This is a genomic window from Luteolibacter sp. LG18 (assembly GCF_036322585.1).
GTDB lineage: Bacteria > Verrucomicrobiota > Verrucomicrobiia > Verrucomicrobiales > Akkermansiaceae > Luteolibacter.
Map to the genome: position 1 here is coordinate 4031245 of NZ_AP024600.1, position 57671 is coordinate 4088915.

Annotated in this window: 38 protein-coding genes (2 of these 38 only partly in view); 11 read left to right on the forward strand and 27 right to left on the reverse strand. The window is 63.9% G+C overall.

Annotation, left to right across the window (positions count from 1 at the left end; translation table 11 throughout):
* The 7 genes from llg_RS16040 to llg_RS16070 all read right to left on the reverse strand — a co-directional run.
* Nucleotides 1-938: the 5' portion of an aldose epimerase family protein gene (locus llg_RS16040; protein WP_338285724.1), read on the reverse strand. 226 nt of this gene lie to the left of the window's left edge; only the first 938 of its 1164 coding nucleotides appear in the window; its start codon is at nucleotides 936-938; its stop codon lies beyond the left edge, outside the window.
* 111 nt (nucleotides 939-1049) lie between these two features.
* A complete protein-coding gene (locus llg_RS16045; protein WP_338285725.1) occupies nucleotides 1050-2003 on the reverse strand; it encodes a D-2-hydroxyacid dehydrogenase in 954 nt (317 codons plus the stop codon).
* A 59-nt stretch (nucleotides 2004-2062) separates the two neighbouring features.
* Entirely contained in the window at nucleotides 2063-2749 is a 687-nt protein-coding gene (locus llg_RS16050) for a response regulator transcription factor (RefSeq protein ID WP_338285726.1), read from the reverse strand.
* Complete coding sequence (locus llg_RS16055) at nucleotides 2746-4320, reverse strand: HAMP domain-containing sensor histidine kinase (RefSeq protein ID WP_338285727.1); 1575 nt, start codon at nucleotides 4318-4320, stop codon at nucleotides 2746-2748. The genes llg_RS16050 and llg_RS16055 overlap by 4 nt, the downstream gene beginning before the upstream one ends.
* Nucleotides 4320-5165 carry a hypothetical protein gene (locus llg_RS16060; RefSeq protein WP_338285728.1) on the reverse strand — a complete coding sequence of 282 codons (846 nt, stop codon included), beginning with the start codon at nucleotides 5163-5165 and terminating at the stop codon, nucleotides 4320-4322. The genes llg_RS16055 and llg_RS16060 overlap by 1 nt, the downstream gene beginning before the upstream one ends.
* Before the next feature lie 76 nt (nucleotides 5166-5241).
* Complete coding sequence (locus llg_RS16065) at nucleotides 5242-8160, reverse strand: PQQ-dependent sugar dehydrogenase (RefSeq protein ID WP_338285729.1); 2919 nt, start codon at nucleotides 8158-8160, stop codon at nucleotides 5242-5244.
* 85 nt (nucleotides 8161-8245) lie between these two features.
* Nucleotides 8246-11137 carry a PQQ-dependent sugar dehydrogenase gene (locus llg_RS16070; protein ID WP_338285730.1) on the reverse strand — a complete coding sequence of 964 codons (2892 nt, stop codon included), beginning with the start codon at nucleotides 11135-11137 and terminating at the stop codon, nucleotides 8246-8248.
* 137 nt (nucleotides 11138-11274) lie between these two features.
* Between llg_RS16070 and llg_RS16075 the strand changes: the two genes are divergently transcribed.
* The 5 genes from llg_RS16075 (at nucleotide 11275) to llg_RS16095 (ending at nucleotide 19091) form a co-directional block, all read left to right on the forward strand.
* Nucleotides 11275-11700, forward strand: coding sequence for a DUF5069 domain-containing protein (locus llg_RS16075; RefSeq protein WP_338285731.1), 426 nt, complete (start codon nucleotides 11275-11277; stop codon nucleotides 11698-11700).
* A 55-nt stretch (nucleotides 11701-11755) separates the two neighbouring features.
* Entirely contained in the window at nucleotides 11756-13546 is a 1791-nt protein-coding gene (locus llg_RS16080) for a sulfurtransferase (protein WP_338285733.1), read from the forward strand.
* 279 nt (nucleotides 13547-13825) lie between these two features.
* Nucleotides 13826-16435, forward strand: a complete 2610-nt coding sequence (locus tag llg_RS16085; protein WP_338285734.1) for a cytochrome c — start codon at nucleotides 13826-13828, stop codon at nucleotides 16433-16435.
* A gap of 55 nt (nucleotides 16436-16490) precedes the next feature.
* Nucleotides 16491-18200 carry a DUF885 family protein gene (locus llg_RS16090; protein ID WP_338285735.1) on the forward strand — a complete coding sequence of 570 codons (1710 nt, stop codon included), beginning with the start codon at nucleotides 16491-16493 and terminating at the stop codon, nucleotides 18198-18200.
* 66 nt (nucleotides 18201-18266) lie between these two features.
* Nucleotides 18267-19091 carry a hypothetical protein gene (locus tag llg_RS16095; RefSeq protein WP_338285736.1) on the forward strand — a complete coding sequence of 275 codons (825 nt, stop codon included), beginning with the start codon at nucleotides 18267-18269 and terminating at the stop codon, nucleotides 19089-19091.
* 13 nt (nucleotides 19092-19104) lie between these two features.
* Here llg_RS16095 and llg_RS16100 read toward each other — a convergent pair whose 3' ends face one another.
* The 5 genes from llg_RS16100 to llg_RS16120 form a co-directional block, all read right to left on the reverse strand.
* The gene (locus llg_RS16100) at nucleotides 19105-21120 is read right to left on the reverse strand and encodes an ABC-F family ATP-binding cassette domain-containing protein (protein ID WP_338285737.1); all 2016 of its coding nucleotides are present in this window, start codon (nucleotides 21118-21120) and stop codon (nucleotides 19105-19107) included.
* Nucleotides 21121-21191: 71 nt separating this feature from the next.
* Nucleotides 21192-22238, reverse strand: a complete 1047-nt coding sequence (locus llg_RS16105) for a hypothetical protein (RefSeq protein WP_338285738.1) — start codon at nucleotides 22236-22238, stop codon at nucleotides 21192-21194.
* The gene (locus tag llg_RS16110) at nucleotides 22235-22759 is read right to left on the reverse strand and encodes a hypothetical protein (RefSeq protein ID WP_338285740.1); all 525 of its coding nucleotides are present in this window, start codon (nucleotides 22757-22759) and stop codon (nucleotides 22235-22237) included. Before llg_RS16110 ends, llg_RS16105 begins: the two co-directional genes overlap by 4 nt.
* 20 nt (nucleotides 22760-22779) lie before the next feature.
* Nucleotides 22780-23496 (reverse strand): hypothetical protein, encoded by a 717-nt coding sequence (locus tag llg_RS16115; RefSeq protein WP_338285741.1) that lies wholly within the window; start codon nucleotides 23494-23496, stop codon nucleotides 22780-22782.
* A gap of 232 nt (nucleotides 23497-23728) precedes the next feature.
* A complete protein-coding gene (locus llg_RS16120) occupies nucleotides 23729-24271 on the reverse strand; it encodes a peptidylprolyl isomerase (RefSeq protein WP_338285742.1) in 543 nt (180 codons plus the stop codon).
* A 664-nt stretch (nucleotides 24272-24935) separates the two neighbouring features.
* On the opposite strand from llg_RS16120, the gene llg_RS16125 reads away from it, so the two are divergent.
* Nucleotides 24936-27614, forward strand: a complete 2679-nt coding sequence (locus llg_RS16125; protein WP_338285744.1) for an autotransporter-associated beta strand repeat-containing protein — start codon at nucleotides 24936-24938, stop codon at nucleotides 27612-27614.
* Between the two features lie 125 nt (nucleotides 27615-27739).
* Nucleotides 27740-28429, forward strand: a complete 690-nt coding sequence (locus llg_RS16130) for a hypothetical protein (RefSeq protein WP_338285746.1) — start codon at nucleotides 27740-27742, stop codon at nucleotides 28427-28429.
* 11 nt (nucleotides 28430-28440) lie between these two features.
* On the opposite strand, the gene llg_RS16135 is transcribed toward llg_RS16130, so the two are convergent.
* Nucleotides 28441-29544 carry a DNA-binding transcriptional regulator gene (locus llg_RS16135; protein ID WP_338285747.1) on the reverse strand — a complete coding sequence of 368 codons (1104 nt, stop codon included), beginning with the start codon at nucleotides 29542-29544 and terminating at the stop codon, nucleotides 28441-28443.
* A 230-nt stretch (nucleotides 29545-29774) separates the two neighbouring features.
* On the opposite strand from llg_RS16135, the gene llg_RS16140 reads away from it, so the two are divergent.
* The 3 genes from llg_RS16140 to llg_RS16150 are packed head-to-tail and all read left to right on the forward strand — an operon-like array spanning nucleotide 29775 to nucleotide 35603.
* Nucleotides 29775-31106 carry an MFS transporter gene (locus tag llg_RS16140; protein ID WP_338285748.1) on the forward strand — a complete coding sequence of 444 codons (1332 nt, stop codon included), beginning with the start codon at nucleotides 29775-29777 and terminating at the stop codon, nucleotides 31104-31106.
* Nucleotides 31100-33373 (forward strand): FAD-dependent oxidoreductase, encoded by a 2274-nt coding sequence (locus llg_RS16145; protein ID WP_338285750.1) that lies wholly within the window; start codon nucleotides 31100-31102, stop codon nucleotides 33371-33373. Before llg_RS16140 ends, llg_RS16145 begins: the two co-directional genes overlap by 7 nt.
* A 16-nt stretch (nucleotides 33374-33389) precedes the next feature.
* A complete protein-coding gene (locus tag llg_RS16150; protein WP_338285751.1) occupies nucleotides 33390-35603 on the forward strand; it encodes a discoidin domain-containing protein in 2214 nt (737 codons plus the stop codon).
* Between the two features lie 22 nt (nucleotides 35604-35625).
* Here the strand turns inward: llg_RS16150 and llg_RS16155 are convergent, their stop codons facing one another.
* The 12 genes from llg_RS16155 to llg_RS16210 all read right to left on the reverse strand — a co-directional run bounded on the left by llg_RS16155 (nucleotide 35626) and on the right by llg_RS16210 (nucleotide 53214).
* A complete protein-coding gene (locus llg_RS16155) occupies nucleotides 35626-36543 on the reverse strand; it encodes a helix-turn-helix domain-containing protein (RefSeq protein ID WP_338285753.1) in 918 nt (305 codons plus the stop codon).
* A complete protein-coding gene (locus llg_RS16160; protein ID WP_338285754.1) occupies nucleotides 36488-38884 on the reverse strand; it encodes a heavy metal translocating P-type ATPase metal-binding domain-containing protein in 2397 nt (798 codons plus the stop codon). The genes llg_RS16155 and llg_RS16160 overlap by 56 nt, the downstream gene beginning before the upstream one ends.
* A gap of 79 nt (nucleotides 38885-38963) precedes the next feature.
* Entirely contained in the window at nucleotides 38964-39665 is a 702-nt protein-coding gene (locus tag llg_RS16165; RefSeq protein WP_338285755.1) for a sulfite exporter TauE/SafE family protein, read from the reverse strand.
* A 7-nt stretch (nucleotides 39666-39672) separates the two neighbouring features.
* On the reverse strand, nucleotides 39673-39822 hold the full coding sequence (locus tag llg_RS16170) for a hypothetical protein (protein WP_338285756.1): 150 nt from the start codon (nucleotides 39820-39822) through the stop codon (nucleotides 39673-39675).
* Nucleotides 39823-39826: 4 nt separating this feature from the next.
* Nucleotides 39827-41227 carry a cytochrome c oxidase accessory protein CcoG gene (gene ccoG, locus llg_RS16175; protein ID WP_338285757.1) on the reverse strand — a complete coding sequence of 467 codons (1401 nt, stop codon included), beginning with the start codon at nucleotides 41225-41227 and terminating at the stop codon, nucleotides 39827-39829.
* Between the two features lie 13 nt (nucleotides 41228-41240).
* Nucleotides 41241-41864, reverse strand: a complete 624-nt coding sequence (locus llg_RS16180; protein WP_338285758.1) for a cbb3-type cytochrome c oxidase N-terminal domain-containing protein — start codon at nucleotides 41862-41864, stop codon at nucleotides 41241-41243.
* Nucleotides 41857-42042 (reverse strand): hypothetical protein, encoded by a 186-nt coding sequence (locus tag llg_RS16185; protein WP_338285759.1) that lies wholly within the window; start codon nucleotides 42040-42042, stop codon nucleotides 41857-41859. The genes llg_RS16180 and llg_RS16185 overlap by 8 nt, the downstream gene beginning before the upstream one ends.
* Before the next feature lie 22 nt (nucleotides 42043-42064).
* Entirely contained in the window at nucleotides 42065-44584 is a 2520-nt protein-coding gene (gene ccoN, locus llg_RS16190; RefSeq protein WP_338285760.1) for a cytochrome-c oxidase, cbb3-type subunit I, read from the reverse strand.
* Between the two features lie 12 nt (nucleotides 44585-44596).
* Nucleotides 44597-44743: a hypothetical protein gene (locus llg_RS16195; protein WP_338285761.1), complete on the reverse strand. Its 147-nt coding sequence runs from the start codon at nucleotides 44741-44743 to the stop codon at nucleotides 44597-44599.
* Between the two features lie 241 nt (nucleotides 44744-44984).
* Complete coding sequence (locus llg_RS16200; protein ID WP_338285763.1) at nucleotides 44985-49274, reverse strand: autotransporter-associated beta strand repeat-containing protein; 4290 nt, start codon at nucleotides 49272-49274, stop codon at nucleotides 44985-44987.
* A 515-nt stretch (nucleotides 49275-49789) separates the two neighbouring features.
* Nucleotides 49790-50443 carry a response regulator transcription factor gene (locus llg_RS16205; RefSeq protein WP_338285764.1) on the reverse strand — a complete coding sequence of 218 codons (654 nt, stop codon included), beginning with the start codon at nucleotides 50441-50443 and terminating at the stop codon, nucleotides 49790-49792.
* Nucleotides 50440-53214: a two-component regulator propeller domain-containing protein gene (locus tag llg_RS16210; RefSeq protein ID WP_338285766.1), complete on the reverse strand. Its 2775-nt coding sequence runs from the start codon at nucleotides 53212-53214 to the stop codon at nucleotides 50440-50442. The genes llg_RS16205 and llg_RS16210 overlap by 4 nt, the downstream gene beginning before the upstream one ends.
* Nucleotides 53215-53484: 270 nt before the next feature.
* Between llg_RS16210 and llg_RS16215 the strand changes: the two genes are divergently transcribed.
* Nucleotides 53485-56031 (forward strand): family 78 glycoside hydrolase catalytic domain, encoded by a 2547-nt coding sequence (locus llg_RS16215; RefSeq protein WP_338285767.1) that lies wholly within the window; start codon nucleotides 53485-53487, stop codon nucleotides 56029-56031.
* A 15-nt stretch (nucleotides 56032-56046) separates the two neighbouring features.
* Here the strand turns inward: llg_RS16215 and llg_RS16220 are convergent, their stop codons facing one another.
* Nucleotides 56047-57447, reverse strand: coding sequence for a hypothetical protein (locus tag llg_RS16220; RefSeq protein ID WP_338285768.1), 1401 nt, complete (start codon nucleotides 57445-57447; stop codon nucleotides 56047-56049).
* On the reverse strand, nucleotides 57447-57671 hold the 3' end of the coding sequence (locus llg_RS16225) for a sigma-70 family RNA polymerase sigma factor (protein WP_338285769.1). Its footprint extends 306 nt past the window's final position; 225 of the gene's 531 nt are visible here — the last part of the coding sequence; its start codon lies off the right edge, out of view; its stop codon occupies nucleotides 57447-57449. Before llg_RS16225 ends, llg_RS16220 begins: the two co-directional genes overlap by 1 nt.

Here is a 57671-nt window from a genome sequence, read left to right on the forward strand (position 1 = left end):
AGGATCTCCATGGTGCGTCCGGTGGTGGGCTCGTGGATGGTGGCGGCGAGCGCGAGCTTGCCGCCCTGGTTGTCGAGCACCCAGTTGTGGTCGTAGCCGCCGCCGAACTTGAGCTGCTCGTTGTCCGCGTTGACGCGCTCGCCGACCTTGTGCGGGGTGGTGAAATCGAGCGGCGTGCCCTTCACATCCTGGAGCTTGCCGGTCGGAATGAGGCCCGCGTCCACCGGAGTGAACTTCGCGGCCTTGAAGGTGAGCTCGTGGTCGAGGATGTCGCCGTTGCCCTCGCCCTTCAGGTTGAAATAGCTGTGCTGGGTGACGTTGACCGGCGTCGCCTTGTCGGTGGTGGCGCTGTAGTCGATCTTCCACTCGTTGTCATCGGTGAGCCAGTAGGTGACGGTGAGATCGAGCGTGCCGGGGTAGCCTTCCTCTCCGTCCTTGCTGACGTAGTGGAACTTTACTCCCTGGACGCCATCCTTCTCGATGCCTTCGCCTTGCCACACGACCTTGTCGAAGCCTTTCAGGCCACCGTGCAGCGAGCACTTGATACCGCCCGGGTCGTTGTTGAGGGCGAGCGTGTAGGTCTTGCCGTCGAGGGTGAACTTGCCATTGGCGATGCGGTTGCCCACGCGGCCGACCACGGCGCCGAAGTACGGCGTGTCCTTGATGTATTCCTCGAGCGTCTTGTAGCCCAGCACCACGTCGGCGGTCTTGCCATCGCGGTCCGGGGTTTCGAGGCTCTGGACGATCGCGCCATAGGTCATGGCGCGGAGCTTCATGCCCTTGCGGTTGGTCAGGGTGAAGATCTCCACCGTCTTGCCATCGGCGGTGCCGAAGGGCTCGCCTTTGGGAGCGGCGGCGGAGGAGGGGAGGGCGAACGCGGCGGCGATCGCGAGAATGGCCAGCCGGGTGGCCGGGGCCGGATTGGGTTTTCGGGTCATGACGGAAGGATGGACGACTGGGTCGTCTATCCCTCCTAGACCCGGCGGGCGGGATTTTCCACCGTCCGAGCCGAACCGATAGGTGATCGTGCTTTTGCCCGAAGGCTCCGATCACACGATGTGGTGGATCGGACGGCCGTCCAGGAACGCCCGGATGTCCGCGATGACCCCGGCGAGAAGTCGCTGACGGGCCTCTTGGCTGGTCCACGCGGTGTGCGGGGTGATCAGCAGGTTTGGGATGTCGGTGGCGAGCAGCGGGTGGTTCTTCGGCGGCGGTTCCACGCTGAGCACGTCGAGGGCCGCGCCGCCGATTTCGCCGTGGCGCAGGGCATCGGCCAGCGCGTGATCGTCGATGAGAGGGCCGCGGCCGGTATTGATGAGAAGGGAGTCCGGCTTCATCAGCGCCAGGCTGACGCGGTTGATGAAGCGCTCGGTCTGAGGGGTGAGCGGACAGTGCAACGAGATCACGTCGCAGGTGGAGAAGAAGGCGTCTCCGGCGACACGCGGCACGGCGGCATCCGGTGCGGATTCATTCCGCGCGTAGGCGACCACCTTCATGCCGAAGGCGGTGCCGATCCGGGCCACCGCTTGGCCGATGGAGCCGAAGCCGACAATGCCGAGTGTTTTTCCCGCGAGTTCGGTCACCGGGTGATCGAGACGGGTGAAGATCGGGGAAGCGGGCCAATCCTGGGCGATGGATGCCGAGTAACGGTCCACCGCGGTGACGAGATTCAGCAGCAGCGCGAAGGTGTGCTGGGCGACTCCCTCGGTCGAATAGCCGGCGACATTGCACACCGTGACGCCGCGGTCCTTGCAGGCTTCCAGGTCGATCTGGTTGACCCCGGTGGCGGCGGACACCACGAGGCGGACCTTGGTGGCGTTTGCCAGCGCGTCGCGGGTGACGAGCGCCTTGTTGGTGATCACGATGTCGGCATCCGCGATGCGCTCTCCCACCTTGTCCGGTGGCGTCACCTGATGGAGAGTCAGGGAGCCGAAGGCGCGCAGCGGGGTGAAATCCAGGTCCGCGCGGTCGATCGTGGAGGCATCGAGGAAAACGACTTTCATGGAAGCAGGAGCAAGTCCGGCGATTCAACATCGGATGCCCCGGTCTTGCCAGCAGCTTCTTACCCCGCGTGGGCGCGGAACCGGTAACCCACGCCGCGCACGGTCTCGATGATCACGGGCTGGGACGGCTCCGCCTCGACCTTTTTCCGCAGCATCAGGATGTGCTGGTCCAGTGTCCGGGAGTCCGGATAGTACTCCAGCCCCCAGCAGGCATCGAGGAAGGCGTCCCGGGAAACCGCCTGGCCCTCGTGGCGGTGGAGAAGCTCCAGCATCGAAACCTCGCGTGGGGTGAGATCGATCGTGGTGCCGCGGCGTTCGGCGAGGAGGGCTTTCGGCTGAACCGTCAGGTCCCCCATGCGAAAGCTCCGCTCCTGTGGCGACGCCGGATGCGCGCGGCGGAGGGCGGCGCGGACACGGGCGATGACCTCGGCCCGGGTGAAGGGCTTGCGGATGAAATCGTCGGCTCCCAATCCTAGGCCCACGACGATGTCCGCCTCCTCGTTCTTCGCGGAGAGGAACAGGATGGGAACGGTGGTGTCGCTGGTGCGGACGCGCCGACAGACCTCGAAGCCATCGATCTCCGGCATCATGATGTCCAGGCACAGCAGGTCCGGTTGATGGCGCGTCCACAGATCGAGCGCCAGCCGGCCGTTGGGGGCGGTGAGCGTTTCGAATCCCTCCGCCTGCAGGCAGGTGGCGAGGGCTTCCAGGGTCAGGGGATCGTCTTCTGCCAGCAGGATGGTCATGCCGCGGAGGGGGTGGGGTTCACGATGGAAAAGCGCTGTGCGAGCGGGAGGCGGCATTCGAAGACCGCACCTTCCTCCGAGGGGATCAGGATCAGATCGCCGCCCATGCGGGTGGCGAGATCACGGGCGATGGACAGGCCGAGACCGGTGCCGCTGGAGCCCTCGTTGACGTCCTCTTTCACGCGCTCGAAGGCCTCGAAGATGCGTGCCCGGTGTTTGACGGGAATGCCCGGTCCGTGATCGGACACGCGGATCTTTACCTGGCTGCCTTCGATGCGGCTGTCCAATCCCAGCCAGCCGCCGGTGGCCGCGTATTTTTCAACGTTCGAGATGAGATTGCCCACGATCTGCGCGAGCGCGTCCCGATCGAGGGTGCCGGTTTCACCCGCGCCACGCTGCCATTCGACGCGGATGCCGCGGCGGTCGAGCGAGGGTTGGAATTGCGCGAGCATGCCGGAGATCACATCGTCCGGGACACAGGGGCTCGGCTTGAGATCGAGGGTCTTGCGTTCGCTGCGGGAGAACGTCAGCACGTTCGAGACGAGGCGGGCAAGGCGCTGGACTTCTTCGCCGACGAGCTTGAGGCGGTCCTCCGCCTGCTTCGGCCGCGTGTGGATGGCCTCGGTGGCGAGATCGAGATTGAGGAGGATGTTCGTCAGCGGCGAGCCGAGTTCGTGCGAGACACGGTTGACGAAGGAGACGCGTTCCTCGGAGAGGCGGAGCGCGCGGTTCTGCTGCACGCAGAGGAAGATGCCGAGTATGGCGAGGATGCCCGCGGTGGCGATGGCGGACGCCACGGTGGTGGCATCGTGGGTGAGCACGACGTGCTGCTTGTCCCAGGACTGGATCTGCCATTCTCCGAGACGGTTGCGATAGGGGATCACCAGGGCGGCCGGTCCGCGGTCGGTGGTATTGGGTGGGCCGGTGAGTTCATGGTGATCGGGACCGGTCACCGAGACGAACTCGCTGGAGTCACGCAGCGGCGAGAAGGGTACCTTCATCCATTCGGAAAGGTGGCGGTTGAGGCGATCGTGGATTTCAGTGAAATCGATCACCATGGCGATCAAGTGATCCGGCTGGGTGCGCTGCCAGTAGATCCGATGGATGACGTCCGGGGCGGTGATCCAGCCCCACCGGTCGCCGTTCTCCAGGGTGCCGAGGTCCTTGGGCAGGATCACGGCTTGCTCCGGATTGAAGGGGCGCTTGCCGCCTTCCATCAAGACTTCGGGAAGTTTCTCGTCTTTTCGGAGGGAGGTGCCTGCGATCTGGACAGGTGTCTTTTTGTCTTCGAAAACATGACACTGGCGGATGGCCGCCACTTCCTGGATTCGCTTGGAGAGCGCATCCGGGGAATCCACGAAACTGCGTGCGGCCACGGTTTCCAAATTTCTGGCATAGAGTCGGTCGATGCGGTTCAGCTCTTCCTGAAACGCCGCGGAGAAATCGAGCAGCCTCACCCGGTCGGCCGGGATACGGTGGATCACCTCACGGCGGGCCAGCCGCTCGCCACCCCAGATCACCAGGGCGGCGGCGGCCAGCATGGGCAGCAGGGTGATGGAAATCCCGCGCATCAGGGTTTGGCGATATTTGCCGTCACGAAAGCAAACCAGATCCGGTTGGCCGAGTCAGCATCCACTTTCGAGACCGGCGGACGATTGACGGTGCCGAGCAGGAAGGGTTTGCCGATTTCGAGGGTGGCCGAGGTATTGACCCGCTGGCTTTCGAAGATCGGCATTTCGCAGCGGGAAAGGCCTTGGCCGGAAGAGCTGTCTCCGGTCCGTGTGACCCGGTCGGGCACGATCCGCAGATCGATGGTGTGGTTGTCTTCACCCAAGGTGGGTTCGATCTCCAGCGTGTCGCCCACATTGCGCGTTTCGAACGAGGTGGGGGTGGACGGGGTGGCCAGCCCGGCGAGCTCGGAAATGGAGGGGGCATCAATCAGGGCGGCCGCATTCGGCATTTGGACCGGCTGCTTGGCGGTGGTGCCGTCGGCATTTTTGACGTCCGGGCCCTTCCGTGCGATGAAGCTGGCTCCCAGGGCTTCCGGCAGGTTCGGGGGCTCGAATTCGGTGGGGTAGATCTGCTCGGAGATGCTTTCCGCGGTCGCCTTCTGGCCACTCTTGGTTCTCAGCAGCACGAGTGCTTCCTGCTTGGCTTCCTTCTTGGCGACCATCGCAACGAGTTTCGCATAAAGCTCGTTGTCGCGGGGATTCTCGCGGGTAAGGGTTGCGGCCTCCGCGATGCTCAACGAAAACGTTTCATAGCGGATGGCCAGATTGGGGTTGGGATTGCCGGTTGCCGCGGAGGAACTCTCCTGTTCTCCGTTCTTGAGTGGATCCGTCTGGGGGCTTTGACCGTGAACGGCGGCGCACGTGAGCAGCGCGGCGAGGCCGGTGGTGATGAGTTTGTTCTTCATGACCCCCGCATCATGCCATCCGGCCGGGGGGGCTTTGGTCAAATCCATGTCAAAAGAACCGGCGTGCCCGGGTTTTTCAGTTCTCCCGGATGATCACGCGGAAGAAATGGCGGTCACCGGGATCGATGGGGCCGCTGAGAGTGGCGGTGCCGGCCTTGGTGGGCAGGCCGCCGTTGCCGGGGATATTCCAAGGGTGCCACGTTTTCAAATCGGGCGAGGTTTGAATCTGGAACGAACGGTTCGAGGGCAGATCGAAACTCAGCGCGGCCTGGTTGCCTGTGATCTTCAGGGTGGGCGCGGGCTGGGCGTTGGGGTGCGTTGGAGAGGTGCCGGTGAGATACTCGTCCCGGTTGCTTTGTCCATCGCTGTCCGGATCGGCGGTCGCTTCGCCGCGTGCGGAAGTGGCGGACCCGAAGCTCGCGAGGCGCCAACTCGCGTAGTTCTGTCGGCTGGGGAGATCCTGGTTGATCCATTCGCTGACCAGATCGATGGAGGCCTGGTTCAGCTCGCTGGTGGCGAGGGGAGGCATGCGGCTGAATCCATCGGTGGCGAGGAGGTGCTTGAAGAGCACGGAGCGCCCGGTGTCGCCGGGGACGATCAGGCGGTTCAGCGGATCGCTGCCGGGATTGAACGGCTGGCCGCCGATGAGTCCGGTTTCATCGAGAGTCAGGGACGCGCGCCCGTCCCAGTTCGCGGTGGGAATGGCGTTGTTACGATGGCAATAGGAGCAATTCACCGCGAGGTAGGAGCGGACCCGGCCCTCCAGCGGGAATTGGGTTTCGTCGGGCCTCAGGTGGCGCGGCAGCATGTTCGGGGACGGCAGCGTTTCGGTGAAGTAGCCGGCGTTGGCGAGCAGCGTGAGCTGGTTGCCGATGTGGTCGTGGATGGCTCCGTCCAGATTCAATTGGCGGGTATCGAACCCGAGCGCGAAGCCGCCGTTCACGCTGTGGCAGTTCATGCACTCCGAGCGGCCCGGGATATGCCAGCGTTGGACGATCGGGGTGCCGTTCTCGGTGATGTTCAGGTCGAAATCGACGCCTTCATCGGGAACGAGCGTGGCCTCGGTACCCGCGTCGTTCCAGCGGTAGCTCACCCCGTAGATGCCGGTGCCGTTCCGGACCAGCACGCGGGTTTCCAGGCGCTTGCGTGTGGCCGCGTTTCCGCGGGCCATTTCCATCTCGAAATGCTTCACCCAGAAGGTCCCGGCGGGAATGCTCCACGGATTGTCCTGGGACCAGCCGATGGTGGTGCCCTTCGGGATGGTGAACCAGCGCCGTTTCACCGCGTGATCGCTCCAGAAGGGAAGGTTCACGTCGTAGGGCAGCAGGCCGGGGGCCGGGGAAAGCGTGGCGAGATCGGCGAAGAGGCCGGTGGCGGAGAGGGTTTGGGGAAAGGTGCCGGTGCCGGTGGTCGCGGTCAGACGGTGGAGTCGGCCGGTGGCGAGGTTCGCGAGCAGCACGTCGCCATTCGAGGGATCGGTGCCGAAGGCGGAAAGCAGGTATTCACCGGCGATGCGCTTCACGATTGGCGGTTCTCCGCCATTGCGTTCAAGCGCCCAGATGCTGCCGGTGCTGTAATCGCCGAAGATGTATTTCCCGTAGAGCGAGGAGACCTTCGTGCCGCGGTAGACGACTCCGCCGACGATCGCGCTCGCCGAGTTGTTGTGGGAATAGCTGTAAAGCGGAGGGATCGAGCTGAACCCCGCCGGGGCTTGGGCGATCTTGGGGCCATCGAGCGTGGCCTCGCGGAACGCCCAGCCGTAGTTGCCGCCCTTGGTGATGACATTGACCTCCTCCATCAGTGCGCCACCGACATCGCCGCACCAGATTTCACCGGTCACGCGGTCGATCGAAAATCGCCATGGGTTCCGCAGGCCGATCGCCCAAAACTCGGTGCGCACGGTGGAAAGGTCCGGGATACTGGCTCCGGCAAACATGCCGTCCCAGGTGCCACCCAGCGAGGTATGAACCCACGGGTTGTCCACCGGCACGGCGAAGCGGGCGGCCCCGTTGTCCAGCGGCAGCGCGGCGTGCGGGCTGGGAGCGAGGTTGCCGGGCTTCTTGTCGACGTCGATGCGCAGGATGCCGGAGAAGAACGAGCCGGTGATCTTCTGCGAGTTGTTGTAGAAATCGCCCTGGTTGCCCTCGTCACCGGCGGAGAAATAGAGATAGCCGTCGGCCCCGAAGTGGAGGCACCCACCATTGTGCTCGTTGGCGTGATCGAGCTGGTTGATGAGGATGAACTGGGACGCGGGATCGGCCACATTCGGATCGGTGGCCTTCGCGGTGAAGCGGGCGAGACGCTCGTAAAACACCTCACCGACTTTCACCGAATAGAAGATGTAGAAGTAACGGTTCGTGGCGTGCTTCGGGTGGAAGGCGAGGCCGAGAAGGCCCATCTCGTTGGTGGTCTCGATCTTCTCCCCGGGGGCCAGGGCCGCATTGAGGTCGAGGAATACCTTGCTGGTGGGGGCCCTCGCGGTGACGTCCGGGATCACCTTGATCACTCCGGCCTTTTCGCAGACGAAGAGGCGCTTCTTGTCCGCGGGTGGCGATGCCATGCACACCGGATTCTTGAAGACCAGAGAGCCGAAGGCATTGGTCAGGGAATAGGCGGTCGGGGGAGGCTCCACAGGCATGCCCAGCGCCGGATTTTCGATCCGCAGCCCGCCGCTCAGGGTGATCGTGACGTTCGCCTGGTAGGTGAGGGTACCGGAGCGCTTGACCGCATAGCGGAAGGTGTCCTTGGTCGGGGTGCCGGTGACGTGGGAGTAGAGGATCCGGCCCGAGGCATCGACGGTGGCGGTCCCATAGGCGGGGGCATTGACGATCGAAACGGCGGCGGGCTTCCGGTAACCGGTGTCGTTGGCGAGCACCGGGATCAGCACTTTCTGGCCGTATTGAACCACGGCGGTGTCATCCACCGCCGCGGATTTCGCGAGGGGGGAGCAAAGCAGGCCGAAGAAACCGATTAGGATGGCACGGGCAAAAGGCATCCGCGCGGCACCGTACAACAACCGGCCCGGGGGTCAATTTCCACGACGGAAACTTCCCGCCATCCCCGTTGGATGCAAATGCCCGTCAATCCTCCTTGAGGACCACCCGGAAGAAATGGCGCTGCGGTGGCGTGATCGGCCCGGTGAGGGTGACCATGCCGCCGGGATGGGCAATGCCCGCGTTTCCGGGGATGTCCCATGGCGTCCAAGTGCTCAAATCCGGGGATGTCTGGATTTGAAACGATCGATTGGCTGGCAGTGGGAAGGTCACCGTGGCGTTGTTTCCGGAGCGCTGGACCGAAGGGGCGAGGAACCCATTCCCGGTCAGTGGTGGGGTTCCCGCGAGATACTCGTCGTGGTTGCTGCGACCGTCGCCATCGGGGTCGGCGGCCGGGTCGCCGCTGGGGGAGTTGCCGAAGTTTGCCTGTCGCCATTGGGAGTAGGTCTGGCGGCCCGGCAGGTCGTTGGCGATCCAGTCTGCCAACAGCGCGATCGAGGTCTGGTCCAGTTCGCTGGTGGCCAGCGGGGGCATGCGGGTGAAGCCATTGGTGACGGCGACGCGGTTGTAGACCACCGAATGAGCGATGCTGCCGGGGACGACGAGCTTGTTGAGCGTGTCGCCGCCGTTGTTGGTCGCTGAGCCGTTGATGAGGCCGGTGTTTTCCAAGGTGACCTGGGGCCGACCGTCCCACGAGGCGCTGGTGCTGCCGCCGGGCTGGTGGCAGTAGGAGCAATTCACCGCGAGGTAGGAACGCACGCGGGCCTCCAGCGACTGGGTGGTTTCATCCGGTCTGAGGTGGCGCGGCAGGAGGTTCGGGGAAGGAATCGCGTTTCCGAAAAAGCCGTCGGTCTGGAGGACGGTGAGCTGGTTGCCCGTGACGCCGTTGATCGTGCCCGTCAGGTTGAGCTGGCGGGTATTGAACGACAGGGAATAGCCCGCCTGGGCATTGTGGCAGCTCATGCATTCCGAGCGGCTGGGGATGTGCCAGCGCTGGACTTTCGGAACGCCGCCATCGGTGACGTTAAGGTCGAATTCAACGCCTTCGTCCGGAGCGAGCGTCGCTTCCGTCCCGGCATCGTTCCATCGGTAACTCACGCCGTATGCACCGTCGGCGGTCTTCACGAACAAACGGGTTTCGATCCGCTTGGCGCTGGCGGGAACTCCGCGCTGCATTTCGAGGTCGAAGTGCTTCACCCAGAACGTGCCGGCCGGAAAGGTCCATGGATCGTCCTGCGACCAGGTGAGCGTGGAGGGCGGGGGAACGTAGAACCAGCGGCGCTTCTTCGCGTGATCGCTCCAGAACGGGACGTTCACCGTGTAGTCGTAGAGGCCGCTGGACGGGGAAAGATCGCTGACGTCCGAGAAGACGTTCGTTTCCGTCAAGGTCTGCGGAAAGGTGCCGGTGCCCGCGGTCGCGACCAGGCGCTGGATGCTGCCATTGAGATCCGCCATCAGGATGTCGCCATTGGAGGGATCGGTGCCGAAGGCGGAGATACTGCCTTCCCCGGCCACGCGGGTAACGGTGGGCGTGCCGGTGCCGTTCGGGCGCAGCGTCCAGATATTGCCGGAGCTGTAATCGGCGAAGACGTAGGCCCCGGTGAAGGCGCTGAAGCGGGTGCCGCGGTAGACCACGCCGCCGGTCACGGAGTTCCCCTGCATGGTGCCGCTGCCGTGGGCGTATTCCCAGATCGGGTCGATGGGAGAGGCTCCGGTCACGGGGCGAGGACCGGCGTGTTTGCCCTCGCGGGAGGACCAGCCGTAATTGCCGCCCTTCGTGACCACGTCGATCTCTTCCCACGAATCCTGACCCACGTCACCCAGCCACAGGTCGCCGGTGGCGGAGTCGAACGAGAACCGCCACGGATTGCGGAAACCGATGGCCCAGAACTCGCTGCGGACCTTCGAGAGGTCGGCGATGGCCGCGCCATTGAACGAACCATTCCACGTGCCGCCCTCCGCGGTGTGGACATAGGGGTTGTCGAGGGGGATCGAGTAGTTCGGCGTACCTGCCGGGATCGAGGCATGGGTGTGGGGCACGAGGTTGCCGGGCTTCTTGTCGACATCGATCCGCATCACGGCGGAGAAGAAGTCCTTGTCGATCCTCTGGCCGTTCTGGAACGAGTCGTTCTGGTTCCCCTCGTCGCCCACGGAGATGTAGAGGTAGCCGTCCGGCCCGAACTGGATGCAGCCGCCGTTGTGGTTGGAGGCTTCGTCGAGCTGCTCGATGAGGATCGTTTCCGAGGCGGTGTCCGCGGCGTCGGGATTCCCGGCCTGGGTAGTGAAACGGGACACGCGCTCGTATTGCGAGCCGCCCTTGTTCACCGAGTAGAACAGGAAGAACGTACGATTGGTGGCGTAGTTCGGGTGGAACGCCAGCCCGAGCAGGCCCATCTCGCTGCCGGTGGCGATGCTTTCGCCGCGGGAGGTCAGGAGGGCGGGCAGGTTGAGGAAGGTGTTCGCCACCGGCGAGGCCGCGGTGACGTTTGGGATCAAGCGCAGCAGGCCGCCCTTCTGGCAGACGAACAGGCGCTGGGTTTCGCCGGGAGGCGAGGCCAGGCACACCGGCTCGCTGAAGGCCAACGAGCCGAAGGCCGGGGTCACGGAAACCGCCAGTGGCGGGGGCGAGGAGGGGACGTTGAAGGAACCCGTCGGCCGCAGGGCGTTGGTGAAATTCACGCTAACCGTCGCTTTCGAGAGCAGATTGTTGGTCCGCCTCATCGAGTATTCGAAGCTGTCGGTGGTCGCGGTTCCGCTGGTGTTGGTGTAGAGGATGCGCCCCGCGGAATCCACGGTGGCGGTACCCTTGGTCGGGGCCTTGGTGATCGCCACCACCGGCGGAGTCTTGTAGCCGGTGTCGTTCGCCAGCACCGCGATCCGCGCCTTGCGGTTGCTCCACATGGTCACGGCATCGGCCACCGCGAGGGCGCGGGCGGAGTGCGCGGCCAGCAGGGATAGGGCGAAGACAGCGAATTTCATGAAGTCCGAAACATGATGCAGCTCCGCGGGACGCGCAATCTCGGGTTTGGGCACCCGTCCGTGGGCGCTTCAATCGTCCGTTCGTTCAGCGAACATCGCCGTTGCGCTCCGGGATTCCTGCCGTTAGCGGTTTGACCATGCCCAAGACCCCGCGCAGCGCCTTCGATTTGACCGGCGGACTCGTGTATTTCGCCCGGATGTGCGACAAGATCCGGCTCCACCACGCCGGGAAATTGCCCGAGGATTACCACCCGTTTCTCGGCGCGGGCTTCGATGGCCGGATTTGCGGCTATCTGAAGGTCGATTACGCCGCGGTCCGGGACAAGGTGCTCGCCGGGGCCAGCGACGAGGAAACGCTCGAATGGTGCCAGGAAAACGGCCGTCGCTTGGCCGAGATCGACGTGATTGTCTGGAACGGTTTCGCCCGCAAGCGCGGCTGGCGGGACACCGACGGCGGTACCGAGAAGCTGGCGGAAATGAAGCAGGCCGCCGGTTTCGGGGACCGGGACGACATCGTGACGTTCTACGATTTCTACGACTTCGACGAAGGTCGCCGGGCGTGAACCGGTGTTCTTCGCGCTTGGCAGGCGGGGCGCGCCTCCGCACGTTTCCGCCGCCGTGGCCGTCGTCACCAATATCGCCGCTTACCTTTTCGCCTCGCTGTCGGATCTGAAACCGCTCCGCGAGCGGCTGCTGGCGTTCTGCAAGGCCCGTCACCTGAAGGGCACCATCCTGCTCGCGCCCGAGGGCATCAACCTGTTCGTGGCGGGCGGGGAAGGGGAGATCGGCGAACTGCTGGTGGAACTCCGCGCGATCCCCGGGCTGGAGGCGCTGGAACCGAAGGTGAGCCACAGCGATCACCAGCCGTTCTCGCGGATGCTGGTGCGACTGAAGAAGGAGATCATCGCCTTCGGGGTCGAGGGTATCGAACCGGCCAAATACACCTCGCCGCGGCTGGAGGCGCGCACGCTCAAGCAGTGGCTGGACGAGGGCAAGCCGGTGCTGCTCTACGACACCCGCAACGACTACGAGGTGAAGCTCGGCACCTTCAAGGGGGCCATCGCCGCGGGCATCGATCATTTCCGCGATTTCCCGGAGGCCGTCGCGAAACTGCCGGAGGACATGAAGGATGCGCCGGTGGTGACGTTCTGCACCGGCGGCATTCGCTGTGAGAAAGCCGCGCCATTCATGGAGCGCGCGGGGTTCAAGAACGTGTATCAACTCGAGGGTGGCATCCTGAAGTACTTCGAGGAAGTCGGCGGGGATCACTACGACGGTGAGTGCTTCGTGTTCGACCAGCGCGTCGGTGTTGATCCGGCGTTGCGGGAAACCACTTCGGACGTGTGCTTCGCTTGCCAGACGCCGTTGGAGCCGGCCGAGCAGGAGGACCCGCGCTATGTCGCCGGGGTTTCCTGCCCGCATTGCTACCAGCCGGACGAGGAACGCCAGGCCGAGCAGATCAAGCTGCGCCAGGCGGCTCTCCATCAGGTGAGCCACCCGCTGCCGGGCAGCGTGCCCTATGACAACCACTGTCCGGTGCGGATCTCCACCGAGTGCGATGGCATGACCTTGCTGGACGCGCTGTGCCATCTTTTCGCCCACGTCGAGCGATCCTTTTGGGAAGGACTGTTTGTCCAAGGGCGGCTGTTGACCCGCGAGGGCGATCCGGTGTCCCCGGACATCCGTGTGCGTTCCGGTGAAAATTACCTGCGCCTGCTGCCGGCCACCGTGGAGCCCGTGGTGTCCACCGACATCCGTGTGCTACACGAGGACGAGTGCATCGTGGTGCTGCACAAACCCGCGCCGCTGCCGATGCACCCGAGCGGGCGTTATCACCGGCATTCGCTCCAGTGGCTGGTGAACGCCGCCTGGGATCCCGAGCGGCCGCGCGCCGTGCACCGCCTTGATGCGAACACCACCGGCATCGTCGTTTTCGGCCGCACCCGCCGTCATGCCGGGAAGATGCAGGAAGGCTTCAAGAAGGGCGCGGTGGAAAAGGTTTATCTTGTCCGCGTGCAGGGTCATCCGGAGTGGGAGACTTTCACCTGCGATGCCCCGATCAGCCGTGAGTCGTCGCGCCTCGGTGCCCGCACAATCGATGAGGAGGATGGCCACGAGGCGCGCACGGAGTTCAAGGTGTTGTCCCGCGATGCCGATGGCTCCGCATTGCTGGAGGCACGTCCGCTGACCGGTCGCACCAACCAAATCCGCGTCCACCTGTGGCAGCTCGGCCACCCGGTGCAGGGGGATCCGGCGTATCTCGCCGATGGCAGCCACGGCGACAAGCAGACGCTCGATGTCGGCGATGCGCCGCTGTGCCTGCATGCCTGGAAGCTGGCCTTTGATCATCCACGTGATGGCCAGCGGATGGAGTTTGTGGACGAGCCTCCGGCGTGGGCCGGAGTGTAGCCGCGTTCGGGAGAATGTGGGTGGGGTAGAGTTGCTTAGTCCATTGCGCAATTCGCCCGTTCTAGTGTGGCAAGTTGCCGGGGGGACGGCTGTGGTTTCAATGCATGGGTGACGCTTTGGCGACCGTGTGGTTCCTCCCCACCCAGGTTCTCCCGAACGCGGCTACATTTCGTCGCTGACCAAGCCAGAGCCGGAAAGGCACGCGTCGAATTCTCCGTATGCGCACCATTTGGACTATCTTTTTTCAAGGAATCCGCTATTAATAATTGCCTGCAACAAATGGAATTAATCGAACGTTTTCCCGTCCTGAAATCCGCGGCCCGGGTGCTGATGTTGAGCGGTGTGCTGCTGGCGGGGGCGTCGGCGAAACAGGGGCTGTTCTTCGATCCCACCGTACCGGTGTTCGGGACGCCGCTGAAGCTGGCGGATGGCCAGGTGCTCGCGCGCGGCCTATTGGTGCGGGCGGGGAAGGGCGAATGGGTGGCCTACGATCCCGAACTGCTGCGTCCGGCGTATTGGTTCCAAGCAGATGAAACGAAGGAGCCGGTGTCGATGGAAGGCATGGCGCAGGCCTCGTGGTATGAGCCGACGAAGAAGGGCTCCACGAAGTGGCCGCTGCCGCAGGGAACCGGGATGGCCTTGGCTCCGGCTCTGCCTGGAATCGGTGCGGATGCTTCCGCGTTGGCGAGCGATCCGCGACCGACCTTCGCGAAGGATCTAGGACGTGGCGGCTTGCAGGACAGCGGGCGCATTTTCAGCGGCTACCGGATCGCGGGCGAGACCGGTGTGCTGAGCTATGAGGACAAGGGCGTGAAGGTGCAGGAGTGGTTCGAGGCGGACCACGGTGGCGGTGGCGCGCGCTTGTCCCGCCACCTCGTGGTGGCTCCGGGCGAGACCCGTTACTTCCTCGTTGCCGCGGGTGCCTACACCCTGAAGGGCACGCAGGAAGCACGCGGCGGGGCGGACAACCTGACGATTCTCTCCAATCACCCCGGCTTGAAACTGGAGCAATCGGGCGGGCAATTGGTGGCACGCCTGGAGGCCTCGAAGAACGAGCGGCGTGTGAGCCTTTGCTACACCAGCGGAAGTGGGCCGGTGAAGCCCACGCCGGTGTCTCCGGTGGCGAAAAGCGCGAAGTGGGGTGGCGTGATCGAGTCTGCGATGACCACCGCTGCCGAAAAGGGCCCGGGTTGGGAAATCGACCGCCTGGGCCTGCCCGCGAAGAATCCGTGGGAACGCCGGATGCGTCCCGCCGATTTCGCGTTTCTTTCCGATGACCGGGTCGCGGTGGTGACCTTCGAGGGCGATGTCTGGCTGGCCGACCTAGTGGGCAAGTCGTGCAAGTGGCGTCGCATCGCCGGGGGCTTGTGCGAGCCGATGTCCATCGCGCAGGTCAATGGCGTGCTGCAGGTCTTCACCCGCAACGGCGTGATCCGCCTCCGCGATGACAACGGTGACGGCGAGATCGACAGCTACGAGAACTTTTGCAGCCTGATGGTCCAGACCTCCAGCGCGCGCGGCTATCCGCTGGACATGCGCGTGAACGCCGGGGGGGAAACCTTCTGCGCCATCGGCGGGATCGTCACCAACGAGAAATCGATCACCGCCGAGCCATCGCCGATTCCTCACAGCGGGACGATCATGCGGATCTCGGCGGATGGGAAGAAACTCGCGATCGTGGGTAAGGGCGCGCGCGAACCGTTCTTCGATATCGATCCGGCGACGGGGCACATCGCGATGTCGGACCAGCAGGGGAACTACGTGCCTGCCTCGGGGATCTTCCCGGTGGTGGACGGTTCCTACTATGGATTTGGTAACAAGCAGGACACCGGCCTCACGCCGCCGGTGGCGTGGATTCCTCATGAGGATGACACCTCCTCGGCCTCGCCGGTGTGGGTACGGAAGTCCGCTTTCAAGGAGTGGGACGGGGCGGTGATCGATGTTTCCTATGGAACCGGCCGTCTGTTCCTGGTCCGCCCCGGTGACGGCTGGCCCGCCAAGGAGGGCGCGGTGGTGCCGCTCCAGATCGAGACGGGCATCCCGCTGCTGCACATGCACGTCCACCCGGGCGATGGTTCGCTGTGGATGGCGGGCCTCCGCGTTTACGATTCCAAGGTGCAGGACCTGGAAGGCATCGGCCGCCTGCGCCGCACCACCGAACCGCTGGCGACCGCGGTGGACGCCCGGATCGTGAAGGATGGCGTGGTGCTGCGCTATGCCGGTGAACTGGATAACGCCACCGTCATCCCGGACAACGTCCAGGCGAAGGAGTGGCAATACCGGCGCAGCGCGACCTACGGCTCCCCGCGCCTGACCCGCGCGGGCGCGACCGGCTCGGATCCGGTGGCCACCGGTGGCACGTTCCTTTCCAAGGACGGCCGGGCGGTGTTCATCCACATCCCCGGGCTCAAGCCGACGATGCAGATGCAGATCGACACCAGTTTTGCCCTGAAGGGGGCGAAGGCCGTTCCCGGCACCGTGTATCTCACGGTTTCCGGCCCGCCCGTGGCGGACTGGACCGCGCTGGGATTCGAGACTCCGAAGCTGGATGCCAGCGTGGCGAAGGTCCACCAGAAGGCCTCCACCGGTCCGGCCTCCGCCGAGGCCGGGAAGGAACTCGCCACCCGCTACGGCTGCATCGCCTGCCATTCGGTGGATGGGGCCACGGTCGGTCACAGCGGTCCAACTTGGAAGGGTCTGCTGGGGGCCAAGCGCGTCTTCAAGGATGGCTCCTCCGTGACCGCTGACGAAGCCTATATCCGTGAATCCATCCTTGATCCGGGCAAGAAGATCGTGAAGGGCTACGAGCTCGGCATGGGCAGCTACGCCGGGGTGCTGGGCGATTCCGAAATTGAAAGCGTGGTGCTCTACATCAAGTCACTGAAATGACCGGCTGAAGATTCGTCCTTGTGGCTCCGTATCCACGCGAGTTCACATGGGAAGAATGACGCGACGAGGATTCCGGTTGGGTGGTGTGGTGCTGGCCCTGATGGTGCCCGGGTTTCTATCGGCCGCGGGCTTCGCCGATCTTCTCGACGAATACAAGGCGGACCATGGTGATGTCGCCGCGTCGTATGACGTGCCCTATGCCGCCGCCGCGCTGGATCGAAAGGACGCGCTGACGAAGGCGTGGCAGGCGCGGCTGGAAACGGTCGACTACGCCAAGCTCGACGCCTCCGAGCGGATCGATTGGCACCTGCTGCACGCCTACCTGATCGCCCGCCACGGGGACTCCGAACTGGAGCGGGCGCGGTGGAAGGAAATGGAGGCGATGCTGGCGTTTCTCCAGCCGCTGCAGGTGTTGATGGGGGACCGTTCGGCGCGGCAGGGCGTGAACGCGGAGGAGACGGCCGCCACCTTGTCCGCGGCAGCAGAGGCTCTGAAGGAACTCCGGAAGAAACTCGAACAGGGACATTTCAACGCCGACAACCTCAAGCCAAACCCGGTCGCCGCGGTGCGGATCGCGGGCGTGCTCGATGCCATGCGTTCCGAACTCGGACAGTGGTTTTCGTTCTACGATGGATTCCAGGCGGACTTCAGTTGGTGGACCCGCCAGCCAAAGGGAGTGCTCGACAAGGAACTCGAAACCACCGCCGCCTTCTTCCGCAAGGATCTCGCGGGCCTCAAGGGCGAGCCGGACGATCCGCTGATCGGCGACCCGATCGGCAAGGACGCGCTGACCCGCGAGCTGGCCGCCGAGATGATTCCCTATAGCGCGGAAGAACTCCTCGCGATCGCGGAGAAGGAGTTCGCGTGGTGCGAGGCCGAGATGGCGAAAGCCGCCACCGCCATGGGCTGCAAGGATGGCAAGGAAGCGCTGGCGAAGGTGAAGGCCGACCACGCGGCGCCGGGTGGCCAGGCGGCGGTCGCGCAGGTGGAAGCGGAGAAGGCCATCCGTTTCCTCAAGGACAAGGACCTCGTCACCGTGCCGCCGCTGGCCGCGGAAACGTGGGGCGTGGCGATGCTGGGCGTGGATGCTCAGAAGAGCCTGCCGTACGCCGCCTACAGCCGCCCCTCGATCCGGGTGGCGTATGCGCACGAGTCGATGTCCCACGAGGACAAGCTGATGGCGATGCGCGGGAACAACGCGGCCTTCCTCCACATCGTGACGCCCCACGAGTTGATCCCCGGCCACCATCTCCAGTCGTTCATGGCGCGGCGTTACGCCACGGAACGCCAGATGTTCAGCACGCCGTTCCTGGTCGAAGGCTGGGCCCTCCACTGGGAGATGCTGCTGTGGGATCTCGGCTACACCGCCACGCCGCAGGAGAAGGTGGGCGCGCTGTTCTGGCGCATGCACCGGTGCGCGCGGGTCATCGTGAGCCTGAAGTTCCATCTCGGCGAGATGACGCCGGAGCAGATGGTGGATTTCCTGGTGGACCGCGTGGGCCACGAACGCGCCGGGGCGACCTCCGAGGTGCGCCGTTACATCGGCGATGGCTACGGGCCGCTCTATCAGGCCGCCTACATGACCGGCGGGCTGCAATTACGCGCGCTCTATAAGGAACTGGTCGGCTCCGGAAAGATGAGCGTGCGGGACTTCCACGACCGCATCCTGCACGAGGGGCCGGTGCCGATCGAAATGATCCGCGCGGCCCTCAAGGGCGAGAAGCTGCCGAAGGACTGGAAACCCGCGTGGCGGTTCGCGGAGTGATTTTCACAACAGCTGCTGCCCGGAGCTTGGTCTGGCAATTCACCGTCCGGGAGGTTAGTGGTGGGCATGTTCGGGACCGATGGTGGCGCAGGCAAATTGTTGTGGGTCATGGTCGGGCTTTTGGCAGCGATGGTGCTGGCGGGAATCGGACTCCAAGGGGATCCGAAGGGTGGCAAGGCGTCGCATCGGCAAGCCGAACGCAATGAGTCGATCCACCGGGATACGGAAGTAATGGACGGCTACCTCCGGGAAAAGATCCGGCAGGTTTCGGGTGAGCCGGATGGTGGTCGCTTGGATTCAAATCGATCGGCCGATTTGAAATCCGCTTCCGAGGATATGCGGAAACTTCAGACGTTCATCGATGCGGAGATCGCGGGGAGGGTTGCGATCAACACCGGCTACCAAGACGAAATCAATCGCTCGGGCTTCGCTGATTTCCTGAGCGCCGGGCATCTTGGCGACGATGCCAGCTATCAAACGGCCGGGGAGAATATCGCGAAGGGACGCGCGATCATGGAGCGGTGGAAGGAGCGGCAGGAAGTCTATGAAGCCGATTCCTCCCGGCGCTTGGCCGAAGCCGATCTTCCGCCGCACGTCCGGCAGGGCCTTGAGATGGGGGCTGTGGTCTCCGGTGAACGGAAGACCAAGGATGCCGCGGCGTTTTGGGCCCTGGAACAGGAAAAGTTCGCGGGGTTGGAGGAGCTTCTGAAGATGCTCGAAGAGACGCGTGAGGCCTGGGGGACTGTCGATGGCAAGATCGCGTTCGAGCGAAAGGAAGATCTGGAGCGCTTCAACGGGCTGTTCGACGGGCTGACCCAGATCGCTGGTAAGCAGCAGGAACTGCGCAAACAAGCCCTGGAAGCGGTCAAGAAGGTCGTGGACTCGCCTTGACCTCCCGCGCCGCTCACCCGCCGAACTGCGCGGAGAGCTTCTCGATCTCGTCGGAGAGCTCGCCCCAGCGCGAGTAGGCGGTTTCCAACTGGCCGGTCACGTTGGCGACGGCGTTGGTGGCCTGGCGGAACTTGTCGGGGTCGGCGGCGATCTCCGGGTTCGAGAGGTGATCGGTGAGGGTCACCTGAGCGGCTTCCAGTTCGGCGATCTTCTTTTCGAGCGAGGCGAATTCGTCCTCCAGCGGCTTGAGCACCTTGGCGCGCTTCTGGCGCAGCTCGGCGTCCTGGCGGCGCTGGTCCTTGCGGTTGCCCGAGGTTTCCGCCGGAGCGGCGACCGGCTCGGGGGCAACGATCGGCTTGATCACCGGGGTGGCCGGGCGCTTGGAAAGTTTCGCCGGGGAATTCCGCTCGGCCTTCTCCTCCTCGGCGATCTTGTCGAGGTAGTAGGTGATGTTGCCCACGAACACGCGGGGATCCTCGCCGGGGCGGAATTCGAGGGTCTTCGTGACCAGCGGGTCGAGGAAGTAGCGGTTGTGGGACACGATCATCACCGTGCCGGAGTAGTCGATCAGCGCGCGCTGGAGCACGTCCTGCGACTGCATGTCTAGGTGGTTCGTCGGCTCGTCCAGGATCAGGAAGTTCGCCGGCTGGAGCAGCATGCGGACGAGGGCGACGCGGGAGCGCTCGCCGCCGGACAGCACGCCGACCTTCTTGAAGACATCGTCACCGCGGAACAGGAAGCAGCCGAGGAGATTGCGGGCCTGGGCGACGTTCTCGCGGCTGGCGACCTCCTCGACGGTCTGGAGCACCGTCTTGGTGGGATCGAGTTCGTCGGCGTGGTTCTGGGAGAAGAACGAGGTGGCAACCTTGTGGCCGAAGTTGTGGGCGCCATGGTCCGGAGCCTCCTGGCCGGTGATCATCCGGCAGAAGGTCGACTTGCCCGCGCCGTTCGGTCCGACGATGGCGATCTTCTCGCCGCGGGTGGCTTCGAAGTCGAAGTCCTTGAAAATCTGGAGGTGGCCGTAGGCCTTCGAGACGCTGTCCAGCTTCGCCACCGATTGGCCGGAAGCGGGTGGGGATGGGAAGCGGAAGTTCATCACCGCGTCGTCCTGCTCGGGGGCCGGGATGCGCTCGATCTTGTCGAGCATCTTGATGCGGGACTGGACCAGCGTGGCCTTGTTAGCGGAGGCGCGGAAGCGGTCGATGAAGCGCTGGATGTCGGCGATCTCGCGCTGCTGGGCGGTGTATTGCTTCAGCCGGATCTCCTTCCGCAGCACCGACTCGCGTTCGAAGTAGGAGAAGTTCCCCGCGTATTCCTCCGCACGGCCGTGGCTGAAAGCGATGGTGCGGGTGCAGAGCGTGTCGAGCAGTCCGCGGTCGTGGGAAATCAGCAGGATCGCGCCCGGATAGCTCTTCAGGTATTCCTCCACCCAGCGCTGGGTGCCGATGTCGAGGTGGTTCGTCGGTTCGTCCAGCAGCAGGGCGGCGGGTTCCTGGAGGAACAGCTTCGCCATCGCGATGCGCATCTGCCAGCCACCGGAGAACTCGCCGCAATCACGGGTGAAGTCCTTTTTGCTGAACCCGAGGCCCTGCAGCACGCTCTCGATCTTCGGCTTCATGCGGTCCGGATCGACGTCATCGAGCAGCAGCTCCAGCTCGCCGATCTCCTCCAGCAGGTCACCGTAGGGAGAGGAACGCGGATCGAGCTTCTCCAGCTCGTTGGAAAGGCGGTCGATCTTCTCGCGCAGGGCGATCGTCTCGCCGAAGGCGGACTCGGTTTCGTCCCACAGGGTGCGGCCTTTCACGTGGATGCCCTCCTGCGGTAGGTAGCCGATACGGGTGCCCTTCGGCATGTTGATCCGGCCGGCGGACGGTTGGATGATGCCCGCGATGCACTTCATCAACGTCGATTTCCCCGCGCCGTTATGGCCGGCGAAGGCGATGCGCTCTTTCGCCTGCACGGTGAAGGCGAGGTCGGAGAACAGGACGCGGGCGCCGTATTCGACGCGGAGGGACTGGATGGAAAGCATGAGGCGGCGGGAAGTTCTTCACTTCCAACCGCCTGGTCAATCGGGAATGGCGGAATCTCCGCCATCCCCGATCAATAGTCCACCATCGTTGCCTGGACGTTCAGGGTGCGATCCACCGTGATCGTCATGTAAGAGAGGCGCTCGGTGCCGAAGACCGTCTTGGTCAGCAGTTCGAGCGTGTAGACCCCGTCGGTCTTGAAAACGGAATCCCAGTTGGTGAGCGTCAGGGTGCGGGTGTCGGCCTTTTCCTGGTCGAGCACCAGCATCGATCCCGGGACGGTGGTGCCCACGGTGCCGAGCACCGGGTTGCCGGGGTAGACCTGGAGCCAGGTGTCGCTGCGGGGATAGAGGTCCTGGAGCGGCAGGGTGACGGTGGGGGCCTTGAAGCGGATCGTGTCGCCGTTGGCCAGACCGCTGATCGAGCCGGACGGCACCGGCAGGATCTGGATGTAGCCGGAGGCGATCTGGGTTTGGACGATGGTGGAATCCGCCAGCGCATGGACGAGGTACCACTCCTCGCCGCTGACCTTGGTGGCGAGCTGGCCGGCAGCCGGGGTCAGGCCGGTCACCGGATAGGTGGTGGCGGTGAGACCGTTGGTCTGGATGTAGGAGGTGGATTTCGGGGTTCCCGCCGTGGCCTGGGCCATGGTCAGGGTGCCGCCGGCCGGGTAGGACGTGGTGAAACGCTGGACGAGCACCTTTTTCGCGGCGTCCGGGATGACCGTGCCGCCGCTGGTGGTGGTGCCGGAAACCAGGCCGGCCACGTTGATGTTGACCGTGAAGGGCTTGTCGGCGCGGGTCCGGGTGACCTTGGTGTAGGGGTCCTGGGAAGTGATCGTCACCGTGGCGGTGGGCACGTAGGCACCCACCAGCTTCTGGTCGAGCAGGTAGCTGACATTGCCGCTGGTCTTCACGGCGTAGAGCTGGAACAGCGCGCCATTCGTCTCCAGCGCGAGCTGGGAAGCGGACGAGCCGGTGAGGGCGGTGAAGGGCATGTCCCACACCACGCCGGTGCTTTGCTGTGTCTGGCGGATGAAGGTGGTGTAGCCGGTGGTCTGGGCCGCGAGCGGGGAGATCGCGGCGGCGGTGGCGAGGGCGGTGAACAGCAGGGCTTTCATGGCTTCGCGGCGGTGGGGGTTTTGAACGAGATGGCCCCGCCCTGATGGGTGGCGACCACGATCTTGTTCTGGCTGGCCCAGAACTTGGCGGTTTCCGGCTTGATGCCTTCCTGTCCGGCGGCTTGGGCGATGCTGACTTCCTGGCTCGACACCCATTGGCGGTTGGCGGCGAGGAAATCCTGCAGCGGGACGAGCGTGCCTTCCTGCGGGGCGTTCACCCGGCTTTGCAAGGCGGCGGGCACGTAGACCAGCGCGCCTTTCGGAACCAGCGTCCACTGTCCGTTGGCGGACAGGATCTGGGAGGTTTCGAAAATCCCCTCCGGAGCCTTGTGGATCACGCGGGTCTCACCGGTCACCGGTTCTCCCGGCAGCGGACGCGCCGCCTGGCTGGCGCGCATCTTGGCAGCCATTTGTTCGGGAGTGGTGATGTCCGTCATCGCCGGATCGGCGTGCGCCTGGAGGCAGGCGAGCAGCGCGAGTCCGGAGAGAACCGTCGGGTGGGTGAAACCGCGGGCTTTCATGGGGTGGGGTGAATCGGGGATTATTCGAAGGTGACGAGCATCACCAGGTCCTGCAGGTCGAAGCCGGAGGCCTTCGTGTCGGTCTGGCCGAGCTCATACAGGATGATCAGGTCTTTCGGGCCGATGCTGATCTTCTTGGTGGTCGAGTTGATGTAGGGCTTCAGGAAGCTCTCGATCTCGCCTTGTTGGAAGGCCGGGGTGGTGTCCGGAACGGCGTCGCCGTTCTTGAGCATCACCACGTTCGGGGAGGTGGTTCCGGTGTTGTAGAGGGTGAGCCAGCCGGAACGGTAGCCGCGGCCGCCGAAATCGAGCTTGGTGTTCTTGGTGATGGTCTTCTGCACGAGGATCGTGCTCGGGACCACCGTGGTCTGGAGACCGCTGAAGGCCGTGACCCACGCGCTGCCGTTGGTGCGGTAGAACGCCTGGACGGTGAGGTAGGAGGTGAGGGATTCCTGGAAGGAGGCACCGAGCACCCGGATTTTCATCGTCACATCCTGCTTCGGCACCACGGTGTTCGGCGGGATGATGTCGACGACCGTGCTGATTTCGCTCGGGAACTCGACGTTCCAGGTCAGGGTTGGCTTCAGCCCGACCCGGAGCAGGTCGGCGCTGGTGGTCAGGGTGCCGCGGGGGACCGATTCGGTCGTGGCGGCTTTGGAGGCAGGGGCCAGTGCAGCCGCGATCAGAGACAGCGCTGCAAGTACGATGGCCCGCGGGGGGAGCGGGATACGTTTCATGGTTGTGGGGGGAAACAACAGTCTGAAAGTGCATGGGGTGAACTTTCAAACCGCCGTCACCTTATGCCTCACCCCGCTGAAATTCAACGCATTCGTAGGAACCTACGCGATTGCGGGGGAATTTAAATTGAACGCCCGAATACAGAAAATCCCCGCCAGTACAAGGACTGGCGGGGATTTGAAGATGTTAGATGGAGGTGGAAATCAGGGGATATTCCACATATCCGAAATATCAACGATCCAAGATGGAGTTCCAATGCTCGACATGATCCTTCTTGCTTTCGAACAGCGCGGAGGCGTCGTCATGGATGGTGATCGAGGTGATCTTGTCGCCGGTGCCGTTGTATTTGCAGCCGCGCTCGCCGGTGTTGTTCTTGCCGGTGATGGCCTTCACGATGTCCAGGCCTTTGGTGACCTCGCCGAAGACCGAGTGGCGGTCGTCGAGGAACTGGGTCGGGACGTGGGTGACGAAGAACTGCGAGCCGTTGGTGCCTGGACCGGCATTGGCCATCGAGAAGATCCCCGGCTTGTTGTGGCGGAGCTCCGGGTGGAACTCGTCGCCGAACTTGTAGCCCGGACCGCCGCGGCCGGACTCGGTCGGGTCACCGCCCTGGATCATGAAACCGTCCACCACGCGGTGGAAAGCCACGCCGTTGTAGTAACCGCGCTTGGCGAGGTTCAGGAAGTTGGCGGAAGTCAGCGGCGCCTTGTCGGCGAAAATCGTGGCGTCCACGTCGCCGGCGGTGGTGTGGAGAGTGATGCGGATGTCGGACATGGGGGGAGAATCCAGAGTCCGGAATCCAGAGTCCAGAACCAAGAGAAGAGGAGTGGGATTGGTAGGGAAAGGGGGAAGCTTTGAACAAAAGGGTTCAAAGGACCTCGTTTCCTTGAAGGCTGATCACGCTTTCAAGCGACTCGACCACATCGAGACCCGAGCCCGGTCGAACCCCGGTGTCCGAAGCGGCGTCCGATCAACAGGGGGAGGGTGAATCGAGAGTGTTTGAATCGAAGGCGATGCGCTTAAGAATAATATAATTTATTTGTTTTGGTGGGTGAAAGGGGGCAGGGAGGAATGGTCTGTTCTGAGTAAAATGGAAAATATTACATTAAGTGTTTGTAATTAAGGTGTTGTATTTGATTGGGGTCTTTGTTTTAGGGCGGAATAGCCCTTTAGGTTTGGCGCATGGAATGTTCGGTAGGTTGGGTGGTTTGTTTTGTTCTGCGCAAAAAAGAAAAAAAATAATGTTGTGGCGCAGCGCGCGTGCGGTAGCGTGCCGACGAATCCTCCCGTTTGTCCTCCTGTTCTTCGCGGCGGTCTGCCGGTCGAGATCAGCGGGGGCCGAATGGTTCATTGCTACCCGCACTGCCTGGTTTTGCCCCCGCGGATCGCTTGGGAACCGGGCTGCGCTCTTTGAAAGCCCCACTTCAAAAACCACTCCATGAAACCTGAAACGATCTTTGCCTCGCTCGCTTGGATTTTGGCTCTGGCAGGCACCGCCCGTGCCACCGTGTTCACCTACACCAGTACGACCAATGATGTCTGGTCGGACTCCGCGAACTGGAATGCCTCCGGTGTTGCCCCCACCACGGATTCAAACGTTGCCCGCCTGAATTTCAACGGCTCCGCCACCTTTGCTTTCGGCACCACCGCCACGTACACCGGCACCTCGGGTGGCAATGAAGGTCGCTCGATCGTGATTGGCCTGGCGGACACCGCCGGACTGGCCTCGAAGCTCACCATCACCAGTGGTACGATTGTGGCGAGTGGTCCGGACCCCAGTCTGATCGGTGGCGGCTCTTCCAACAGCTATGCTGGAAACGCCCAATTGATACTCTCGGGGGGCAACTACACCTCGACCAGCGCGCTCGGTGTGCTGGCGCGCGGTTCCAGTGCGGCCTCCGGCACCGTGACGATTAACTCCGGCTCCACTCTGAAGGCGGATACCGTGGGGTTCGGGCTTCTCGCTGGTGGCGCGGGTAGCGCCTATATCAACGTCAACCAAGGCGGCGTGCTCGAAACCCGTGCCGTTTACGAAGCGAACGACGTCACCGGCACGGTGCAGCTCAATCTCGACGGTGGCACGCTGCGGGCCACGGCGAACAACGCCTCCGAGCACTGGGTGCGGAACACCACCACCGGCCCTACGCTCCGGATCCTTTCCCACGGTGCCACCTTTGAATCCACTGGCACCGGTGAAAAGCGTCTCTCGGTGGCGATGACGGATGGCACCGGCAATGGTTCCGATGGCGACATCCGCTTCACCGGTGGTGGCCGCATCGTTCTGGACGCGAACAACACCAATACCGGCGACATCACGGTGGATGCCGGCACCACGCTGGTGCTTGGCAACGCGGGCGCGGCCGGTTCGCTGGGCAGCGGGATTCTGGTGAACAACGGCACCGTGGTTCACAACCGTTCGGGCAATTACTCCCAGAGCGCGGTCGCTGGACTGGCTTCCGGCTTGCAATCGAACTTCGAACAGAAGGGCTCGGGGGTCTTCACGCTCGATGTCGCGAACTCGAACAGCGGCACGACCGCCGTGACCGGTGGCGTGTTGCGGGTGACGAACTCCGGCGGCCTCGGCGCCATCGGCGCTGTGAGCGTGGCGAGCGGCTCTCAGATCGCCCTTTCCGGCGGCGTGACGATCTCGAAGAACATTTCCATCAGTGGTGTCGGGGTTACCGCGGCTATCGCGGGCACCGAGATCGCCGGAGGATCCCGCGGTGCGCTGTCCAGCTCCGCGGGCACCAATACCGTGACCGGCGCGATTTCGGTGGCTACGTATGGCACCCGCATCGGGGTGCAGGACGGTGCAGCCCTGGTTCTCACCGGACCGATCACGGAGGTCTCTCCCTCCACCAATGTGATCTTCCGCGGGGGTGTGTCGGGTACCAGCTCGATCACGCTCTCCAATCCCAACAACGCCTGGACGGGCACCACGGTCATCTATGCCGGCAATGTGATGCTGGGGGTGGACAACGGCATTCCCAAGAACACCTCGCTGCTTATCGGCACAAGCGGCGTGGGCACCAGCGTGCTCGACCTCAACGGTCACAACCAGGAGCTGGCAGGCATCACGTCCGACGCAGTGAACAAGGGGGTCTCCCAGGTGATCAACAACGGCGCTTCCGATTCCGTGCTCACGCTCAACACCGCCGTGGACGGTTCGTGGGACGGTTCGCTGAAGGACGGCACCACCAAGATCTCCTCGCTTGTGAAGAAGGGAACGGGAACCCAGACGCTGGCTTCGGCCCAGACCTACACCGGTTCCACCACCGTGCAGGCAGGCACCTTGTTCGTGAATGGCGCGCTTGCCTCCTCGCAGGTGACGGTCAATGCCGGTGGCACGTTCGGCGGAACCGGCTCCATCGCGGGACCGATCACGGTGGCGGGAACGCTTTCCCCGGGATCGAGCGCCACCTCCTCCGCCACCCTGCCGACCCACGATCTCACGCTGACCGGCACCTACCTTTGCCACCTCAAGGCGAGCTTCACCGACCTCGTGGACATCACTGGAAACCTTACGATCACGGGCTCCGCGCTGAACGTCTCCGTGCTCCAGGCCACCACGCTCACCACCTACACCATCGCCCGCTACACCGGCACCCGCACCGGCACTTTCGCCTCCGTCACGGTGCCGTCCGGATTCATGGTGCAGTACGACGACGCGAATAAAGTGATCAAGCTGGTGCCGGGCACCTCCACCCCGACTTTCAACACCTGGGCGCAGGGTTACGGGCTCGATCCGCTCACCACCGGAGCGCCGAACGCGGACTACGACAAGGATGGCATCCCGAACGCGCTTGAATACGTCCTCGGCACCGATCCGAAGAATGCTTCCGCCTCTGGGTCGACCCTTCTGGTCAACCATGACGATTGGACCTTCAGCTTCCATCGCGCGAAGCAGTCGCTGTCCTCCGATCTGACCGTCATCGTGGAGACGGGCGACGATCTCACCACCTGGCCGGTGACCTTCCAGGTGGGCGCCACCACCGCGGCTTCTTCCACCGGGGTGACGGTGACGAGCCTCGATGCCAACACCGACCAGATCACGGTGACGATTCCCAAGGGTACCTCGAAAGCTTTCGCCCGGATCAAGGCCGCGGTCAATCCGTGAGCCCGGGCGGCCGTGGAAGGCAACCTGGAGCGTGGAATCCGGCCCGCACTCCCCGTGCGAGCGGGTGGACCTCCACGCTCCAACTTCCCTTCCGATCCCTCTTCACGCACTTGCCCTCCTCCTCGATGAAACTTCTGCCGTTATGCTTCCTGCTCGGATGCTCGCTGCCAGCCGGAGCCGCCGTCCTAGCCACGTTCTCGTTCACCAACTCGGGCGGAGTGCCGTCACTGGTGCCCACGTTGGGAGCGGAGGCGATCGCCGCCGGGATCACGGTGGGCAATTTCACGCTGGGCTCCGGCGCGGGCAATCCCACCGACCAGGGAGCGTCCAATACCTTGCTGATCACCGGCATGGACACCGCCGGCTCCACCGCCACGGCGCTGGGATTGAACAACTACTATTCGTTCACGATCAATATCCCGGCCGATAAGGTGGTGACGCTCAGCAGCCTGACGATGAATTTCACCGGCACGAACTTGTTCTATGACGTCAACAACGCCAACGGCCACAATGCCCGCGTCTATTCCAGCATCGGTGGCTTCGATGACGTGACGGGGGACACGCTGGGCCGCGTGGGCTACATTGGCACCGGCAATGCCCCGGTGGAGGCGGTCACGCTCGGGGCGCCCTTCGCCACCCTTTCCGGCACCTCGATCACGTTCTACATGCCCTTTATCGATGACTCGGGGGTAGCCACGCGTTACATCACCTTGGACAACCTCACGATCAATGGCGTGGTCGCGGTGCCCGAGCCGGATCCCGCGATCATCGGCCTGATTGGAATGACCGCGCTGGTGATCCGCAGGCGGAGATGAGGGGGCTGCCTTCAGCCGCGATTGGCGTTCCGGTATTCCTTCGGCGTGATGTCGAATTTTTTCCGGAAGTGGCTCACCAGCGCGCTGGCCGTCCGGAAACCCGAGCGTTCGGCAACCTCCTGGAGGGACAGTGCCGTGGAGGTGAGAAGCCGTTGGGCGAGATCGGTGTGGGCGCGCCAGATCTCGTCATGGAGCGTGTTGCCCACCAGCGCGTTGAAGCGGCCTTCCAAGGAGCGCCGTGAAATGGAAGTCGCGGCGACCACGTCGGTGCCCTTGATGCACTCCGAAGCGTGGTCGCGGATGAAACGCAGAGCCTTCACCACATCGGCGTCCTCGAAGGCGAAGACATCGGTGGATCGGCGCTCGACCACGAAGGCCGGCGCGATGAGCTGTGGCTCGGTCGGCGGCGCCTCGCCCTCCATCACCCGGTCCAACCAGCGGGCGGCCTCGTAGCCGCGGCGCTCCAGATCGATGTCGATGCTGGAGAGGGTGGGGGAGCACAGGTCGCAGAGCTGTGAGTAGTCTCCCACGCCGAGCACCGCGATCTCCTCGGGCACGCGGTGGCCGAGCGTCCAGCATGCCTCCAGCGCCATCGCCGCGATGCGATCGGTGGAGCATAAAACGGCCAGCGGCCGCGGCAGGTTGCCGAGCCATGCGGCCAGTTCATCGTCGCCAGCGCTGGTGATGGAAAGCGTGGCCAGCGAGGTACCTTCGGTGGCGTGGATCACCTCGGCGAAGCCGCGGCCACGGTCGAACGAAAAGCGGGTGTTGTCCTTGCTGCGGACGAAGGCGAAGGATTTGAAACCGCGGGAGAGCAGGAATTCCGCCCCCATGCGGCCGATCCGGTGGTCGTCCGGCACCACGTTGATGAAGGCGGGATCGATCATCCGGGAGGTCACATTGATCACCGGCAGCGCCCGTCCCCTGGCGGCTTCCGCGAAGCGCTGCTCCACCGCGGTGCAGATGATTCCGTCGCCCTGCCAGCTCGCCACGAGTTCCGCTAGTTCCTTGCGCTCGCGGTCAAAAAACGCTATGCGCCAGTTTGTCTTCCGCGAGGCATAGCGACTGATGCCGGTCAGGATCTTATTCCCGTAACCGCTTAGGGATTCCACCATCAATCCAATATGCCGGTAGCCTTGCATGCTGCACCCACGATCAACATATGCGCATTTTTGTAAACAAATAATGGCATGGTGGTTTTATGCTGCTTCGAAAAAATTGCTCGAAAAAATAAGAAAATTAATTGAAAGCGCAGTTTTCAATTGCTCCAGATGTGAATCCGGCTATTCTCTCCTCAATGGCGACTGGCAAAAAGAGGTCAATCCGCGGGCTCAGATGGTGGATCGTGGTGATTGTGTTCCTGGCCGCGGTCTTGAACTACGTGGACCGCCAGACGCTCTCCGCGCTGGCTCCCACCATCCAGCATGACCTCGCGATGGATGACCGCGCGTACGCGGACCTGGTGAACCTCTTCCTCGTCGCCTACACCATTGCCTACCTGATCTCTGGGAAGCTGGTAGACAAGCTGGGCACCCGCCGCGGCGGGGCGATCTTCGTGATCTGGTGGTCGCTGGCGAACATCGCCACCACCTTCGTGCATGGCGTTCGCTCGATGGGGGCGTGCCGTTTCATGCTGGGGCTCGGCGAGGCCGGGGTTTGGCCCGCGGCTTCGAAGGCGGTGTCGGAATGGTTCCCGGCGAAGGAGCGCGCCACCGCGATCGGCCTCTACACGATGGGAGCCACCGTGGGGGCGACGATCGCGCCTTCGATCGTGATCCCGTTGGCGAAGTGGACGTTGCCGGGGCTCGGAGAAGGCTGGCGGACGGCCTTTCTGATCACGGGCATCGCGGGATTCGCGTGGTTGGTGCCGTGGTTGTTCCTCTACCGGAAGCCGCGGGAAAGCCAGTTCATCAGCGCGGAGGAACTTGCCCATATCGAGCAGGATGGCGAGCCAGCGGAAGCCGCTGGCGAAGCGTGGAGTTGGAAACAGGTGCTGACGTTCCGCCCGGTGTGGCTGCTTCTGTTTGGTCGCCTGCTGACCGATCCGATCTGGTACTTCTTCCAGTTCTGGTTCGCCAAATATCTGCACAGCGAGCGTGGCGTGAGTCAGGATGGCCTGACCATGACGTGGATGATCTATGCCGCCGCAGGAGCGGGATCGCTGGTGGGCGGATGGCTTTCCGGTGTTCTGATCAAGCGCTCCGGCAGCGCGCCCGCCGCCCGTATGCGGGTGATGTTCGGCTGCGCCTGTCTGATGGTGCCGGCGGCCTTCCTGATCACCCGTGCCACGAGCACGCCGGAGGTGATGGGTCTCGCTGTGTGCGTTGTATTCCTTTCCCTGGCCTGGCTCACGAATATCACGGCAATCGTGGTGGATGTGGTGCCAAAGCACTCCGTGGCCACCGTCTTCAGCGTGGTCGCCGCGGGCAGCACGCTCGGCGGGATCGTGATGAACCTCATCGTCGCCACCTTGGTGGCGGGTCCGTCCAAGAAGGCGGCTGGATTCATGGACGAGGCTTTGGCCGCCGTCTTTGGACCGTTGCTGAAAGCCATCGAAGGCCGCGGCTACAACCCCTGGTTCCTGGTGATGGCGGTGCTGCCGCTGGTGGCCTTTCTGATCCTCCGCGCCGGTGGCCTGCTCCGCCGACGCAATTCCGACACTTCCCTCTCATGTTGAAAGAACCACCGTCTGGCCAACGCCAGCTCCACACTTCTGAAATCCAGGCCGATCTCGTGGTGATCGGAGGCGGTCTGGCCGGCACATGCTGCGCGATCGCCGCCGCTCGCGAAGGTCTCAAGACCGTGTTGATCCAGGACCGCCCGATGCTCGGCGGAAACGCGTCCAGTGAGGTCCGCCTGTGGATCCTCGGAGCTACCTCCCACCTCGGGAACAACAACCGCTGGTCTCGTGAGGGCGGCGTGACGAACGAGATCCTGGAGGAGAACCTCTACCGCAACCGCCAAGGCAATCCTTACATCCTCGACACTATCCTGCTGGAGAAGGTGCTGGAGGAACCGAATCTGACGCTGCTGTTGGACACCGCGGTGGATGAAGTGGAGATGGTGGGAGATGAAATTTCCTCCGTACGCGCTTTTTGCCCGCAGAACTCGACGGTTTACCGCGTGGCGGCCCCGTTGTTCTGCGATGCCTCGGGCGATGGTGTGGTGGCGTTCCTCGCCGGTGCTGCCTTTCGCATGGGAGCGGAAGCCCGCGAGGAGTTCGACGAGGGGTTCGCGCCGGACGATGCCTTCGGCCAGCTCCTCGGACACTCGATGTATTTCTACACCAAGGACGTGGGAACGCCGGTGAAATACACCGCTCCCTCGTGGGCGCTGAAGGACATCACCGAGATCCCGCGCTACCGCCAGTTCAACACCAACATGCAGGGCTGCAATTTCTGGTGGCTCGAGTATGGAGGTCGCCTCGACACCATCCACCAGTCCCAGGAGATCAAGATGGAGCTCTGGAAGGTGATCTACGGCGTGTGGGACCACATCAAGAACTCGGGCAATTTCCCCGAGGCTGAAACGCTCACGCTGGAATGGGTCGGCCAGATCCCGGGCAAGCGGGAGAGCCGCCGCTTCGAGGGCAATTACATCATCAGCCAAAAGGACGTGGTCGAGCGCCGCGAGTTCCCGGACGTGGTCGCCCACGGTGGCTGGGCGATGGACCTGCATCCGGGTGATGGTGTGTATTCCAAGCTGCCGGGTTGCACCCAGTGGCATTCGAAGGGGGTTTATGGCATTCCCTACCGCTGCTACTATAGCCGTAATATTAAAAATCTCTTCCTCGGCGGCCGTCTCATCAGCGCCAGCCACGTGGCATTCGGCTCCACCCGCGTGATGGCCACCTGCGGCGCGGGCGGCCAGGCGGTGGGCATCGCCGCGGCACTGTGCCATGAAAAGAGCTGCCGCCCCGCGGATCTCGGCGAGGCTGCGGCGATGCGCGAATTGCAAAGGCGTTTGGAGCGCCGCGGTCAGTTCCTTCCGGGCATCACCTCCGAGGATGCGGCGGATCTTGCCAGGAACGCGAAGGCGAGCGCGAGCTCGACCTACCGCCTCAGCGAGTTGAAGACGAACAAGGCCTGGGTGCGTCTGGACCATTCCTGGGCGATGTTGATCCCGCTCTCGAAGGGACCGGTTCCCGCTTTCTCCTTCGAGGTTTCGGCGGAGCACGCCGGGGCCTTGAGAGTGGAGCTTTGGAAAGCGGAGCGCGCGGGCGAGTTCACGCCGGAGGTGCTGGTCGATGCCCTTGAGGTTCCGTTCCCGGAAGGCCGGGCGGACGTGGCGGTGCGTTTCCAAGCGGCGTTGCCGGAGGCCGGTTACCATTTCGTGAAAGTCTGCGAGGATCCGGCGGTTCGCCTGCGCGTGAGCGACCAGCGCGTGACCGGTGTGGTCTCGGTTTCGAACGCCTACAACAAGGCTGTGGCCACGTCGGCGGTGCAGGAGCCGCCCGCGGGGATCGGTATCGATCGTTTCGAGTTCTGGCTGCCGAAGCGCCGTCCGGAAGGGCGGAACCTGGCAATGACCGTCGAGCCGGCGGTGGAGGTATTCGGAGCGGACAACGTGCTCTCCGGTCCCGCCCGGCCGACTGTGTTGCCTAACGCATGGGTGGCCGACCCGGCCGACACCGCGCCGGAGCTGTGGTTGGATTGGGAGGCCCCGGTGGAAATCGGTCGCGTGGTGATCGAATTCGATCCGGACTGGGATCACCCGATGGAGTCCGTGCTGATGACGCATCCGGAGGAAGTGGTGCCGTTCATGGTGCGTGCCTTTGAGTTGGTCGATGGCGATGGCAACGTGCTCCACACATGCGCTGGCCACCACTCGGCACGCTTCGAGTGGAATCCGGCGGCGAGCGTGAAGACGGCTCGCCTGGGTCTTCGTATCAAAGAAACCGCGGGTGCGCCTGCAGCCGTGTTTCGTTTCCGCTGCTTCGCTTGAGCGTCCGTAGATTGTCATGAACGACCAATCCCTCTACCGATTCGCGTTACCCGTGGGAATTCGCTCCCGTGCCGTAGCCATCGCGTTGATTGCGGCTTCCTCCGCATTGCTCCCGGCCAGTGCCGTCAACCTCGCGCTGGACGCCACGGTGAAGGCGAGCAGCGAGATGAAGGACGGTGCCGCCGCCAAGGCCATTGATGGCGTGGAGAGCGACGCCTCGCGCTGGCTGGCTGCTCCCACCGACAAGGTGCCATGGATCGAGATCACGCTGAAGCAGCGCTCGGACCTCACCGCGGTGGATGTCTATTCCGGCTGGAAGGAGGAGTCGGTGCTCGCCGATTTCAACGTGGAGGTTCAGTCCTCCGGCCAATGGAAATCGCCGGAAGGCGGCAAGGTGCGCCAGAACTCCGATCCGGTGCGGCGCGTGCCGATCTCTGCCACCGGTGTGGAAAAAGTGCGCGTCAGTCTTCCATCGGGCGGGCCCGGACGCATCCGCGAGATCGCGCTCTATCGCTCCCGCGACGAGGCGATCCGGAGCGGGGTGAAGTCGACGATGGCCTCGGCGCGGATCGACCGGAAATCCAACCTGATCGCACTGAACCAGGTGGGTTTCCAGACCGCATGGCCGAAGCGCTTCACCGCTCCGCTCACCCCGGATGGAACGCCGTTCTCGGTGCGCTCCGCCAAGGGGGGCGAGCCGTTGTTCCAGGGCACCATCACCGGGAACATCGGCGATTTCTCTGCCTTCCGTCCCGCGGAATCCGATCAGGAATACGTGGTGGAGATCAAGGGCGGCGGGCTCCGTGACGGAGTCAGCGATCCCTTCTGGGTGCGGAACAACCTGATGAAGGGACGCTTTTGGCAACCGGCCGTGGATTTCCTCATCGATGCCCGCAGTGTGGTGGGCACGCATGCCAGCGCCTTCGGCGGCTGCCCGTGGCGTGATGGCACCTATTACGATGCGATCATTCCGGCGCTGGTCCTCATGCAGTTGTCCGATCCGGCTCGGACGGCGGCCATGCCGCGGCAGATCGATTGGGAGGCGGACAAGCGGCGTGTGCTGGCACCGGAATTCAAATACTGGGCCGGTGATCCGGGTGGCAAAGGCGTGCTGGAGATCGCGCGGAAGTATTACCAAGAGATCGAGCCGCCGCGGGCGGACGCTCCGGACGTGGTGAAGCTCATCCACTGGGGCGCGGGCTTCTATCTCGTCAATCCGGCCACCCAGGACCCGATGGGCGATCCGGCGGGCCGCCGCGTGCACGCGCAGACGATGGAGCAGGTGGCCTACGTGGTGTGGGCCTGGCCGGTGCTGAAGCAGTGGCTGCCGGAATCGTTCTACAACCGCTGCAAGGCGCTTTGCTTCGCGAACTGGGGACCGGCCCTCGAGGTCGATCCGCTGTCCGATCCTTCCAAGTATCTGCCGGAAACCAGCCTGGAGAGCGGCAACATCATGGGCGGCGATCTGAATCCGTACAAGGGCCGTCATGCTCCAGGGCATTCGATTGTGCCGAACCTTCTCATGTATGAGGTGGCGAAGCGTGATAACCGGCAGGACGCCTCGAAGTACCTGGATGCCGCCGTGGCCCAGGCCGCGTGGGTCATCAAGACCATCGATTGGAACGATCCACGCAGCACCAAGGGCCAGCGGATGAGCGAACACCGCACCATTCCGAACCTGGTGTGGCTGCTCAAGAACTATCCGGACAAGGCACCGGCCGGGCTGAAGGAGAAGATCAGCGCATGGGCGGACGTGGCGATCCGCCGCTCCGACAACCTCTGGGACTACCGCCGTTACGACGAAGATCGCAATTGGGCGCTGCCCAAGCTGAGTGACATCGGCAACCTCGTTTCCTTCCCGGCCTGCGCCCTGTCCGCCGCCTGGGTGATCGACGATCCGAAGGTGAAGCTCCGCCTCGAGGAAATCGCCGTGGCCCAGGCGGATGCCGCTTTCGGTCGGAATCCGCGCCTCGCAGCCTCTCCGCACAAGCCTGAAATGGGCTTCACGGGCATTGAATACGGCTGGCCGAGGGGCCATCAGGAGAACATCTGCGCTCGCCTGGAGCTCTGCCGTGGATCGATCTCCAGCGGTCCGGGAACGGAGATGTATCCTTTCAATCCGGACGGTGCCTACCGTCACGCGGAAGGATGGGTCTGCTATGGCGCGGCCTGGGGTATCAGCCTCTCTTACATGAGTGCCTATCCATCCGGGAATCTCCCGAAGCCCTGAAGCCGTCCGCGCTTCCTCCGGATCAATGCAAGGCATCACTCCGCCAGCGGGTGGGAGAGATGCCGGTGATGCGGGCGAAGCCGCGGTTGAACTGGGACAGCGACTGGAAGCCGACCTCGAACGCGATCTCGGAGACACGGCGCTGCGGTTTGAGCAGCTCGCGCTTTGCCATCTCCACGCGGTAGCGGGTGACGTAGTCGGTGAGCGTGAGGCCGGTTTCCCCGCGGAAGGTGCGGCAGAAATGGGACTCGCTCATTCCTGCCTCGCGCGCCACGTCGGCCAGGCAGAAGTCCTCGCGGAAATGCTTTTCGACGAACGCGCGGGCCTTGGCGATGGAAACCGACTCGGAACCCTCCTCGATCACCGAAAGGGTGTCGGCCAGTTGCGAGAGATGATCGGCGAAAAGCTGGAGCAGTGTGAGCATGCTGTTGTAGCGTTCCGGCTCGATGGTGCGGGTCAGGAAGTAGGCCTCGCGCAGGTGGTCCGAGAGTTCCTGGCTGATGTCCTTGCGGCCGATGGCGGCGAGCATGCGCTGGAAATCGCGCTCCGTTTGCTGGCGGGTGAAAACCTGTCCCGTCTTCAAGTAGCCCACGATGGCCGAACCGAACCGCACGGGAACGGCTGAGGCGGATAAACCCGCGAAGCAACGGCAACTGCTGGGGCCCTTGACCGTGGCTTCCTGCATCAGCCGGCGGTTGGTGTCGATGCACGCGTCGCAGGCCTTGCCGCAGACGTTGAGCTTCTCGCAAAACGGGCTGCGGTTGCACGATTCCTCATCCAAGCACCACCCATCCGGATCCGCGCCGACGATGCGCAGCGGCAGGCCGGTCGCGTGGCGGAACGCGTCCTGGTAGGTGCGGAACAGCGAGGACTGTTTCAGCCGTTCATGCAGGGACGCGTTGAAGCGTTCCTGGGCCCGGGTTGGTTTGGTCGTGTTCATCCGGTTCGTGATGGGTGGATGGGGTGGTGGAAAGGCGCGTCTTGCGGCCGACGGTTACCACGAGGAGGATCGCAGCCACCGAACTGAGAGGCATGACGATGGCGGCCAGCAGGGGATTCATACGGCACATGGCTGCCAGCGAGATGACGGCGATGTTGTAGGCTAGCGCGAAGGCGAAAGCGGCATGGATGCCGCGGGCCCGGGCATCCGCGGCGGCGAATGCTTCCGGCAGGTGGTGGAGACCGTTGCCGAGCGAGTAGAAGTCCGCCTTGGATTCGAGAAGACTGCGGTCCACCACCGGAGTGCCGGTGACATAGGCGGCATCGAAGGCGAGGGAATCGTTCGCACCGTCTCCGAGGTAGAGCGTGTCACGGTGATCGAGCGCGGCCACGCGGGCGGCTTTTTGTTCGGGATCAAGGCCACCCGTCGCATTCGCCGCGGAAATTCCGAGAGCTTCGGCGACCCGCGAGACCTTCTCGGGAGCATCGCCGGAAAGGATGTGCAGGGTGAGCCCTCGCTTCACCAGCGAGGTGAGCGCTGCCGCGGCGGCGGGACGCAGGGCATCGCGGAAATGGAAGCGGGCGACCGGCACGTCGTTCCGGGTCAGAACGGTGACACCTTCCTCCGCCTTGCCGAGGAACCAGCGGGCATCGCCGCTGGTGCAGGTCACCCCTTTTCCAGGATGCTCCTCCACCGGCACGCTGCCATGCGTTTCGAGCAAGTTCTGGCCACGGCCACCGAGGTGTTCCAGCAGCGTGCGCGAAACCGGGTGCAGGGAAGCACGGGTGAGGCGCGCGAGCGCGAGGGCCACTTCGTCGGGTAAGGTGGCGGGCAGATGGGTATCCAGAAGCTCGGGGCGTTCGGAAGTGAGCGTGCCGGTCTTGTCGAACACAACGTGTTTCACCCGGCGCAGGCGTGGCCACAGGCTGGTGCGGCGCACGAAGGCACCGGCACGGGCCAGTCGAGAGGCGGCGATTTCATCGGCCAGAGGCACCGCCACACCGAGTGCGCACGGGCACGACACGACGAAAATGGAGATCATCGCCTGGAGGGCACCGAGGCCGTCTCCTCCGAACCAGCGCCAGGTGCCGGTGGTGATTCCGACGGCGATGACGACACTGAGATAAACCTTCAGCAGGCGCTGGAACACCGGTGATCCGCGGTCGCCAGCACCTGGCGCGGTGAGTTGTTGGAGCAAGGAATCGTTCCAACTTTCATCGGCGGTCACACGCACCGGCGTGTGGCTGAGCAAGATCGTGCCGGCCGGCAAACGGGCTCCCGGTTGCATCGTCACCGGATCGGACTCGCCGCGGATCCACTCCAGCGAAACCTCCGCCGCCGGTCCGGCCAAAATTGAGCCGACCGGCAACGCCCGGCCGGGTTCCAGTTCGAAAGTCTGTCCGGGTTCGATGGCGGCCAATGGCAGTTCGCCGTCCCGACCGCGCACCACCGGTGGAAGCGGGGACTTGCGGGTCAGGCGCCGACGGTTCTTCTCCACCGCCGCGGTCTGGATCCAGCGCCCCAGAAGCATCAGGAAGGTGAAGGTGGCGACGAAGTCGAAATAGAGGAGTCGCTCTTCGCCTCGAATCCATCCCGCGATCGACCCGGCGTAAGCGGCCACCAGGCCGAGGGCGATCGGCAGATCGATATGCAGCGTGCGGACGCGCAACGCCCGCCAGGCACGGGTGATGAAATAGCCTCCTCCCACCAGCATGGCCAGCGAGGCAGAAGCGAAGGCGATCAGGATGAAGAGACCGGAAAATTCAAAATCGGGCCGCATGCCGAGGTAGCCGGGAAGTGAGAAAGCCATCGCATTCAGCATGAAAGCCCCGCACAGTCCCATGCGACCTGCCAGTCCTCTCATCTCTCCCTGGCCGGGAGTGGTCGTGGGAGGACCGGCCGTGTAGCCGAAGCGTGCCAGCTCCTGGAAGTAGCCGCGCAGGTCACAGGCATCCGCCTGCCATTCGAGATGAAGAGCTCCGGTGGCAGGGTTCGCGGCGGCGCGGATCGCTCCCGGCCGCTCTTCGAACAGCGCGCCGATCAGCCACACGCAGCCGACACAGGAAATGCCCTCGACCGAGCAATCCATGCTCGCCACACCGCCGCGGGCCGCAACCTGGCTGCTGGTCATCCGTGGCTCCAACCAACTGAAGTCATGCTCCTCGAAAGGGCGGCTGCGGACCGGCATCGTGGCCGTTCCTTCCTTCAGCCTGTAATAGCGATCGAGTCCGCGGCCATGGATCAGCGCGGCCACGTGTTCGCACCCCCGGCAGCAGAATCGGGCATCCGGTTCGCTGGGGGCGAAGCCGGTGCCGCAGTGCTCGCAGGAGTGAAGCGTCATCGGGTGTATACTATGCAAATTTTGCTCTGTTTCGCCACGCGGGGTTTGCCGCAAACTGTGCGGAAATTGCTCATTGCAGTCAGCCCTCGTGGCAGCACGACGGCAGTTCCCGTGGAGTCTCTTCCGCGTTCCGCAGCGGCAGGGTGCCGTGGAGACGCCAGGCCAACACCACCGCGGCGGCCAACGCGAGACCGCGTTGCCAGCGGGCCAAGGCCTGCGGTCCCAGCCGCCATTTCAAACGCAGCCACTGGCGCTGGGCCAGCCACAGGAGGGGAATCGTTCCCAAGCTGAAAGCCAGTGCCGTTTCCGCCCCGCGTGCGGCGGATCCCGAGGTCACCAATGCGAGAAACAGCGCATACAGCGGGCCACAGGGCAGGAACGGGGTCAGTAGTCCCATCAAACCTCCACTTGTGATGGCGGGCATCGCCGCCGCTTTGAAGCGCATCCGTGCGGTGAACCGGAGCAGCGCCGCAGGGTAGGGGATTTTCTTGTCGAGGCGGGTGGCGGAAAGCAGCAATGCGAGCACAAGCAGCCACGGCAGCACCACCATCGGCGAGTGGAAGAACCATCCCAGCGGTTCCTTGCCCAAGGCACCGCACACCGCGCCAATGGTGGCGTAGGCGGTCATCCGGCCGGTGTGGTAGGCGCAGATGGCCGCCAGTTGTCCGTGTTCGCTGCGGGCGGATGCACCCACGCCGCAGGCCAGCGGCCCGCACATGCCCGCGCAGTGCACGCTGGTCACGAGGCCCGTGGCGAAGGCTCCGGCGAGGGTGAGGTCCATGGTGAAATCAGCGGCGGGTTTCCACCATCTCGGGCCGGTTCCTGACCGCCACCGCGATCAGGGAGGACCAGGCACCGAGCAGCAGCGCGAAGGCGGCAATGACGAACCACCACGGGTGGCGGTCGATGAAGGAGCTACGGGAAGTGTTGGAGTTCATGGCATCAAGGCGTGGGCGCGGGGCCGAGAAAGCGCAGTCCGTGGCGGATCGTCACGGAACCGGGATCGGCGGTGAGTTCCAGCGTGAGATCGCAGGGCCCGTGGTAGGCGGATTTTGGGGCGAGGATGATGGCCGTGCGGGTGATTTCACCGCGGGTGGGGATTTCCACCGGGGTATCCGCGCCGCTGACCGTGAAGCCGGCGGGGGCATCGACGAGGCGTAGGGTGCAGGTCGCGGGCTGGTTCCGCTTGTTCTGGATCCGGACGACGTAGTGGTTCCGCACCGCCGCGGTATCCGCGTAAAACGGCTGCCCGCGCATACGGGAGAAATCCGCGGTGTAGGGCCGGGCGCGCAGCCACGCGGCGGTGGAGAAGGCGGTGAGGCCGAGGAAACCGAGCACGGTGTAAACCACCACGCGGGGACGCAGCCAACGGCGCTTCTTGCCCGCGAAGCCATTGAGGGAATCGTAACGGATCAGGCCGGGCGGAAGCGCGAGCTTCGTCATCACGGCATCGCAGGCGTCGATGCAGGCCGTGCAGCCGATGCATTCCATCTGGAGTCCGTTGCGGATGTCGATGCCGGTGGGGCAGACGTTCACGCAGCGGCGGCAGTCGATACAATCGCCGCCCGCCTTGCCCCTCGCGCCACGCGGTTCACCGCGGTTGACATCGTATCCCACGGTCACGGTGTGGTCGTCGGTCAAAGCGCTCTGGAGCCGACCGTAGGGACACAGGACGATGCAGAATTGCTCGCGGAACCAGCCGAAGCAGAACCACAGCACCGCGGTGAGCGAGGACACGACCGCGAAGTCCGTCGGATGGGCGAGAGGGCCCTCGTTCATCCGGGTCCACAGCCGTGGGATCGAAACGAAGTAGGAGAGGAAGACGTGGGCGATGGCCGCCGCCGCCAGCGCGTAGAGCGTGTGTTTCACCAGCCGCCTCGCGATCTTGGCACCGCTCCATGGCGCGGCCTGGAGGCGACGGCGGGCCACCGCGTCACCCTCGGTCCAGCGTTCGATACGGCGGAACACGTGATCGAGGAACACGGTGTAAGGGCAGGTCCAGCCGCACCAGATCCGCCCGAACAGCGAGGTGACGAAAAATAGGGTGAAGCCCAGCCCGGAGATGCCGAAGAACATCACCCACAGATCCTGCGGCACCAGAGTAAGCCCCATCACGTGGAACTTCCGTTCCTCCACGTCCAGGAACAACGCGGGCGCCCCGTTCACCGGGATCCACGGCAGAGCCACGTAGAGGGCGATCAGCAGCAGTCCGGAAAGCCGCCGCAGCGTGTTCCATTTTCCGCGTACGTCGGCGGGATGGAGGAAATTGCGCGAGCCATCGCGGTGGATCGTGGTGACGGACACCAGATCCGGTTGGCGTGGGGCGGATGGCGGACGGCTCATCGCAGGCACGGCGTCAGTTCTTGAAATCCTCCGGGTTTTTCGAAATCAGGAACGCGGTGACCTCGGCGACTTGCTTCGGCGAGAGCACCTGGCCCCATGCCTGCATCTTCGCGCCGTTGTAGCCGGGAGCGTTCACGGGCGTGCCCTCGTTGATGAGCTTGAAGACGTCCATGGGCTTGCCCCCGTACTCCCAGTGGTGGTCGTTGAGCGGGCGTCCCGGGAGCGGGATCGGCTGGTTGTTCACCACCATGGTGGCGCTGAGGTCGGCGGAATGGCAGGCCGCGCAACTGGCCAGAAAGGTGGCTTCGCCCGCGGCGGTGATGGCCGGATCGGTCGCCCACTTCGTCACCAGCGTGGTGTCATCGAGGGATGCCAGGGTGGCCGCGAGCTCGCGGTCCTTCTTCTGCTGGATCTCCACCATCGCGCCGCGGATGTTCTCGTCATCAGTGCTGGCACTGGCGGTGTAGTAGTACACGCACCAGTGGACCAGGAACCAGACGATGGCGATATAGAAGGTGAACAGCCACCAGTTTGGCAGCTTTTGGTCGTATTCCTGAATGCCGTCGAATTCGTGCTCACGGAGCACCACCTCGCCCTTCTCGCGGGCGTAGGAACCGCGTTTGGTTTCCTCATTCATGGTCGGGTGTCTGTGGGAGTTGGGTGGTGTCGTTGGCCAGGGCTGCGAGGCGATCCCGTTCCTCCGGTTTCATTCGCAGCGCGCGGAGCGTGGTCAGGAGAAAGACGGTGAAAAGGCAGGCGAAAGAGAGGATGGGAATGATCGCGGCCCAATCCTCGTGGGTGATGCGCTTGAACATGGCGGTGGAAAGGGTGGCGGCCTCAGTGGCCGGTTCCGGCGGTCTTTTCCGTCCGGCGGGGGATGGCGGTTCGATAGGAATCCGGATCGAGCGGGATGGCGTCGCTGTCTTTGCGGTGGACGTCCCGGTAGCTGCCGAGCTTCTGGACGTAGGCAATCACGGCGACGACCTCGCTCTCGGAAAACTTGCGCACCAGTTCCGCGGAGGTGGCTCCCGTCATCGGCGTGTAGCTCACCGGCGCGTTGCCTTCGAAGAGCGAGCGGGCGATCTCAAGGCCCTGGTTGCGGGCTTGTTGGTCGATCTCATCGCGGGACCACGCGGGGTAGGGGACACCGAGTTGGCGCTGGACGGTGATCTTGCGGGTGAGCGAGGAGAAGTCGGTCTTGTTGTCGTAGAGCCAAGGATAGGGCGGCATGTTTGAGTCCTCGTTGGCCCAGCGCGGGTTCTGGAAGTGGAACCAGTGCCACTTGTTGTCGCGCTTGCCGGACCGCATCACGGACGAGCCGGTGACCAGCGGGCCTCCCTCGTGGGCGAGGTCCGGGCCGGTGCGTTTGGAGCCCCATTGGAATGGATGGTCGAAGAGAGATTCGCCGAGGTGTGAGTAATCGTCCGCCACGCCAGCCTTGCCATATCGCATCACATCCGGCACCAGCGTGCGGATCATCTGCGAGTGGCAGTTGTAGCAGCCCTCCCGCACATAGACGTCGCGCCCGGCGAGTTCCAGCGGGGTGTAGAGCTCCTGCAGGCGGCCCTCGACGTTCTTCTCCTTGTTCACCAGCAGGGAGGGAAGGATCTGCGCGGTGCCGCCAATGGCCACCGCCACGAACACCAGCACGGTGAAGGGCAGGTGGTTCGCCAGCAGCCGGTCGTGGATGGCGTCCCACGGGGCGCTGTCCTTCTTGAAAAGATACACCGCGCGTCCCGCGAAGATCAGCACTCCGGCGAGCGCGGCCTTGTCCGCGTGCGGCGGGGCGAAGAACCACACGATGCTCAGGATGATGCAGAACAGACACAACATGACCGGATCGTTGAGAAAGGCCTCGCTGATCCACAGCGGGCGGGTGGGCTTCTCCGCCACGCGGACCTCCACCGATTCATCGGTGGCCGATCCCGTGCGGGCGGTCATCCACAGGTTCACCGCGCACAGGCCGAAGCCGAGGAGATACAAGCCACCGCCGACCGAACGCAGCACGTAGGTGGGCTGGATCGCCTTGAGGGTTTCCACGAATTCATACTTCAACGTGCTGCCGCCCTCGCTCATCTGGCCGAGCATCAGTCCCTGCATGATGCCCGCGGTCCACATCGCGGCCACATAGAGGAGGATGCCGGTCAGGCCGATCCAGAAGTGCATGTTCGCCCAGGCCTTCGACCACAGCGGCGTGCGCCACAGGCGAGGGGCCAGCCAGTAGAACATCCCTGCGGCCATGAAACCGTTCCAGCCGAGTGCACCGGCGTGCACATGGCCGATCGTCCAGTCCGTGTAGTGGGACAGTTCGTTGACCGCGCGGATCGAGAGCAGCGGCCCTTCGAAAGTGGCCATGCCGTAGAAGGTCAGCGCGCCCACGAAGAACTTGATCACCGGATCGGTCCGCAGCTTGTCCCAGGCACCGCGAAGCGTCAGAAGGCCGTTGAGCATGCCGCCCCAGGAGGGTGCCCACAGCATCAGCGAGAACAGCATGCCCAGCATCTGCAACCAGCGCGGCAGGGCCGTGTTCAGGAGATGGTGCGGACCCGCCCAGATGTAGATGAACACGAGCGACCAGAAATGGACGATCGAGAGCCGGTAGCTGTATACCGGTCGCTCCGCCGCCTTCGGCAGGAAATAATACATGATCCCGAGAATCGGAGTGGTCAGGAAGAAGGCCACCGCGTTGTGCCCGTACCACCATTGCACCAGTGCGTCCTGCAGGCCGCCGAAGATGGGATACGAGTGCGTCCACGAGGTCGGAATCGAGAGGTGGTTGACCACGTAGAGCATGGTCACCGTCACGATGGTGGCGATGTAGAACCACAGCGCCACATACAGGCTTGGCTCGTTGCGGCGGGACAGGGTGCGGAAGAAGTTCACGGCGAACACCAGCCAGATCACCGCCACGGCCAGGTTGATCGGCCAGATCAGTTCGGCGTATTCCTTGCCGCGGGTCAGCCCCGCGGGGAGGGTGATCGCCGCCGCCACGATGATCGCCTGCCAGCCCCAGAAGTGAACGCGGGACAGGACGTCGGACGCCATCCGGGTTTTGCACAGCCGCTGGGTGGAATAATAGATACCGGCGAACATCATGTTCCCCACGAAGGCGAAGATCACCGCGTTCGTGTGCAGCGGGCGCAACCGGCCGAAGGTGAGATACGGTGCTCCCTCGCCCTTGAAGAGGCCGAAGGTCACCGCCTCGAGGAATTTCCCGTTCATTTGCCACCACGAGAGTTGGGTGGCGATGAGCACACCCACGAGCATGCCAACCAGGCCCCACACCACGGAAGCGGTCAGGAATTGCCGCACGGAGCGGTCGTCGTAAGTGATCGTCGTTGTTCTAGCCTGGTTCATGATCGGTGCGGGTCAGCGGGGACGGTGATCGTCGAGAGGGAGCAGCGAGTCGCGCTCCGGCGACGAGTGGCGGGACCGGCGGAATTCCAGCGCGCAGCAGGTGATGAAGATCCCGGCCAGGCAGGAGCTGACGAGGATGGTGAGCGCGATGACTTCCATGCGGTGCGTTCCTTTCGCCCCGAGAAAAGCAGGAGATGCGGAATTGATCCCCGCGGCAATTGGCGGAAACTGTGCAAATCCTGCCCGCATTCCAGGCCCGCAACCATCGGCCGCGCCGATGCCGGAAAACAAATTTGCCGGTGCGGCGCGGGATTCGCGCTGCACCGGCAAATGGTAGGGCGGTCATGGACCGCCGCCCGGGCCCACCTCCCCGGTCATGGAGGAGGTGAAAATGGTGACTTCACTTCGTTGCCTTCAATCGGCCGAAGAGCGGGGCGGAACCGGCCACCGCACGGGGCACGGTCACGGTGATGTTTTCGGGAGTGCCGGCGGCGACATTCACGCTCACTCCGTTGGCATCCGGACCGGAGCTGCTGGAGCCCACCGACACGTTGGTCCATCCGGACAGGTTCGTGCCGTATTGGAAGACCAGGGTCACGTCGGTCTTCGAGTCCACGTTGCGGGTGAACGTGAACACGAAGTTCGCCGGATCGATCGCGAGGTGCGGCAGCACCGAGCCAGAGGAAGACAGCGGGTTGCCACCCAGGACGTATTCCAGAACGTTCGAGATCCCGTCGTGATCCGGATCATCGCCGGCGCCGTTTTCGAAGCCTGCGGCTCCGGTCAGGCCGTTGGTGGTGGCCCAGCTGGAGTAACCGCTGATCGTCAGGGACAGCACCCCCGTGGACTCGGTGAAGGTCCAGGTGTTCGAGCCATCGACCTTGGTCCAGACATCGGCGTTCTCGGTGAAGCCGACGACGGTGAAGGTCGAGCCGAAGGTCACGGAGCCAAGCGCGGCGCGGTTGACCAGCGTCCAGCTGTTGCCGTTGGCGATGGTCGCAGCGCTGGTGTCGATGGTGAAGTCACCGTCGAGCTGCAGGGTGCCGGAGGCGGTTCCGCTGATCGCGTTGGTGGTACCGTTGGTGGTTGGCCTGAAGGTTAGCCCGCCGTTGTCCGCGAGGATCAGCGAGCCGGCGTTGACCGAGGTGTTGCCCGTGTAGGTGTTGATGCCGGACAGCGTCCAGGCACCGGTGCCGGATTTGGCGACGGCGACGGTTCCGGAACCATTCTGCAGGACCCCTGCGAAGGTCGCCGTGGTGTTCGCCCCGCCGACATTGTAGGTGGCCACGCGGCCCGCGACCGGTCCGCCACCGAGGTAGCTGCCCGCCGCGCCGCTCAGTTCACCCATGTTGAAGGTGGCGCCGCCCGAACCGAAGTTAAGGATCACATACATGCTCACTCCGCTGGCCAGGCTGACCTTCGAAGTGCCGAAGCCGCTGGTGGTGTTGATCCGGAAGTCGCCGAAGCCCGTTTGGGTTCCGACGTTGATCTGGCCGGTGAACGCGCTCCAGTTGCCGCTGAAGTCATCGCGGACGCCATGGGTGTTGACGTTGAACGTGCCCGCTCCGGTCAGCGTGCCGCTCAGTCCGCCACGGTAGGCAAGATTGAGCGTGCCGGTGTCACCGGACGCGACCACGAAGTTGTTTGCGAAGCCGTAGCCACCACCACCCGGATCGCCCGCACCCGCGGCCTGCGAGCTGAGCGTGCCACCCTGGAAGGTCACCGTTCCGGTGCCGATGCCGGCATTGGCACCGCCGAGTTTCACCGTGCCCGCCTTCAGGATCGACGAGGAGAAGGTGTTGGTGCCGTTCAGGGTCAGGATGCCGGTACCGACCTTGTTCAAGGTGTTGCCGCTGACCACGCCGTTGACCGTGTAGGTCATGCCGTTGTCCACCGAGAAGGTGCTGTTCGCGTTCCCCAGGGTGAAGTTGCGTGTGCCGGTGATGGTCGCGGTTGCCTGGAGCACCGCGTTGTTGATCGTGACCGCTCCCGCGGCGTCACCCAGGCTGGAGGCGGTGTTGATTTGCACGGTGCCCGCGTTGATGACGGTGCCGCCGGTATAGGTGTTCGTGCCCGTCAGAGCCAGTGTGCCGCTGCCCGCCTTGTTGAGGGTGCCAACACCGCTACCGTCCTTGACCACACCGCTGAGGGAGTAGGTCTTGCCGGCATCCACCGAGATGGCGCTGGTGGAGCTGCTGATCTGGATTTCCCGTGAACTGGTGATGTCCTGGGTCGTCAGCAGGGTGCCCGCGTTGATCTTGGTGATGCCTGTCACGTCCCCCATGCTGGCCACGCTGTTGATTACGAGCGTGCCGTTGTTGATGGTGGTGCCATTGGTGTAGGTGTTCGTGCCGCTGAGCACCAGGGTGCCGGCGCCATCTTTGATCAGCGGGGTGCCGCTGCCGTCGATGATGCCGCTCACCGTCAGGGTGTCGGCAGCATTGATGACGGCGAAGGTTGCACCGCTGCTCGTCAGGCTCAGGAGGGAGTCGATCGTGTGGTTGCCCGAGGTGTCGGTGACCAACGCGCCGGTTCCTACGTTGCTGAGGATGATGATCCCGCCGCCATTCGCGAGGGTGTAGCTTTTGCCATTGGCAGCTCCATTGAAGGAGAGGGCCCCCAAGGTGATGGTGCCGTCCACCGAGATGGTGCGGTTCGCGGTGATCTCCGTGCCGCCGCCGCCGAACGAGGCGAGGGCACCCGTGCCGCTGGGGGCGAAGGCGGGGGTCCAGTTGCCGTTGGTGGTCCAGTTTCCGTCGGCATTCACGTTCCAGAAGGTCTCGGCCGCGCCGCTGTCCTCAACCGTCAAGGTCACGTAACCACCGGAAGTGCCGAAGGTGTAGTTCTTGGTCGAGGATTTGTTCAGGCTGTTGAGCGTGAGCGAGCTCACTCCCGCTCCGCCAATGGTGCCGGTGTAGGCGATCAGGTTGTAAACCCCGTTCGTGGTGAACGTGCCGGTTCCTCCATTGAGGTTGACCTGGCCGCCGTTGATGGTCAGGCCGTCGGTTGCGGACACGGTGACCTTGTCCAGCGTCGACGCGTTGGTGACGCCGATGTCGAGTTGCGAGCCGGAGCCAAGGGAGAGCGTGCCGGTGGTCAGGGTGCCGATCGCCGCATCGCCGCCATCGCCCGGGGCGATGTGGACGCCGGTGCCGGCGGTCACGCCGCCCGCGATCGAGCCGCTGCCCGAAAGAGTCGAGCCGCTGGCCGCGGTCACCGCCGTGCTGCCAAGGCTGCCGGTAACGTTCAGGGTGCCGGCGCTTAGGGTGGTCGCACCGGTGTAGTTGCTGGTCCCGGAGAGCGTCAGGCTGCCGGTGCCGGCCTTGGTGAAGGCCAGGGTGCCGGCTCCGTTTTGCAGCTGGCCGAAGGTGTTCGCGCTGGTGTTGGTGAGCGTCACCGTGGCGGTCGTGCTCGCGGTCCCGTTGCTCAGCGTGCCGGCACCGGTGAGGGAGTTCAGGGCGAGGTTGTTGCCCAAGGTCTGCAACTTCGCGCCGCTGCCGACATTCACGACCCCCGAGGTGCCGAGCGAGGTCGAGGTTCCGAGGTTGAGGGTGCCGTTGTCGACCGAGACGGAGCCGACGTAGTTGCTGGCCTGGGAGAGCAGGACGGTGCCGGGGCCGGCGATGTGCACCACGGTGTCGCTGGCACCACCGCTGAAGTCGTTCGCGGCGTTGCCGATCGTGAAGACGTCCGCCGCGTTCACCGTCGAGAGAGTGGAGCTCACTGCGGCTCCGGTGGCGAAGGTGATCTTGGCATTGGTGGTGTTGGTGCCGGCTGAGCGGACCGTCGCACCGCTCGCCACGGTCACCGTCAGGGCGTTCTCAAGGGTGATGCTGCCGTTCGGGCCGCTCGAGTTAAGTTCCAGCGTGCCGCCGTTGACGAATACTTTCGCCCCGGCGGTGTTGCCGAAGGCCAGATTGTTTTCCACCACGAGCGTGCCGGCGTTCACCTGCACGCCGTTCGTGACGATCGGATGCACGTTGTTGCCGCCACTTACGTTGCCGATGAAGATGTTCGTGCCGGACAGGATCCAGGTTCCCGTGCCGTTCTTGATGATCGGGCCAGCGCCACCATTGCCGGTGGTGGTGGTGTTGTTGATGTTTCCGCTGATGATGTTGTTGCCGGTGTTCGTTCCATCGAGAATGAACTGCCAGGTGCGGGTGGTGTTGGTGGCGTCGATGTTGCCCGAGATGATCAGGTTCGCGGCAGTGGTGGAGGAGTTGTTGATGAAACCGTAGTTGTCGCTCTGCCCGCTCGGCTGCGTCATCTTGAGAGGGCCGGCCAGGGTCTGCGAGGTGGTGACCGTGTCGCTCATGGTGACCGAGTTGGTCGAACCGCTTTGGGCCGAAAGATACAGCGTGTTGCCACCTGAGGCTCCAATCACATAAGGACCGACGTTGGCCGTATCGAACAAGATCAAACCGATGCGGCGGGGATTGGCGGCGAGATCCGTGATCTGGACCGGATCGCCAGCGCCGCCACGGGTACCGCCGAACAGCGCGGTGTTGAACGTCGCCCGGTCGTTGGACGTCGTGGTGGTGGAGCCGGGAGCCGCGTTGCCCACCCAGTTGGCACCGGTGGCCCAGGTGGAATCCGTGTCGCCGTCCCACGTTTGGCTGGCGGCGTGGGCGAGGGGCCCGGCGAGGAAGATGGTGGCGGTTCCGAGTAGATGCAGATGCTTGAGTTTCACGAAGTGGGAGCGGGTTTGGAAGTGGTGTTGGCGAAGCGAGGCGGGGTGTTCCTTGGGCGTTGGAGCGTTCTTGGCGGACGCCAGGCTTTCCGGAACGGGAGGGTTGGGCGGGAAATGCCCGGGCAATAGAGGCGGACGTCTTGAGGGGGTGACCGGTCCGGCGGTGAAAACTGGAGGCTTGCCGGAGCCGGGTGGTTTTCTTTGAGTGATGGCGTTTTTGCGGGGTGGGATGAATGAACCGGGGGTCCGGATCACATCGCCTATTCCACCTTTTCATGCAAAAAATGGTCAATAATCCGTAAGGGGTATACGGGTACCCACAGGATGCGACAGAACCGGCGGCGCACCGGGGCACGTCGGGTCATTCGACGAAGCTTCTGTTCCCGCGGAACGAACGCGGGAAGAGCGTGGGGCCGCGGAGAAAACGCAGGCACCCAGACGGGTTTATCCGGCCACGTGGCGGCTCCGGACGTGGGGTGACGTCACGGCCCCGGCGGCTCGGAGAACGGAATGAATCAACCGTCCTGGCCGCGGATCTTGAGATACTTCAGCGCGGCCTCGGTGCGGGAACGCACGTGGAGTTTCTCGTAAATGTTCCGCAGGTGGACGCGCACCGTATCCGGCGCGATGCCGAGGCGGGAGGCGATCTCCTTGTTGGCAAGGCCTTCGCAGAGGGCCTCGAGGATTTCCGTTTCGCGGGGAGAAAGACCGGGGCTTTGGGCGGCGTCGCGCGTCGGCTGCCGGAACGTTTCGACCACGCGTCGGGCGATTTCCGGGCTCATCGGTGCCCCCCCGGTGAGGACTTCCTGGATGGCATCCCGCACCTCGGAGGGGGACGAGCGTTTGAGGAGATAACCGGCCGCTCCAGCCTTGAGCGCGGCGAAGATCTTGTCGTGATCCCCATATACCGTCACCATGACGATCTGGATCTCGGGTAGGTATTCCTTCACCCGTGCCGTGGCCTCGATGCCGGAGATGCCAGGGAGGTTGATGTCCATGAGCACGACATCGGGGCGGAAGGCATCGATTTTCTTGAGAGCTTCCTCGCCACTGGTCCACACGCCCACGCATTGCAGTTGATCGCTGGACTCCACCACTTTCCGGAGGCTCGCGCCCAGGGCGGAGTTGTCTTCGACAATGGCGACAGTGGACTTTCGGTTCCGGTTCATCGGGGTGTTCTGCGGATCAAAGGTATGGTGAGCGTAATGGAGGTTCCCTTGCCGCGCACGCTTTCAATACGGCAATCCCCTCCGCAATCGGTCATTCGTTTTCCCATGTTGGTCAAGCCGTTCCCGGATTCCTCGTATTCGACGGCGAAGCCCTTGCCATCGTCCTGGATACAGACCACCAGCATTCCATCCTCGATGGTGATGCGGAGGGAAATGGCGGTGGGTTTCGCATGTTTGACGGCGTTGTTCAGGGCCTCGCGGGAGGCGAGCACGATGTTATGGCGCCGGCGCGGGCCGATGGTGACGTCCGGGATGTCCCGGGTGATGTCCGTGTGGAGGGGGATATGGACCGCCTTCAAGAAATCCCGCGCGAAAAACGAGAGATACTCGACCACCGAAGCCAGCTTGTCCTGGGAAGGCGTGGTGGCCCAGACGATTTCATCGAGCGCGCCGACGACGTGCTTGGCTTTCAGCGAGAGTTGATCGAGGGCGGGGCGGAGAGACTCGTCGTGATTGTCCTCGGCGGCGAGCTCGGAAAGGATGGAGACCTCGGTGAGACTGGCGCCGAGGTCATCGTGCAGATCCCGGGAGATGCGGGTGCGTTCCGCTTCCAGGGCACCCTGAAGCCGGAGCTCGCGGATCTTGACCTTCATTCGGTGGCGGGCGACGAGCCAACCGAGGAAGAGGGGAAGCAGGATGGCGGCGATCAGGGCGATGACGATGAACCAGGTGCGCTGCCAGAAATGGGGCAGCACCTCGATCTGGATGATGGCCGGGCGCGGCGTGGTGATGCCGTCGCCATTGGTCGCCGAGACCTCGAAGGTGTAGCGGCCGGGCGGGACGAGCTGGTATTCGGCTTCACGGATGCCACCGATGCCGCGCGAGTTTTCGTCGAGGCCGTTCAGCTTGACCCGGTAGGTGACCTTTTCCGGTGCGCTCAGGCTCAGGCCGGTGAAGCGGAAGCCAAGGCGCACCCGGCCCGGTCCGGTGACGATGCGACCGCCGTCCACGGCGTGGGGCACGCCATTGATTTCCACCGGTTGGAAGTGGATGGAGGGGGCGACAGCCGTGGTTTCGATGTCATCCGGCTTCACACCGGTGAGGCCCGCGCTGGTGGGAAACCACAGGCACCCGGTGCTGTCACGGAAGACCCCAGGCTGTGTCCAGCCGATGCATTCACGGGTAGCGAGACCATCGGAGCGATCCAGCCGCAGCCATTTCGGGACCGGGGTCTTGTCCTTGAGTGATTGGAGCAAGTCCTTGCGAGAGACACGCAGGATGCCTCCAAGCGAACCCATCCAGAGGTCGTCCCCCACGAGAGTCAGCGCGGTCAGGCGTTCATCCGGAATCCCCTCACGCGTGCTGAACCGGTGCCAACCGCCATCCTTCCACAGCAGCAATCCGGCGCCGAGGGTGGCTGCCCATATTTCGTCGGGCGCGATGGGCAGGATCTTCGAAACGGAACTGCGGGGAAAGGATTCGACATTCCCCACCAGCGAGAGCTCCGTTCCCTTGAGCGTGAAAATCCTGCCGTTTCCGGTGCCGATGTACAAGGTGCCGTTGTCACCGGGTGCCAAGGTCGAGATCTCCACGTTCTCGAGCGTGGTGACCTCGTTGACCCTTCGAAGGCTGGTGCCATCCCAGCAAAACAGCTTTGCCCGGCCTCCGAACCACATCCGGCCTTCGTGGTCCTCGACCATGACGTTGATCTTCGAGAGAGCCGGGGTGTCGAGAAACTGCGCGTCCACATGCTGGGTCTCCGGGTTGTAAGCGAAAACGGATGCGTCCCGGGAGGAGATCCAGATGCGACCGGTATGGTCCTCGACGATGCTGGACACCACGCGCGCGGTGTTGCTGGTGACGATCGGGATATGAAGGAGTATCCCGTTCTCGATGCGGTCCACGCCTCCATTGCGGCGGGCAATCCACCAGGTGCCATCACGCGATTGGATGCTGGTACGGGTGGGGGAGGTGTAGAAGCCGTCCCGGTAGGGAAGGCGCACGGCGCGGCTGTGACGGATGCGAACCAGACCGCGGATCGGGCTGGCCACCCAGAGGTTTCCTTCGCGGTCCTCCAGCATGTCGAGAGACTCCATGCTGCCGCTGAAGGCGATGGCCAGCTCAGGATCGGCGGACTCGTCCGGGGCGATGTACGAGAGTCCTCGGTCGTCGATTCTCCAGGTGCCGCCGTTGTGATCAAGCAAGCGGTCCGGTGGTCCTGCCTTGTCCTGCCTGCCGCGTTGTCGTTGCGAAGCTTGGTCGGCAGCCATGGCCTGGATGACCGCGGGAGAGGGCGCGTCGACGGCTTCGGCGGTGCTGGCTCCGACGCGCCAGAGCCGGTCGTTGCGGACGAAATACGTGGAGCCGTCGCAAGTGAAGAGCCGCGCGACGACGCCTGGATTCGGGCCCTCGTAATCGCCGATCACGCCATCAAGGCCCGCGGATCCCACGCGGAATAGGCCGCAGCGCGAGGTGGCCGCCCACACGCTGCCATCGGCGGGAGTGAATACGCGGGAGAAATCAAGCGGGCGGCCGAACCACACTCCGGTCGCCGCGATGCTTTCGAATTCATTGCCATCGAAACGGGAGAGTCCTTCGGCGGTGGCGATCCATAGGAAGCCATCCGGTGTTTGACCGACCGACCGGACGACGTTGCCGGGAAGTCCTTCATCCGATTGCCAGGCCCGGATCAGGAAGCCGGGGCGGCCGACGGTTTCGTCTGCCACGGCGGGAGAGACGAGCGCGAGCAGCAGGACGAGGAGCCGGAGCATTTGAGCCATTCAATTGCATGGGGCTTGGAACTGTCGAGCGGATTAGGGAGAAATGCGGCGAGGTGGTCCCGTGGGGCGGGTTAATCTGATCGGGTTATTGTCGAGATTTTCGGGAAGCGGTTACAACGAGGGGTCATGACGATTTCTTTGTTGGCGGAGGGTGGGATGAAAAGCCGCGCGTTCGTTCGGATGTGGCGGCCCAGGCTGGCTTGCTTCGGGGCATCCGGGCTGACTCCGCGGATGGTGGTCATGGCCTTGATAGTCTCCGTCATGCCGGTTCTCGCGGAGCCCGCGCATTCGCTGGCGGTAAACGAGGGATTTGAGAACCCGCTCGGGTTTCATGATCCGGCACCGAGGTTTTCCTGGAAATTGCCGGTGGGAGTGAAGCAGCAAAAGGCCTACCGGATCGAGGCAAATACTCCCGGCAAGGGGTGGGACAGCGGCTGGGTGGAGTCGGGAGATTCCACGCTGGTGCCCTACGGCGGGACGCCGCTGGCATCCCGGGAAGCCATGACATGGCGGGTGAATTTCCGTGATGAAAGCGGGACGGAGTATGGATGGAGCGCTCCGGCTCGGTGCGAGATCGGACTGCTTTCGAACGACGATTGGAAGGCCCGGTGGATCCGTCCGAGCCAGCCATGCGATGCTGCGAAGGAGCCCGTGGGACTGCTGCGGAAGAAATTTCCGGTGGCGAAGGAGGTGTCCTCGGCACGGGTGTATGTGACCGCTCGCGGGCTATTCGAACTCGAACTGAACGGCAACCGGGTGGGGAGCGATCACTTCGCGAATGGATGGACCTCGTATCGCAAACGCCTGGACACGCTCAGCTACGATGTAACCGGGCTGTTGAAGTCCGGCGGCAATACCATCCAAGCCATGTTGGGAACCGGTTGGTATGCGGGACGGGTCGCATGGGGAAAAAACCAGAAGGGCCAGTATGGAAAGCTCGCCGAGCTGCTGTTGCAACTTGAGGTCTCCTACAAGGATGGCAGCAAGGAGATGATCGTTTCCGACGGCGGCTGGGAGGGAACCTTCGACGGCCCGGTGGTGTCTTCCAGCCTTTACGATGGCGAGGACTACGACGCGCGACGGCAGCCCTCCAACTGGGCCCCGGTGGTGGCGGACGCGAATCTGGGATCGGCCCGCCTCACGCCGAAACCTTTCCTGCCGGTTCGGGAGGACCAGACGCTTGGGGTGAAACGCATCACCGAACCGAAAGCAGGTTGCCAGGTTTTCGATCTCGGCCAGAACATGGTGGGCTGGGCGAGGCTGCGCATTCCGGTGGAGAAGGACAAGACGATCACCGTCCGTTTCGCCGAGATGCTGAATGCAGATGGCACGCTTTACACGGAAAACTACCGGTCCGCCCGGTCCACGGACACCTACACCTCGGCGGAAACGGGAACGATCACCTGGGAGCCACGGTTCACGTTCCACGGATTCCGCTACGTGGAACTCTCGGGATTGCCCGCCGGGGTGCAGCCGCGGGAGGATTGGGTGACCGGGGTGGTGCTTCATTCCGATCTCCGCCCGATTGGAGGTTTCACCTCGTCCCACGCGAAGCTCAACCAGCTCCAGAGCAACATTGTGTGGGGCCAGCGGGGGAATTTCCTCGATGTACCCACCGACTGTCCGCAGCGCGACGAGCGCCTCGGCTGGACCGGGGATGCCCAAGCATTCTGCCAGACGGCCATGTTCAACTACGATTGCCTCGCGTTCTTGAAGAGCTGGCTGGGATCAATGCGGGACGACCAGCAGCCGGACGGACGGTTGCCGCATGTCGTGCCCGGCGTGGTGTCGGAGAGTGGCAGTCCCGGCTGGATGGATGCCGCGACCATCGTGCCTTGGGAAGCTTACATCCGCACCGGTGACCGGGAGATGTTGGAGCAGAACTACCCGATGATGGAGAAGCTGGTGGCGTGGTATGGTTCGCAGGCCGTTGACGGGCTCCTTCCGGGGATCAAAGGCTACGGCGACTGGCTCCAGCCCCATGCCAAGGGCTTGAAGGGGGATACCCCGTTCCCGTTGCTGGGGGCCGCGTACTATGCCCATAGTTTGCAGATTCTCGCGAACGCCTCCGTTGTGCTCGGGCGCGGCGACGACGCGGTGCGGTATGCCGCCTTGGCGGATCAGGTCAGGGGGGCGTTCACGAACCAATACTTTGACAACGACGGGAAGCTGAAGAACGCGCCGGAAACCCAGACGGCCTACGTGCTGGCCATCGCCTTCGACCTGATCCCACGGGAGCTGAGATCCGGGGCGGGGGCGAATTTGGATCGCCTCATCCGGGAGGCGGGGGGGCATTTGCGGACCGGCTTCCTGGGTACGCCGCTGATCGCCCGCGCGCTGGATGAAACGGGTCGCTCGGAGACCGCCTGTGAGCTGTTGTTCCAGGAGTCTTATCCATCGTGGTTCTACCCGATCAACCAAGGGGCGACCACAATGTGGGAGCGCTGGAACAGTTACAGCCTCGAAAAGGGCTTTGGGGACGCGAAGATGAATTCCTTCAACCACTATGCCTATGGCGCGATCGGGCAGTGGATGTACGAGCGTGTTGCTGGATTGTCCCCCGATCCCGCGAATCCGGGCTACCGGCACTTCTTCGTCAGGCCGCTGGTCTGCAAGCAGCTCGATTCCGCTCGCGCCGAACTCGAGACACCCTATGGCAAGGCGGTAAGCTCCTGGGTGAAGCGCGATGGCTGGGTGGAGCTGGAAGTCGAGGTGCCACCGAACACCACCGCGACGATCGAGTTTCCGGGCGACCGCAAGCCGCTGACCGTGCCGGCGGGAAGCTACCGCTATGACGCCGGACTCTGAGCCGCAGCCCGGCGGCTACGGCAGGGTGACGGAGGGTTCCTCGAGCAACACGCGGACCTCATCGGTCGAGATGGATGCATTGAAGAGAATGTGGACGGTGCGTCGGTCCGCGGAGAGAGTCACGCGGTCGGGAGCGTCAGCCGGTTGATCGAGATCGATGCCGCGGTACTCCTTCTTCGCGGGCAACTTCCAACTGCCCGTTGCGAAGAGGGGATCGCTGGCGTCCAAGCTCGATCCCAGCGCACAGATCGCGGCGACGGGGCGGTCGAAGGTGACCTCGCCTTCAAAACGTTCCCAGCGGAAATCCTGGTGCTCATTCTGGCTCTTTACCGGATTGTAGCGGATCAGGTAGCTGCCGAAACGCGTGCCCGGAGTGGCCTCCAAGGCACGCGAAGCGGGTGTTGCCGAGGCAGGGAAACTTCCCGGCTCCACGAGATCCACCGTGATCGGGGAGTTGAGGGAGACGTCACGGCGCTCCGGTACCACCATCACGGAGGTGCTGCTTTCCATCAGGGCAAGTTGCTCGGGAGTTCCAGGTGGGGCCGGCTGTACGGAGCCGCGGGTGGAAATGATGCCGGAGGCCAGGGGCCAGGTGCGGGAGAACGAAAGGGGTTGGAAATCCAGCGGACGGAGATTTTTCGCCGTATCGGATTCCAACGCGCTGCCCTTCGAGATACGGCGGGTGTCGTTCGGTGTGCTGACTTCGATCTGGCCATCCAGCACCACGTAATCCGCGGTGCCATCCGGGCGGGCGGTGATGCCAAAGGAGGTGCCGAGATCGGTGGCCTTCGCGGTGCCGGTGAGGACCTGGAAACCGTGAGCGGAGGTGGGGCACCAGGCGTTGAGCTTGCCGGAGTGGATGCGAAGCGAGTTCGCGGAGAGGATCTCGAATGAGGCGGGGGCCTCGATGGCCACGGTGGCGCCATTGGCGAATTGGAGCCGCCACAGACCGGAATCGAGCGTTTGCTTGTGGCCCTCGGCGATCAGTTCGCCGGTTCCGAGACGGTCATCGTCGACCCGAGCCAGGTTCGCCACGTGGTTGGCTCCGCCGCGTGGCGCGGGCCAAAGCAGGAACGTCGCTGCGGCGAGGAGCGCGATCGACGCGGCCGCGGCGATCCAGCGCGCGCGGTTCATCCGGTTGACCCGCCGTACCACGCCACCGACAAACTGATCCTCGGGTTCGTTCGCGATCGAGACGACATGCTGGACCATGTTTTTCACGAAGGTGTCCTCGTCATGATCCGGACCCATTTGGATCAGCGCCTGGGATAGGGCGAGCTCACGTGATAAACGTGAGCGGAGAGTGGCATCGGTCTTCAGAAGCGCCTCCAGCTCGGCCCGGCCCGCTTCATCGATCTCGTCCTCCAGGAAGGCGATCGAGAGCTCCTCGTATTTCGATGGATCGGGCGGGTTCATCAGCGCGCGTCGTGGATGGATTTCGCCTGCAGGCAGTCCGCGAGGAGCTGCCGGGCGTGGAAGAGGATCTTCCGGACCGCGGTGGCCTTCATATTGAGGTCGTCCCCGATCTGGCTGGAATTTCGGTCGCGGAAATAGCGGGCCTCCACCACGCTGCGGGTGCGCTCCGGGAGCTGTTGGAGGCAATCGCGGAGCGCCTCCTGCCGGATGCCGTGGTCACTGAG

Coding starts and splice junctions, on each gene's coding strand:
- llg_RS16045 (WP_338285725.1), bottom strand. CDS start 2,003: ATGAAAGTCGTTTTCCTCGATGCCTCCACGATCGACCGCGCGGACCTG.
- llg_RS16050 (WP_338285726.1), bottom strand. CDS start 2,749: ATGACCATCCTGCTGGCAGAAGACGATCCCCTGACCCTGGAAGCCCTC.
- llg_RS16055 (WP_338285727.1), bottom strand. CDS start 4,320: ATGCGCGGGATTTCCATCACCCTGCTGCCCATGCTGGCCGCCGCCGCC.
- llg_RS16060 (WP_338285728.1), bottom strand. CDS start 5,165: ATGAAGAACAAACTCATCACCACCGGCCTCGCCGCGCTGCTCACGTGC.
- llg_RS16065 (WP_338285729.1), bottom strand. CDS start 8,160: ATGCCTTTTGCCCGTGCCATCCTAATCGGTTTCTTCGGCCTGCTTTGC.
- llg_RS16070 (WP_338285730.1), bottom strand. CDS start 11,137: ATGAAATTCGCTGTCTTCGCCCTATCCCTGCTGGCCGCGCACTCCGCC.
- llg_RS16075 (WP_338285731.1), top strand. CDS start 11,275: ATGCCCAAGACCCCGCGCAGCGCCTTCGATTTGACCGGCGGACTCGTG.
- llg_RS16085 (WP_338285734.1), top strand. CDS start 13,826: ATGGAATTAATCGAACGTTTTCCCGTCCTGAAATCCGCGGCCCGGGTG.
- llg_RS16090 (WP_338285735.1), top strand. CDS start 16,491: ATGACGCGACGAGGATTCCGGTTGGGTGGTGTGGTGCTGGCCCTGATG.
- llg_RS16095 (WP_338285736.1), top strand. CDS start 18,267: ATGTTCGGGACCGATGGTGGCGCAGGCAAATTGTTGTGGGTCATGGTC.
- llg_RS16100 (WP_338285737.1), bottom strand. CDS start 21,120: ATGCTTTCCATCCAGTCCCTCCGCGTCGAATACGGCGCCCGCGTCCTG.
- llg_RS16105 (WP_338285738.1), bottom strand. CDS start 22,238: ATGAAAGCCCTGCTGTTCACCGCCCTCGCCACCGCCGCCGCGATCTCC.
- llg_RS16110 (WP_338285740.1), bottom strand. CDS start 22,759: ATGAAAGCCCGCGGTTTCACCCACCCGACGGTTCTCTCCGGACTCGCG.
- llg_RS16115 (WP_338285741.1), bottom strand. CDS start 23,496: ATGAAACGTATCCCGCTCCCCCCGCGGGCCATCGTACTTGCAGCGCTG.
- llg_RS16120 (WP_338285742.1), bottom strand. CDS start 24,271: ATGTCCGACATCCGCATCACTCTCCACACCACCGCCGGCGACGTGGAC.
- llg_RS16125 (WP_338285744.1), top strand. CDS start 24,936: ATGAAACCTGAAACGATCTTTGCCTCGCTCGCTTGGATTTTGGCTCTG.
- llg_RS16130 (WP_338285746.1), top strand. CDS start 27,740: ATGAAACTTCTGCCGTTATGCTTCCTGCTCGGATGCTCGCTGCCAGCC.
- llg_RS16135 (WP_338285747.1), bottom strand. CDS start 29,544: ATGGTGGAATCCCTAAGCGGTTACGGGAATAAGATCCTGACCGGCATC.
- llg_RS16145 (WP_338285750.1), top strand. CDS start 31,100: ATGTTGAAAGAACCACCGTCTGGCCAACGCCAGCTCCACACTTCTGAA.
- llg_RS16150 (WP_338285751.1), top strand. CDS start 33,390: ATGAACGACCAATCCCTCTACCGATTCGCGTTACCCGTGGGAATTCGC.
- llg_RS16155 (WP_338285753.1), bottom strand. CDS start 36,543: ATGAACACGACCAAACCAACCCGGGCCCAGGAACGCTTCAACGCGTCC.
- llg_RS16160 (WP_338285754.1), bottom strand. CDS start 38,884: ATGACGCTTCACTCCTGCGAGCACTGCGGCACCGGCTTCGCCCCCAGC.
- llg_RS16165 (WP_338285755.1), bottom strand. CDS start 39,665: ATGGACCTCACCCTCGCCGGAGCCTTCGCCACGGGCCTCGTGACCAGC.
- llg_RS16170 (WP_338285756.1), bottom strand. CDS start 39,822: ATGAACTCCAACACTTCCCGTAGCTCCTTCATCGACCGCCACCCGTGG.
- ccoG (WP_338285757.1), bottom strand. CDS start 41,227: ATGAGCCGTCCGCCATCCGCCCCACGCCAACCGGATCTGGTGTCCGTC.
- llg_RS16180 (WP_338285758.1), bottom strand. CDS start 41,864: ATGAATGAGGAAACCAAACGCGGTTCCTACGCCCGCGAGAAGGGCGAG.
- llg_RS16185 (WP_338285759.1), bottom strand. CDS start 42,042: ATGTTCAAGCGCATCACCCACGAGGATTGGGCCGCGATCATTCCCATC.
- ccoN (WP_338285760.1), bottom strand. CDS start 44,584: ATGAACCAGGCTAGAACAACGACGATCACTTACGACGACCGCTCCGTG.
- llg_RS16195 (WP_338285761.1), bottom strand. CDS start 44,743: ATGGAAGTCATCGCGCTCACCATCCTCGTCAGCTCCTGCCTGGCCGGG.
- llg_RS16205 (WP_338285764.1), bottom strand. CDS start 50,443: ATGAACCGGAACCGAAAGTCCACTGTCGCCATTGTCGAAGACAACTCC.
- llg_RS16210 (WP_338285766.1), bottom strand. CDS start 53,214: ATGCTCCGGCTCCTCGTCCTGCTGCTCGCGCTCGTCTCTCCCGCCGTG.
- llg_RS16215 (WP_338285767.1), top strand. CDS start 53,485: ATGCCGGTTCTCGCGGAGCCCGCGCATTCGCTGGCGGTAAACGAGGGA.
- llg_RS16220 (WP_338285768.1), bottom strand. CDS start 57,447: ATGAACCCGCCCGATCCATCGAAATACGAGGAGCTCTCGATCGCCTTC.